Annotated in this window: 52 protein-coding genes and 1 pseudogene (1 of these 53 cut by a window edge); 28 read left to right on the top strand and 25 right to left on the bottom strand. The window is 65.5% G+C overall.

Features of this window, described 5'->3' with window-relative positions:
* Positions 1-202 precede the first annotated feature (202 nt).
* The 5 genes from CH291_RS23375 to CH291_RS23355 all read left to right on the top strand — a co-directional run bounded on the left by CH291_RS23375 (position 203) and on the right by CH291_RS23355 (position 4,105).
* Entirely contained in the window at positions 203-841 is a 639-nt protein-coding gene (locus tag CH291_RS23375) for a TetR/AcrR family transcriptional regulator (protein WP_256980956.1), read from the top strand.
* A 90-nt stretch (positions 842-931) separates the two neighbouring features.
* The gene (locus tag CH291_RS23370; RefSeq protein ID WP_143545961.1) at positions 932-2,104 is read left to right on the top strand and encodes a glycosyltransferase; all 1,173 of its coding nucleotides are present in this window, start codon (positions 932-934) and stop codon (positions 2,102-2,104) included.
* 10 nt (positions 2,105-2,114) lie between these two features.
* Positions 2,115-2,306, top strand: coding sequence for a DUF3046 domain-containing protein (locus tag CH291_RS23365; protein WP_027496833.1), 192 nt, complete (start codon positions 2,115-2,117; stop codon positions 2,304-2,306).
* A 197-nt stretch (positions 2,307-2,503) separates the two neighbouring features.
* Positions 2,504-3,541 (top strand): recombinase RecA, encoded by a 1,038-nt coding sequence (recA, locus tag CH291_RS23360; protein WP_008716921.1) that lies wholly within the window; start codon positions 2,504-2,506, stop codon positions 3,539-3,541.
* Positions 3,542-3,553: 12 nt separating this feature from the next.
* Positions 3,554-4,105, top strand: a complete 552-nt coding sequence (locus CH291_RS23355; RefSeq protein ID WP_068050697.1) for a regulatory protein RecX — start codon at positions 3,554-3,556, stop codon at positions 4,103-4,105.
* Between the two features lie 106 nt (positions 4,106-4,211).
* Here CH291_RS23355 and CH291_RS23350 read toward each other — a convergent pair whose 3' ends face one another.
* The 4 genes from CH291_RS23350 to CH291_RS23335 all read right to left on the bottom strand — a co-directional run bounded on the left by CH291_RS23350 (position 4,212) and on the right by CH291_RS23335 (position 7,458).
* Positions 4,212-5,084: an amino acid ABC transporter permease gene (locus CH291_RS23350; protein ID WP_068050696.1), complete on the bottom strand. Its 873-nt coding sequence runs from the start codon at positions 5,082-5,084 to the stop codon at positions 4,212-4,214.
* Entirely contained in the window at positions 5,084-5,761 is a 678-nt protein-coding gene (locus CH291_RS23345; RefSeq protein WP_094688753.1) for an amino acid ABC transporter permease, read from the bottom strand. The genes CH291_RS23350 and CH291_RS23345 overlap by 1 nt, the downstream gene beginning before the upstream one ends.
* 84 nt (positions 5,762-5,845) lie before the next feature.
* On the bottom strand, positions 5,846-6,676 hold the full coding sequence (locus CH291_RS23340) for a glutamate ABC transporter substrate-binding protein (protein ID WP_094688752.1): 831 nt from the start codon (positions 6,674-6,676) through the stop codon (positions 5,846-5,848).
* A gap of 53 nt (positions 6,677-6,729) precedes the next feature.
* Positions 6,730-7,458, bottom strand: coding sequence for an amino acid ABC transporter ATP-binding protein (locus CH291_RS23335; protein WP_170944851.1), 729 nt, complete (start codon positions 7,456-7,458; stop codon positions 6,730-6,732).
* Positions 7,459-7,707: 249 nt separating this feature from the next.
* On the opposite strand from CH291_RS23335, the gene miaB reads away from it, so the two are divergent.
* Both miaB and CH291_RS23325 read left to right on the top strand, forming a co-directional pair.
* The gene (gene miaB, locus CH291_RS23330) at positions 7,708-9,258 is read left to right on the top strand and encodes a tRNA (N6-isopentenyl adenosine(37)-C2)-methylthiotransferase MiaB (RefSeq protein ID WP_094688908.1); all 1,551 of its coding nucleotides are present in this window, start codon (positions 7,708-7,710) and stop codon (positions 9,256-9,258) included.
* Positions 9,255-9,842, top strand: coding sequence for an Rv2732c family membrane protein (locus CH291_RS23325; RefSeq protein WP_068050689.1), 588 nt, complete (start codon positions 9,255-9,257; stop codon positions 9,840-9,842). Before miaB ends, CH291_RS23325 begins: the two co-directional genes overlap by 4 nt.
* Before the next feature lie 44 nt (positions 9,843-9,886).
* Here the strand turns inward: CH291_RS23325 and CH291_RS23320 are convergent, their stop codons facing one another.
* The gene (locus CH291_RS23320) at positions 9,887-11,374 is read right to left on the bottom strand and encodes a DUF349 domain-containing protein (RefSeq protein WP_094688751.1); all 1,488 of its coding nucleotides are present in this window, start codon (positions 11,372-11,374) and stop codon (positions 9,887-9,889) included.
* Positions 11,375-11,525: 151 nt separating this feature from the next.
* Here CH291_RS23320 and CH291_RS23315 point away from each other — a divergent pair, with 151 nt between their 5' ends.
* The 5 genes from CH291_RS23315 to CH291_RS23295 all read left to right on the top strand — a co-directional run bounded on the left by CH291_RS23315 (position 11,526) and on the right by CH291_RS23295 (position 16,803).
* Complete coding sequence (locus CH291_RS23315; RefSeq protein ID WP_094688907.1) at positions 11,526-12,248, top strand: class III extradiol dioxygenase subunit B-like domain-containing protein; 723 nt, start codon at positions 11,526-11,528, stop codon at positions 12,246-12,248.
* Entirely contained in the window at positions 12,241-13,170 is a 930-nt protein-coding gene (gene miaA, locus CH291_RS23310; RefSeq protein WP_094688750.1) for a tRNA (adenosine(37)-N6)-dimethylallyltransferase MiaA, read from the top strand. The genes CH291_RS23315 and miaA overlap by 8 nt, the downstream gene beginning before the upstream one ends.
* 24 nt (positions 13,171-13,194) lie before the next feature.
* Positions 13,195-14,064, top strand: a complete 870-nt coding sequence (dapF, locus tag CH291_RS23305; protein ID WP_094688749.1) for a diaminopimelate epimerase — start codon at positions 13,195-13,197, stop codon at positions 14,062-14,064.
* 79 nt (positions 14,065-14,143) lie between these two features.
* Positions 14,144-15,694 (top strand): GTPase HflX, encoded by a 1,551-nt coding sequence (gene hflX / locus CH291_RS23300; protein ID WP_094642047.1) that lies wholly within the window; start codon positions 14,144-14,146, stop codon positions 15,692-15,694.
* A 5-nt stretch (positions 15,695-15,699) separates the two neighbouring features.
* Positions 15,700-16,803: a hypothetical protein gene (locus CH291_RS23295; protein ID WP_094688748.1), complete on the top strand. Its 1,104-nt coding sequence runs from the start codon at positions 15,700-15,702 to the stop codon at positions 16,801-16,803.
* A 98-nt stretch (positions 16,804-16,901) separates the two neighbouring features.
* On the opposite strand, the gene CH291_RS23290 is transcribed toward CH291_RS23295, so the two are convergent.
* From CH291_RS23290 to CH291_RS23275, 4 genes are read right to left on the bottom strand one after another with little or no spacing between them, the layout of a single operon-like run.
* Complete coding sequence (locus tag CH291_RS23290; protein WP_068050678.1) at positions 16,902-17,159, bottom strand: HPr family phosphocarrier protein; 258 nt, start codon at positions 17,157-17,159, stop codon at positions 16,902-16,904.
* A 41-nt stretch (positions 17,160-17,200) separates the two neighbouring features.
* Complete coding sequence (locus CH291_RS23285; protein ID WP_094642043.1) at positions 17,201-19,246, bottom strand: PTS fructose transporter subunit IIABC; 2,046 nt, start codon at positions 19,244-19,246, stop codon at positions 17,201-17,203.
* Between the two features lie 9 nt (positions 19,247-19,255).
* Positions 19,256-20,266, bottom strand: a complete 1,011-nt coding sequence (locus CH291_RS23280) for a 1-phosphofructokinase family hexose kinase (protein ID WP_094688747.1) — start codon at positions 20,264-20,266, stop codon at positions 19,256-19,258.
* A complete protein-coding gene (locus tag CH291_RS23275; protein ID WP_094688746.1) occupies positions 20,263-21,030 on the bottom strand; it encodes a DeoR/GlpR family DNA-binding transcription regulator in 768 nt (255 codons plus the stop codon). Before CH291_RS23275 ends, CH291_RS23280 begins: the two co-directional genes overlap by 4 nt.
* Positions 21,031-21,201: 171 nt before the next feature.
* Here CH291_RS23275 and CH291_RS23270 point away from each other — a divergent pair, with 171 nt between their 5' ends.
* From CH291_RS23270 to CH291_RS23260, 3 genes are all read left to right on the top strand, one after another.
* Positions 21,202-22,932, top strand: a complete 1,731-nt coding sequence (locus tag CH291_RS23270; protein ID WP_256980955.1) for a phosphoenolpyruvate--protein phosphotransferase — start codon at positions 21,202-21,204, stop codon at positions 22,930-22,932.
* Positions 22,933-22,954: 22 nt separating this feature from the next.
* Positions 22,955-24,226 carry a uracil-xanthine permease family protein gene (locus CH291_RS23265; protein ID WP_176460470.1) on the top strand — a complete coding sequence of 424 codons (1,272 nt, stop codon included), beginning with the start codon at positions 22,955-22,957 and terminating at the stop codon, positions 24,224-24,226.
* A 149-nt stretch (positions 24,227-24,375) separates the two neighbouring features.
* On the top strand, positions 24,376-25,518 hold the full coding sequence (locus CH291_RS23260; RefSeq protein WP_068050674.1) for an acyl-CoA dehydrogenase family protein: 1,143 nt from the start codon (positions 24,376-24,378) through the stop codon (positions 25,516-25,518).
* A gap of 75 nt (positions 25,519-25,593) precedes the next feature.
* Here CH291_RS23260 and lexA read toward each other — a convergent pair whose 3' ends face one another.
* The gene (lexA, locus tag CH291_RS23255) at positions 25,594-26,277 is read right to left on the bottom strand and encodes a transcriptional repressor LexA (RefSeq protein ID WP_037189497.1); all 684 of its coding nucleotides are present in this window, start codon (positions 26,275-26,277) and stop codon (positions 25,594-25,596) included.
* A 385-nt stretch (positions 26,278-26,662) separates the two neighbouring features.
* Here lexA and CH291_RS23250 point away from each other — a divergent pair, with 385 nt between their 5' ends.
* Positions 26,663-27,076 carry a hypothetical protein gene (locus tag CH291_RS23250; protein WP_068050673.1) on the top strand — a complete coding sequence of 138 codons (414 nt, stop codon included), beginning with the start codon at positions 26,663-26,665 and terminating at the stop codon, positions 27,074-27,076.
* 100 nt (positions 27,077-27,176) lie between these two features.
* Entirely contained in the window at positions 27,177-27,641 is a 465-nt protein-coding gene (nrdR, locus tag CH291_RS23245) for a transcriptional regulator NrdR (RefSeq protein WP_008716872.1), read from the top strand.
* Between the two features lie 12 nt (positions 27,642-27,653).
* Here the strand turns inward: nrdR and hrpA are convergent, their stop codons facing one another.
* Positions 27,654-31,550, bottom strand: a complete 3,897-nt coding sequence (hrpA, locus tag CH291_RS23240; RefSeq protein ID WP_094688745.1) for an ATP-dependent RNA helicase HrpA — start codon at positions 31,548-31,550, stop codon at positions 27,654-27,656.
* Between the two features lie 141 nt (positions 31,551-31,691).
* On the opposite strand from hrpA, the pseudogene CH291_RS23235 reads away from it, so the two are divergent.
* Positions 31,692-32,120 (top strand): annotated as a pseudogene (locus CH291_RS23235) (Pr6Pr family membrane protein); the annotation flags it as partial.
* 3 nt (positions 32,121-32,123) lie between these two features.
* On the top strand, positions 32,124-33,383 hold the full coding sequence (locus CH291_RS23230) for an aminotransferase family protein (protein WP_094688744.1): 1,260 nt from the start codon (positions 32,124-32,126) through the stop codon (positions 33,381-33,383).
* Here the strand turns inward: CH291_RS23230 and CH291_RS23225 are convergent.
* Positions 33,367-33,597: a hypothetical protein gene (locus CH291_RS23225; protein ID WP_068050670.1), complete on the bottom strand. Its 231-nt coding sequence runs from the start codon at positions 33,595-33,597 to the stop codon at positions 33,367-33,369. The two genes, CH291_RS23230 and CH291_RS23225, sit on opposite strands and share 17 nt — an antisense overlap.
* A 38-nt stretch (positions 33,598-33,635) precedes the next feature.
* Between CH291_RS23225 and CH291_RS23220 the strand changes: the two genes are divergently transcribed.
* Positions 33,636-34,310: a hypothetical protein gene (locus CH291_RS23220; RefSeq protein ID WP_094688743.1), complete on the top strand. Its 675-nt coding sequence runs from the start codon at positions 33,636-33,638 to the stop codon at positions 34,308-34,310.
* On the opposite strand, the gene CH291_RS23215 is transcribed toward CH291_RS23220, so the two are convergent.
* The 3 genes from CH291_RS23215 to CH291_RS23205 form a co-directional block, all read right to left on the bottom strand.
* Positions 34,300-34,971, bottom strand: a complete 672-nt coding sequence (locus CH291_RS23215) for a PhzF family phenazine biosynthesis protein (RefSeq protein ID WP_068050668.1) — start codon at positions 34,969-34,971, stop codon at positions 34,300-34,302. The genes CH291_RS23220 and CH291_RS23215 overlap by 11 nt on opposite strands.
* 77 nt (positions 34,972-35,048) lie before the next feature.
* A complete protein-coding gene (locus CH291_RS23210) occupies positions 35,049-35,588 on the bottom strand; it encodes a carboxymuconolactone decarboxylase family protein (protein ID WP_094642035.1) in 540 nt (179 codons plus the stop codon).
* A 1-nt stretch (position 35,589) separates the two neighbouring features.
* On the bottom strand, positions 35,590-36,177 hold the full coding sequence (locus CH291_RS23205; RefSeq protein ID WP_032397906.1) for a peroxiredoxin: 588 nt from the start codon (positions 36,175-36,177) through the stop codon (positions 35,590-35,592).
* A 154-nt stretch (positions 36,178-36,331) separates the two neighbouring features.
* Here CH291_RS23205 and CH291_RS23200 point away from each other — a divergent pair, with 154 nt between their 5' ends.
* Positions 36,332-37,270 (top strand): hydrogen peroxide-inducible genes activator, encoded by a 939-nt coding sequence (locus CH291_RS23200; protein WP_094688742.1) that lies wholly within the window; start codon positions 36,332-36,334, stop codon positions 37,268-37,270.
* Here the strand turns inward: CH291_RS23200 and CH291_RS23195 are convergent.
* From CH291_RS23195 to sthA, 4 genes are all read right to left on the bottom strand, one after another.
* The gene (locus tag CH291_RS23195; protein ID WP_068050664.1) at positions 37,257-39,773 is read right to left on the bottom strand and encodes a DEAD/DEAH box helicase; all 2,517 of its coding nucleotides are present in this window, start codon (positions 39,771-39,773) and stop codon (positions 37,257-37,259) included. The two genes, CH291_RS23200 and CH291_RS23195, sit on opposite strands and share 14 nt — an antisense overlap.
* A 64-nt stretch (positions 39,774-39,837) precedes the next feature.
* A complete protein-coding gene (locus CH291_RS23190) occupies positions 39,838-40,878 on the bottom strand; it encodes an alpha/beta fold hydrolase (protein WP_094642397.1) in 1,041 nt (346 codons plus the stop codon).
* 228 nt (positions 40,879-41,106) lie between these two features.
* A complete protein-coding gene (locus CH291_RS23185) occupies positions 41,107-42,051 on the bottom strand; it encodes a proteasome assembly chaperone family protein (protein ID WP_068050663.1) in 945 nt (314 codons plus the stop codon).
* Positions 42,052-42,249: 198 nt separating this feature from the next.
* Entirely contained in the window at positions 42,250-43,665 is a 1,416-nt protein-coding gene (gene sthA, locus CH291_RS23180; RefSeq protein WP_068050662.1) for a Si-specific NAD(P)(+) transhydrogenase, read from the bottom strand.
* 164 nt (positions 43,666-43,829) lie between these two features.
* On the opposite strand from sthA, the gene CH291_RS23175 reads away from it, so the two are divergent.
* The 4 genes from CH291_RS23175 to CH291_RS23160 all read left to right on the top strand — a co-directional run bounded on the left by CH291_RS23175 (position 43,830) and on the right by CH291_RS23160 (position 47,633).
* Entirely contained in the window at positions 43,830-44,915 is a 1,086-nt protein-coding gene (locus CH291_RS23175; RefSeq protein WP_068050661.1) for an S-(hydroxymethyl)mycothiol dehydrogenase, read from the top strand.
* Positions 44,912-45,544, top strand: coding sequence for an MBL fold metallo-hydrolase (locus CH291_RS23170; RefSeq protein ID WP_068050660.1), 633 nt, complete (start codon positions 44,912-44,914; stop codon positions 45,542-45,544). The genes CH291_RS23175 and CH291_RS23170 overlap by 4 nt, the downstream gene beginning before the upstream one ends.
* Before the next feature lie 111 nt (positions 45,545-45,655).
* Positions 45,656-46,366 carry a DUF5642 family protein gene (locus tag CH291_RS23165; RefSeq protein ID WP_094688741.1) on the top strand — a complete coding sequence of 237 codons (711 nt, stop codon included), beginning with the start codon at positions 45,656-45,658 and terminating at the stop codon, positions 46,364-46,366.
* Positions 46,367-46,517: 151 nt separating this feature from the next.
* Positions 46,518-47,633: a DUF4192 domain-containing protein gene (locus tag CH291_RS23160; protein WP_068050659.1), complete on the top strand. Its 1,116-nt coding sequence runs from the start codon at positions 46,518-46,520 to the stop codon at positions 47,631-47,633.
* 38 nt (positions 47,634-47,671) lie between these two features.
* On the opposite strand, the gene galE is transcribed toward CH291_RS23160, so the two are convergent.
* Complete coding sequence (gene galE / locus CH291_RS23155; RefSeq protein ID WP_094642029.1) at positions 47,672-48,652, bottom strand: UDP-glucose 4-epimerase GalE; 981 nt, start codon at positions 48,650-48,652, stop codon at positions 47,672-47,674.
* A gap of 46 nt (positions 48,653-48,698) precedes the next feature.
* Positions 48,699-49,385, bottom strand: coding sequence for a metal-dependent transcriptional regulator (locus tag CH291_RS23150; protein WP_094688740.1), 687 nt, complete (start codon positions 49,383-49,385; stop codon positions 48,699-48,701).
* Positions 49,386-49,570: 185 nt separating this feature from the next.
* On the opposite strand from CH291_RS23150, the gene CH291_RS23145 reads away from it, so the two are divergent.
* Positions 49,571-50,839, top strand: coding sequence for an acetoin utilization protein AcuC (locus CH291_RS23145; RefSeq protein ID WP_068050656.1), 1,269 nt, complete (start codon positions 49,571-49,573; stop codon positions 50,837-50,839).
* Between the two features lie 109 nt (positions 50,840-50,948).
* The gene (locus tag CH291_RS23140) at positions 50,949-53,606 is read left to right on the top strand and encodes a bifunctional acetate--CoA ligase family protein/GNAT family N-acetyltransferase (protein WP_094642396.1); all 2,658 of its coding nucleotides are present in this window, start codon (positions 50,949-50,951) and stop codon (positions 53,604-53,606) included.
* Positions 53,607-53,734: 128 nt separating this feature from the next.
* On the opposite strand, the gene CH291_RS23135 is transcribed toward CH291_RS23140, so the two are convergent.
* From CH291_RS23135 to CH291_RS23125, 3 genes are all read right to left on the bottom strand, one after another.
* Positions 53,735-54,706, bottom strand: a complete 972-nt coding sequence (locus CH291_RS23135) for a sigma-70 family RNA polymerase sigma factor (protein WP_032377730.1) — start codon at positions 54,704-54,706, stop codon at positions 53,735-53,737.
* Positions 54,707-54,884: 178 nt separating this feature from the next.
* The gene (locus CH291_RS23130; protein ID WP_094688739.1) at positions 54,885-56,378 is read right to left on the bottom strand and encodes a DUF7782 domain-containing protein; all 1,494 of its coding nucleotides are present in this window, start codon (positions 56,376-56,378) and stop codon (positions 54,885-54,887) included.
* A 33-nt stretch (positions 56,379-56,411) separates the two neighbouring features.
* Complete coding sequence (locus CH291_RS23125) at positions 56,412-56,780, bottom strand: DUF3099 domain-containing protein (protein WP_068050653.1); 369 nt, start codon at positions 56,778-56,780, stop codon at positions 56,412-56,414.
* Between the two features lie 94 nt (positions 56,781-56,874).
* Here CH291_RS23125 and CH291_RS23120 point away from each other — a divergent pair, with 94 nt between their 5' ends.
* Positions 56,875-57,111 carry a DUF3039 domain-containing protein gene (locus CH291_RS23120; protein WP_068050652.1) on the top strand — a complete coding sequence of 79 codons (237 nt, stop codon included), beginning with the start codon at positions 56,875-56,877 and terminating at the stop codon, positions 57,109-57,111.
* Here CH291_RS23120 and CH291_RS23115 read toward each other — a convergent pair.
* On the bottom strand, positions 57,084-57,671 hold the 3' portion of the coding sequence (locus CH291_RS23115) for a YihY/virulence factor BrkB family protein (protein ID WP_068050651.1). Its footprint extends 525 nt past the window's final position; only the last 588 of its 1,113 coding nucleotides appear in the window; the start codon falls outside the window, past its right edge; the stop codon is at positions 57,084-57,086. The two genes, CH291_RS23120 and CH291_RS23115, sit on opposite strands and share 28 nt — an antisense overlap.

The following is a 57,671-nucleotide window of genomic DNA, read 5'->3' as shown; positions in this document are numbered from 1 at the left end:
ACATCGATCAGCTTGCCAGGGTCGACGATTGTCGTGGTGGTGACCGACGCGATTCCTGGTCGAATGCCCCCGATGCAGATTGCGCATGCGTGTTAGTAGCGATCTTCCGGCCCGATGTGCGTGTAACCGTGAGGTACTGTAACGAAATAGACTGTTACTACGCGTAATACGGTCTTTTTGTCCGAATCGAGAAAGGTGGCACGTGATCGAGCAGCCGGTGTCGAGTCCTGTCTCGTCGGAGCCCCCGCAGTCGTCGTCCGGGACCGCCGCTCCCGAGAAGTCGGTCGAGAACACCGTTCTCGACGCGGCCCGATCCTGCATCCTCGAACACGGAGTCAAGCGCACGACCTTGGCCGAGATCGCGCGTCGCGCCAAGGTCAGCAGGCCCACCGTGTACCGAAGATGGGCCGATACACGAGCTGTGGTCTCGAGCCTGCTCACGCGAGAGATCGGTGCCCTGATTCCGAGCTTCGACGCTTCGGCGCCGGCTCGTGATCAGCTCGTGACTGCCGTGGGTGACGTTGCCGACCGCATTCGACTCCATCCGCTTTTCGTGAAGATTCTGCGTTCCGATTCCGACGTGCTCGCCACGTACATTCTGCATCGGCTCGGAACCAGTCAGGCGTTGATCATCGATGCACTGGCTTCTCTGGTCGTTGCCGGACAACGTGATTCCTCGATTCGTCCGGGGGATCCCACCACTCTGGCCACGTTGGTGTTGCTGATGGTGCAGTCTGCGGTCCAGTCCGCGGAGATGGTGTCCGAGCGGGTGTCCGGTGCCGAGGTCACACGCCAGATGGCGTTAGCCGTCGACCGTTATCTGCGACCCGAGGGTGCGTGAACGAGGCTGCGTCCTGACCTGACCGCCCCTCTCGCAACCTCATCTCGGCACACGTCGAGCGGTACGGCTCGAGTGTGGCACGCTGGGTCGGTGCGAGTAGCAGTGGTGGCCGGGCCCGATCCGGGGCATGCCTTTCCGGCGATCGCCCTGTCTCTGCTCTTCCGCGCGGCCGGCGACGAACCGATCCTCTTCACCGGTAGCCGCTGGGTACCCGCCGCGCACGCCGCGGGGCTGCGAGCGCTTCCGCTGGGTGGACTCGCACCGCGGCCGGAAGACGACGATCTCGATGCCGGACAACGGATCCACTCTCGGGCGGCGTTCGTCTCGACCGAGTTGCTACCCGACCTCGAGCGGGAGAACGTCGATCTCGTCGTGTCCGACATCCTCACCGCAGGGGGTGGCATGGCCGCCGAGCGTCTCGGTATCCCCTGGGTCGAACTCTCGCCCCATCCTCTGTATTCGCCCTCGAAAGGGTTGCCTCCCATCGGAAGTGGCTTGGCTCCGGGTATCGGGATTCGCGGCAGGCTGCGCGATGTGGTGATGCGCGCGTTGACGGCACGCTCGATCGCTCAGGGGCGCGTACAGCGTTCCAACGCACGGACGAGCATCGGGTTGCCTGCCGAGGACCCGGGCCCCGCTGCTCGGCTCGTTGCCACCATTCCCGCGCTCGAGGTGCACCGTCCCGACTGGCCGGCGGAGGCGCACGTGGTCGGCCCGCTGCTGTGGGAGCCGACGGACGACCTGCTCGATGCTCCCGACGGCTCGACACCGCTGGTGATGGTCGCGCCGTCGACCGCCTTCACCGGTGCGGAAGGAATGCTCGAGATGGCGCTGAAAGGGTTGGACGGCAAGGGGGTGCGGGTCGTGGCCTCCGTTCTCGACGGAGGTCCCGACGCTCTCCCGAGCTGGGCGAACGCAGGCCTCGGCCGCCAGGACGAATTGCTGCGCCGTGCCGATGTGGTGGTATGCGGCGGTGGCCACGGCATGCTGGCCAAGTCTCTCGTCCACGGCGTTCCGGTGGTGGCCGTCCCCGGCGGTGGTGATCAGTGGGAGCTGGCGAATCGGGCCGCCCGGCAGGGGAGTGCGGTCATCGTACGACCCCCGACGCCGACCTCGATCGCCGACGCGGTGGCCACGGTGCTGTCCGATCCGCGTTTCGCCCGGGCAGCGGGGGCGGCGGCGGACGGGTCGCAGTCCGTCGAGGATCCGGTGTCGGTGTGTCGTCACGTGCTCGCCCGCAGCGGTCCACGGAGCGGGCGCTAGGGTTGTCGTTGTGCGTCTGACCGAATTTCGTGAACTCCTCACCGAGGAGTTCGGCTCCGTTCGAGGAAACTCCCTGCTGGCCGATCATGTGTTGTCCGGCATCGGTCGCACCGGAGCGCAGGCCATCGAGGACGGCGTCGACCCGCGAGAAGTGTGGCGCTCGATCTGTTACGAGTTCGACGTTCCGAAAGAGCGCTGGTAGTACCGCACCGGTCCGGTCGATCTTTTCCGGCGTGTCGAAAGCCGAGGTAGTTGACTCGAACACGTGTTCCCCTATGCTGATATCAACGGTTGCTGAGCGGTCTCGAGAAACTTCTTGTCGGTACCCCGTTCTAGCGTTACCGACGACAAAGCTGATCGATACGACACAGCTGAACGACACGACACAGGGAGCTCACGATGGCTGCATACGATCGCGACAAAGCGCTCGATCTCGCACTTGCGCAGATCGACAAGAACTTCGGCAAGGGCTCGGTGATGCGCCTCGGTGACGAGGTCCGACAGCCCATCGCCGTCATCCCCACGGGATCGATCGCGCTCGACGTGGCACTCGGCATCGGAGGGTTGCCGCGTGGACGTGTCATCGAGGTCTACGGTCCGGAATCCTCGGGTAAGACCACCGTCGCCCTCCATGCAGTGGCCAGTGCTCAGCGAGCCGGCGGCATCGCTGCCTTCATCGACGCCGAGCACGCTCTGGATCCGGACTACGCGAAGAAGCTCGGCGTCGACACCGATGCCTTGCTGGTGTCGCAGCCCGATACCGGTGAGCAGGCTCTCGAAATCGCCGACATGCTGATCCGATCGGGTGCTCTCGACATCCTCGTGATCGACTCGGTGGCGGCATTGGTACCGCGCGCCGAGATCGAGGGTGAGATGGGCGACAGCCACGTGGGTCTGCAGGCCCGCCTGATGAGCCAGGCGCTGCGCAAGATCACCGGTGCCATGAGCAACTCGGGCACCACCGTCATCTTCATCAACCAGCTGCGCGAGAAGATCGGCGTCATGTTCGGCTCACCCGAAACCACCACCGGTGGTAAGGCATTGAAGTTCTACGCCTCGGTTCGTCTCGACATTCGCCGCATCGAGACCCTGAAGGACGGAACCGATGCCATCGGTAACCGCACCCGGGTCAAGGTGGTCAAGAACAAGGTGGCACCGCCGTTCAAGCAGGCCGAGTTCGACATCATCTACGGCAAGGGCATCAGCCGCGAAGGCTCGTTGATCGATATGGGCGTCGAGCACGGCTTCATCCGTAAGTCGGGTTCGTGGTTCACCTACGAAGGTGACCAGCTCGGCCAGGGCAAGGAGAACGCCCGCAAGTTCATGCTCGAGAACCCGGACGTGCGGGACGAAATCGAGAAGAAGATCATGGAGAAGCTGCAGATCGGCGCGGACGTCACCGCAGAGGAGCCCGCAGCTGCTCCGGTCGACTTCTAACCTGTTGTCGCTGTGCAGCAGCGAGACGAAGGCGGCGGCACCGAGGCGCAGGCGAAAGATGTCTGCCTTCGGTTGCTGACCGACCGAGCGCGCAGCAGGCACGAACTCGAAGCGAGCCTGGCCAAGAAGGGTTTCACCGCAGAGATCGCGAACGCCGTTCTCGACCGGCTCGAGAAGGCCAAGCTGGTCGACGACGAATCCTTCGCTCAGCAGTGGGTCCAGTCCCGGCACAAGTACTCCGGCAAGGGTAAACGTGCATTGAGCATGGAGCTCCGCAACAAGGGAGTCAGCAACGAACTCGCTGTGCATGCACTCGATCTGATCGATGCCGACGACGAGCGTCAGCGCGCAGCCGAGTTGATACGCAAGCGATTCCGCACGCTGCAGTTGCCCGATCCCAGCGGACCCGATGCTCGAACCGAGCGAGACAAGGTTGTGCGCAAGCTGGTCGGCATGCTCGCCCGCCGCGGCTACTCGCAGTCGATGGCATTCGCAGTGGTCAAAGAGCAGCTCGACTGCGCAGGTGCCGATACCGAAGACTTCGACGGCCCCGACTCGATGTGATCGTCCACCTCGAGCCGGTGCCGTCGAGAAACAGTAAGGCCCGCAACACCATCGGTGTTGCGGGCCTTACTTGTCGAGGGCCTCGACCAGTTTCAGTGTCGTGTGGTCAGGCTGCCTGACCACCGTCGAGAGCCGGAACCACTTCAGTCGCGCCGGCCTTGCGCTTGCGAGAACGCAGACGACGTTCCACCACGGTGGCCAGCTTCGTCAAAGCGGAGTTGATGATGATCATGATGACGGCGACAATCACCAACGACGGCAGGTAGTTGCTGTAGAACGCGCCCACCTGCTGCCCGGAACGGACGACTTCGACGTAACCGATGACGTAACCCAGCGCCGAGTCCTTCAGTGCCACCACCATCTGCGAGATGATCGCCGGAAGCATGGCGGTCACGGCCTGGGGGAGCAGAACCAGGAGCATGACCTGGCTCTTGCGCATGCCCAACGCCGACGCGGCTTCGCGCTGGCCCTTGGGCAGGGAGTTGACGCCGGCACGCACGATCTCGGCAATGACCGAACCGTTGTACAGGGTCAGGCCCGTGACCACCGCAGCCAAGGCCAGGTACTTGACCTTGAAGACCTCGTAGTCGGCGTAGACGGCGTACAGGAAGATCATCAGGATCAGCACCGGAACGGCGCGGAACACCTCGACGAATGCGCCACTGATCACGCGGACCACTCGATGATCGGACAACCTGCCGATACCGAGTACGGCACCGAGGATCAGGGCGAACACGATCGACAGGGCCGCTGCCACCAGCGTGCCCTGAATACCGGGCAGGAGATAGGTGGTCCACGTGGTCGATTCGAGGAACGGATCCCACTTCTCAGCGGTCAACTGCCCCTTCGAGTCGAGCGCCCGGTAGATCAGAAACGCGATCCCCAGCGAGACGACTGCAACGACCACGGTCAGAATGCGGTATCGCAGTACCGCTTTCGGGCCCGGGACGTCGTACAGAACTGCTACTGCATCACTCATCATGACACCGCCAATCGCTTGCTGATGTAGCCGAACAGCAACCCGGTCGGGAGCGTCAGGATCATGAACCCGAGTGCGAAGATGCCACCGACGACGAAGATCGCGGCCTCGTTCTCGATCATGTTCTTCATCAGGAACGACGCCTCGGCGACGCCGATCACCGATGCGATGGTCGTATTCTTGGTGAGCGCGATCACGACGCTGCCGAGAGGTCCGATCACGGCTCGGAATGCCTGTGGCAGAACGACGATGGAGATGTTCTGTGTGAACGTCATGCCGAGTGAGCGACCCGCTTCGGCCTGACCGACCGGGACCGTGTTGATTCCGGACCGCAGCGATTCGGCGACGAACGACGCGGTGTAGATGCTCAGACCGAGGATTGCCAGGCGAAAGTTGTTGTCGTCGAGGCCCGTAGGGGACGACTGAGACGCCAGAGAGACGCCCATTGTCTGAAACAGGCCGAACGAGGTGAACAGGATGACCAGGGTCAACGGAGTGTTACGAAAGATGGTGACGTACGTGGCAGCGATTCCGCGTGCGATCGGAATAGGAGATACCCGCATGGCGGCGACGACGGTTCCGATGATCAGCGCACCGACGAGTGATGCCAATGTCAGATAGATCGTCGTCAGGAATGCTTCGATCAGTTGATCGCCGTACTTGCTCAATAGATTCACGGTGCTTGTTGATCCTCACGGCTCGGAGAGATCGAACCGTCGTGTCCCGCAAGCGAGGCTTGCGGGACACGACGATCGAGTCGATCAGTAGCGGTCGACTGTCGGCGCGGCGGGAAGCGGGTAGCCCGATGCGCCGACGGTGTCGTTGAAGGCCTGCTCCCAGGCACCGCTGGAGACCATCTCTTCGATGGCGTCGTTGATCTGGTTGCGTCCTTCGGTGTCGTCCTTGTTCAGGCCGATGCCGTAGTTCTCCGTGGTGAACGGCTCACCGACCACCTTGAACTGTCCGGGAGACTGTGCGGCGTAGCCGGCGAGGATGATGTCGTCCGTCGTCACCGCATCGACGGTGCCGTTGCGCAGTGCCTCGACGCAGGCGGAGTACGTGTCGAAGGGCTGGAGCTGCACACCCGGGTACTCGTCGGCGATGTTCTGGGCCGGGGTGGAGCCGGTGACCGAGCACAGACGCTTGCCCTCGAGCGAATCGGCACCGGTGATGTCGGTGTTGTCCTGGCTCACCAGCAGTGACTGTCCCGCCACGAAGTACGGTCCGGCGAAACCGACCTTTTCCTTGCGCGTATCGGTGATCGAGTAGGTGGCGACGATGTAGTCGACCTCACCGTTCTCGATCAGCGTCTCGCGCTGGGCCGAGGGGGATTCCTTGAACTCGATGTTGGCTTCGTCGACACCCAGCTGACCGGCCACGTACTTGGCCACCTCGACGTCGAATCCGCTGAACGTGCCGTCGGGGTTGCGCAGCCCGAGGCCGGGCTGGTCGAACTTGATGCCGACGATGAGGTTGCCGGACTCGGCGCTGGTCGAGATGGTGCGAGCTTCCTCGCCGCCGCCGCAGGCGGTCGCAACGATGGACAGAGCTGCAATGGCAACTCCGAGGCGGATCGGGCGGGTGATTCTCACTGTGAATGTCCTTAAGGATCGGGTGGGGTGAATGGGATGAACGGTGCAGCGGGTCAGTGGCCGAGAATCTTGCCGAGGAAGTCCTTGGCTCGTTCGGACTTGGGGGATTTGAAGAACGTCTCCGGATCGGTGTCCTCGACGACGGCTCCGTCGGCCATGAAGATGACGCGGTCGCCTGCCTTGCGAGCGAAGCCCATCTCGTGGGTGACGACGAGCATCGTCATGCCCTCCTTGGCAAGCGAGGTCATGACGTCGAGTACCTCGTTGACCATTTCGGGGTCGAGGGCCGAGGTGGGCTCGTCGAACAGCATCACCTTGGGGTTCATGGCGAGAGATCGAGCGATGGCGACACGCTGCTGCTGACCACCGGACAACTGGGCGGGGTACTTGTCGGCCTGGTTGGCGATGCCCACGCGTTCGAGCAGAGCCAATGCGCTCTTCTCTGCCTCGTCCTTCTTCTGCTTGCGCACCTTCATGGGCGCGAGCATGACGTTCTGCAGAATCGTCTTGTGCGCGAACAGGTTGAACGACTGGAACACCATGCCCACGTCGGCACGCAGTGCGGCCAGGGCCTTGCCCTCGGCGGGGAGCAGGTCTCCGTCCACCTCGATGGCACCGGAATCGATCGGTTCCAACCGATTGATCGTCCGGCACAGGGTCGACTTGCCCGATCCGGAAGGACCAACGACGATGACGACCTGTCCGGCCGGCACTTCCAGGTTGATGTCCTTGAGGACGTGCAGATCACCGAAATGTTTGTCGACGGATTTGAGCGAGATCATCGAAGGTGCGCCCGGCGGGGGAGTCGATGCCGGCGCGTCGGTGGCGTGCGTCATAGATCGAAACCCTATGCGTAGTTTCCTCGCCGACCGGTGTTTTCGCCCGTCATCTTCGATTATGTAATGGAAACTTTACTGACGGTCTGCATCGGCCCTGGACAGTCTCCGGTGGAGCCCTCGACCCCGGCGTGTCGGTCGGTGCGGTGGACGTACCCTGGAGGGGTGCAAACGAGTGTTTTTCCGACCGTGGACGTGACCGAACGCGGGGTTACCGAGCCCGTACCGCTCACCGACGGGTCGGCGGCAGGTGCCCGCAGCTACGAAGTGCGTACGCACGGTTGTCAGATGAACGTCCACGATTCGGAGCGGCTGTCCGGACTGCTCGAGGAAGCGGGCTACGTGCCGGCGGACTCGGGCACCGATGCGGATCTGGTCGTGTTCAACACGTGCGCGGTGCGCGAGAACGCCGACAACAAGCTCTACGGCAACCTGGGCATGTTGCGGCCCGCGAAGACGCGCAATCCCAACATGCAGATCGCTGTCGGTGGCTGCCTGGCGCAGAAGGACCGCAACACCGTCGTGGAGAAGGCACCGTGGGTCGACGTCGTCTTCGGCACCCACAACATCGGGTCGCTGCCGGTTCTGCTCGAGCGCGCCCGGCACAACGAACATGCGCAGGTCGAGATTCTCGAATCGCTCGAGGCCTTTCCCTCCACCCTTCCCGCGAAGCGAGAATCCGCCTACGCCGGCTGGGTGTCGATCTCGGTGGGCTGCAACAACACCTGCACGTTCTGTATCGTCCCCGCATTGCGCGGCAAGGAAATCGACCGCAGGCCGGGTGACATCCTCGCCGAGGTACAGGCTTTGGTGGATCAGGGCGTCCTCGAGGTGACTCTGCTCGGCCAGAACGTCAATGCGTACGGTGCCTCGTTCGCCGATCCGGACATGCCCCGTGATCGCGGCGCGTTCGCCTCGCTGCTGACCGCTTGCGGCTCGATCGAGGGGCTGGAGCGGGTGCGCTTCACGTCGCCGCACCCCGCCGAGTTCACCGACGACGTCATCGAGGCCATGGCGTCGACCCCGAACATCTGCCCCACCCTGCACATGCCGCTGCAGTCCGGATCGGACCGTGTCCTCAAGGCCATGCGCAGGTCCTACCGGCAGACGAAGTTCATGGGCATCATCGACAAGGTGCGTGCGGCCATGCCGCACGCGGCTGTCACCACCGACATCATCGTCGGCTTCCCCGGCGAGACCGAGGACGACTTCGAGCAGACCCTCGACGTGGTGCGACGGGCGAAGTTCGCCAACGCCTATACGTTCCAGTACTCGAAGCGTCCGGGCACCCCGGCGGCCGACATGCCCGACCAGGTACCCAAAGAGGTTGTGCAAGAACGGTATCTGCGGCTGATCGCGTTGCAGGAGGAGATCGTTCTCGCGGCCAACCAGTCGCTGATCGGTACCGAGGTCGAACTGCTCGTCGCCACCGGTGAAGGTCGCAAGAACGCAGCAACCCATCGGATGAGCGGGCGAGCCAGGGACGGCCGACTCGTCCACTTCGCCGTGGACGCCGTCAGGGCGAGCGAGATTCGTCCGGGTGACGTCGTCACGACCACACTCACTGCAGCCGCCCCGTACCACCTCATCGCCGATGCCGGCGTGCTCACCCACCGGCGTACGGCAGCAGGCGATGCCCACGAACGCGGAGTGATGCCGAAGACTGCACCGATCGGCGTCGGCCTCGGACTTCCCTCGATCGGCGCACCGGCGCCGCTGACGCCAGAGACAGGATGCACCGCATGACAGAGACAGACGGACCCGATCGCGTCGTACCCTCTCGATCCGCAGAGGAACTCGGGCGGACCGAGAGGGCGGTGATGACCGAACTGGATCCGGGCGCGCGGGCCATGGTGGTGGCCGGGCTGGTCATGGTCCTGCTGTTCACGTTCGCGTTGCCGCACACCGGATCGGCCAGCGGGTTCGACGTGCTCACGGGCAGCGATGCCGCAGTTGCCGAATCGATCGCACTGCCGTCGCGCGTCTTCGTCGTGCTCGTGCTCACGTTCGGTGTGGTGATGTCGGTGCTCGCACTCGTCACCCGTATCTGGGCGCTGGCCTGGGCTGCCCTGGCAGGGTGTGCGGTGTCGTCGGTGTACGGAATGTTCTCGATCTGGACGCGGCAGACCGTGCCGGACAACGTGCAGGGCGCCGGACCGGGAATCGGCCTGATCATCGCGTGGATCACCGTCATCGCTCTGACGTTCCACTGGCTCAAGGCCGTGTGGAAGAAGACGAACGCCCAACTCGCCGCCCAGGAGCAGCGACGCATCGCGGCCGCGTCGGGTGAACAGAAGCTCCGACTGTGGGACGGCCACTCGGCCCCGTAGGCCCGAACGGCCGTCCCCGGATCAGCGAATCACAGTTCGTCGACTCACAGTTCGTCGACGGCGTTCTCCGCTGCGTCGGCCCACTCGCGCCACTGCTGCGCCTGTGCCAGCGCACGCTCGGCATCCTTGGTCTTGCCTGCTGCGGTCGCCTTCGCAGCCTGATCCTCGAACTGAGCCACCCGTTCGCGGAACTGGGCCGCGCGGGCAACGGCCTCGGGGTCGGAGCGACGCCACTGCGACTCGACCGCGTCGTGCACCGACTTCTCGATCGCGCGCAGTTTGCCTTCGAGTTCCTGCATCTTCTCGCGCGGGACCTTGCCGATTGCATCCCACTTGTCCTGCAGATCGCGCAGCGCCGAGCGGGCAGCGTCGAGGTCCTTGCTCGGGTCGATGTGGGTCTTGGCCAGCAGGGCTTCCTTGGCCTCGGCGTTGGCCTCGAACTCGGCGTCCCGCTCGGAGGCCGCGGCGTTACGGGCGGCGAAGAACACGTCCTGTGCGGCCTTGAAGTTCTTCCACAGAGCGTCGTCGGCATCACGAGGAGCGCGGCCGGATGCTTTCCACTCCACCAGCAGATCGCGGAACGCAGCTGCGGTGGGACCCCAATCGGTGGACGACGACAGGGCTTTGGCCCGCTCGACGAGTTCTTCCTTACGAGTCTTGGCCGCACCGCGCTCACGATCGAGATCGGCGAAGTGCGCGCCGCGGCGACGATTGAAGTTTTCCCGAGCCTTCGAGTACCGCTTCCAGAGGGCATCGTCGATCTTGCGGTCGACCCCGCGAATCGTCTTCCACTCGTCGAGGATTTCGCGTAGCCGATCTCCCGCGTGCTTCCACTGGGTCGATTCGCTGCCGATCTGTTCGGCTTCGACTGCGAGAGCTTCCTTGCGTGCCGTGTGTTCGGCGCGTTCGAGCTCCTTCTCGTGCTTGGCCACCGCTGCTGCGGCGTCCGAATGCTCGACGACCGCGTCGAGTCGCCTCGCGAGCAGATCGAGGTCACCGATCACTGCCGCAGTCGGCAGGCTCTCCAGCAGCGCGGACGCTGCGGCCTTGGTCTTCTTGGCGTCGCCTGTACCGGAGGTCAATCGAGCTTCGAGCAGACCGACCTCGGTGGCCAGATCGTCGTAACGCCGACCGAAATGGGCGAGCCCTTCCGCTGCGTCTCCGGCTTGCCAGGACCCGATCTGCCGCTCGCCGTCGGAGGTGGTCACCCACGCCGTACCGTCGTCGTCGACTCTGCCGAACTTGCTGGGATCGCTCGCAGGCGTGACCGCCGGGATTGCCGTGGGGACGTGGGAGGGCGTGGGGTGAGGTTTGGCACCGGCCGAACCGCCGGGCCGAGGAGAACCGGTACCGGGACCCGCGGGCCTGGGTCCACCACCGGGCTTCGGTCCACCGCCCGGCTTGGGTCCACCTCCGGGCTTGGGTCCGCCGTGGTTCGCCGCATCGGGAGCGGTGGCACCGGGGGGCTGGGCGGGTGCATCCGAGGACGGAGCCTCGGGGGTGGTGGGGGTACCGGCGTTCGGGTCGGTCATTGTTCCTCATCTCTGCCGCGCGTCACGGCTGCCTCAATCGCGATCTGGACACCATTGAACTAGGTGACGACCGATCGGACCATTGAAACAGCTCAGACGACTCGAGGTGGACCCGTCCGGCCAAGTCGCACCAGCGACTAGCGTGGTGCTCGTGTTTCGTGCCGCGGCCCTGGTGCCCTCTCCGCCGTTGTTGGTCCCCGAACTGATGGGCGCGGGGGCGGCCGAGACAGCAGATCTTCGGGCCGCCGCCGTCAGCGCCACGACACACCTGACGTCGACGGTCGACCGCTGGATCGCCGTCGGCGTCGATCGCACGTCCTCCACGTTCGGCGAGGCCACGGTCGGCACGTTGCGAGGCTTCGGAGTCGACGTGGTGGTGACCCTGTCCGGCGCCGCGGATCAGACTGCGGCAGACCCGGACCTGCCGCTGGCCGTTCTGATCGCGGGGTGGCTGCGAGGAGTGGCTGCGCCCGACGACGCGGTCGAGGTCCGCACGATCCCGGCCGATGCGAGCCCCGAGTGGTGCGCCGAGTTCGGCGAGAAGCTGCGCCGAGAGTTCGACGCCTCGGCGGAGAGCTGGGGCGTGCTGGTGCTGGCAGACGGGGCGAACACGCTGACTCCGAAGGCCCCCGGATCGTTCGACGAGCGCGCCCAGGAGGTCCAGCGCCGGATCGACGATGCCCTCGCGGCAGCGGACGTCGACGCGTTGGCCGGTCTGGAACCGGACCTGTGCGCATCGCTCGGTGTCGGCGGCCGAGCGGCGTGGCAGGTGCTGGCAGCACTCGCCGGAGCCGATGCGAAGACGACGACGGAGCTCTACCGAGGTGCCCCCTTCGGCGTCGGATACTTCGTGGGGACCTGGTCTCGTGACTGACGGGGCGAGCGATCCGGCCACGACTCCGGTCGCGATCATCGGCCCGACGGCCGCAGGTAAATCCGATCTGGCTCTCGATCTGGCCGAGAAATTCGGCGGCGAAATCGTCAACATCGACGCGATGCAGCAGTACCGGGGAATGGACATCGGGACCGCGAAACTGCCAGTCGCTCAGCGGCGGGGGATTCCGCACCATCAACTCGATGTGCTCGAGGTCACCGACATCGCCACGGTCGCGCGGTATCAAGCGGCTGCGGTCGCCGACGTCGAGGACATCAGATCGCGCGGATTGCGCCCGATCATCGTCGGGGGATCGATGATGTACGTGCAATCGTTGCTCGACGAGTGGGCCTTTCCGGCAACCGACCCCGTCGTGCGGGCGAAGTGGGAAGCAGTCCTCGAACGCGACGGTGTCGAGGAGATCCATCGCGCGTTGACGGCCGCCGATCCCGAGGCTGCCGCGTCGATACTGCCCACCGACGGCAGGCGCATGGTCCGGGCGCTCGAGGTGGTGGAGCTGACGGGGCAGCCGTTCGCGGCCTCGGCTCCGAAGATCGGCGCACCTCGCTGGGGCACGGTGGTGCTCGGAGTCGACCGCGACACGGCCGAACTGGACGAGCGGATCGCCGAGCGCACGCGACAGATGTTCGAGACCGGACTGCTCGACGAGGTGGAGGGGCTGCTCGGTCTGGGGCTGCGTGAGGGCGTCACTGCGTCGCGCGCGATCGGGTACGCGCAGGCTCTCGACGTGTTGGCGGGGGAGTACGACGTCGAGTTCGCACGCGAACGGACGTTCATCGGAACCAGACGCTACGTGCGACGCCAACGCTCGTGGTTTCGCCGCGACGACCGTGTCCGTTGGCTCGACGGTGCGTCGCCCACGCTGATGTCCGACGCCCTGTCCGCGATCGATCCCTCGTAACCGAGCCCACGTAGACTCGCGGCCATGGAATTCGCCAAAGGCCACGGAACTCAGAACGACTTCGTCGTACTGCCGGATCCGGCAGCCGAGCTCGAACTCACCAGGTCGGCGGTCTCGGTGTTGTGCGATCGACGCCAGGGCCTCGGTGCCGACGGCATTCTGCGCGTCGCCCGGGCCGGTGTGCTCCGAGATGCAGGCGTACTCGATCGAATTCCGTCGGGTGTCGAGCCCGAGGACTGGTTCATGGACTACCGCAACGGTGACGGCACCATCGCCGAGATGTGCGGCAACGGCGTCCGCGTGTTCGCGCACTATCTGCGGGTGCACGATCTCGAACAACGCGACCAGTTCGTGGTGGGTTCGCGGGCCGGTGCACGCGCTGTGACCGTCCACTCGTTCGACGACACCGACGCCGATGTCACCGTGGCGATGGGTGATGTCACGCTGATGGGCTCGAGCTCGGTGACCCTCGCGGGTGGAACGTACGAGGGCGTCGGGATCGACGTCGGGAACCCTCATCTGGCCTGTGTCGACGGTGCGTTGACGCGCGCATCTCTCGGCGCTCTCGACTTGACCGCGCCGCCGACACTGGACTCCGAGTTCTTTCCCCGCGGCGCGAACGTCGAGATCCTGACCAGGCTCGACGACGGAGCCGTCGAGATGCGCGTGTTCGAGCGCGGCGTCGGGGAGACGCGATCGTGTGGCACCGGAACCGTGGCGGCGGCCGCAGCCGCGCTGTCCTTCGAGGGCCTCGAGACCGGGGAGGTGAGCGTCGGTGTGCTCGGCGGTCGGGTGCGCGTGAACATCGATCACGTCGGTGCCACTCTGCGCGGACCGTCGGTGCTGCTGGCCCGCGGCGAGATCGACGACCGGTGGCTGAAGGCTCAGTCCTGACGATCGCACCGGCCTCGGCATCCGCCCGGACCGAAACCCGCGTGCATACGCTGGGCTTTTCGTGGATCATGGAGCTCGTATGACGAACTCACATGAAACATCCCCTGCGGGCGAACCGGTCGACGACAGTCGCGACGAGGTCGACGGTGCTCCCGAAACCGAATCCGCCTGGACTCGCGAAGAGTCCGACGCATGGTCGAGGCGACTGGCTCGGTCTCCACTGAACGACGAGAACTCCCCGTCGTCCGGCGACATGCAGCTCGAAGACCGCACCGCGCTACGTCGAGTGGCCGGACTGTCCACCGAACTCACCGACGTCACCGAGGTCGAGTACCGGCAGCTGCGCCTCGAACGCGTCGTGTTGGTCGGAGTCTGGACCACAGGCACGGCCGCGCAGGCCGAGTCCAGCATGACCGAACTGGCTGCACTCGCCGAGACCGCCGGCTCGGAGGTACTCGAAGCGCTGATGCAGCGACGCGACAAGCCCGACGCCGCGACGTACATCGGTTCCGGCAAGGCCAAGGAAGTGCGCGACATCGTCCTTGCGACCGGTGCCGACACGGTGATCTGCGACGGTGAACTGACGCCTGCTCAGCTCAATGCGCTGGAGAAGGTCGTCAAGGTCAAGGTCATCGACCGCACCGCGCTGATCCTCGACATCTTCGCCCAGCACGCGACCTCGCGAGAAGGCAAGGCGCAAGTCGCCTTCGCGCAGATGGAGTACATGTTGCCCAGGCTCCGCGGCTGGGGTGAATCCATGTCGCGGCAGGCCGGTGGACGTGCAGGAAGCAACGGTGGTGTGGGTCTGCGCGGACCGGGTGAGACGAAGATCGAGACCGACCGTCGACGCATCCGCGAGCGAATGGCCAAGCTGCGCCGCGAGATCAAGGGCATGAAGCAGGCCCGCGACACCAAACGCGAACAGCGCCTGAGCGGTACGGTGCCGTCCATCGCGATCGTGGGATACACGAACGCGGGCAAGTCGAGTCTGCTGAATGCCCTGACCGGATCCGGTGTGTTGGTCCAGAACGCGTTGTTCGCCACCCTCGATCCCACCACGCGGAAGTCGACCCTCGAAGACGGCCGCGAGATCGTGCTGACCGACACCGTCGGCTTCGTTCGGCACCTTCCGACTCAGTTGGTCGAAGCGTTCCGCTCGACGCTCGAGGAAGTCACCGATGCAACCCTGCTGCTGCACGTGGTCGACGGATCGGATCCTCTTCCGATCGATCAGATCAAGGCCGTGCGCGAGGTGATCACCGAGGTTGTTCGCGAGCAGGATGCGAAGATGCCGCCGGAGTTGTTGGTGGTCAACAAGATCGACGCTGCCGATCCGGTACAGCTGACCCAGCTGCGCGGATTGCTCGACGGTGCCCGGTTCGTCTCGGCCAAGACCGGCGAGGGAATCGACGCCCTGCGAGATCACCTGGCCGAGATCCTCTCCGAGCCGGACGTGTTGGTCGACGTACTCGTGCCGTACACCCGTGGCGATCTGGTCGCGCGCATCCACACCGACGGCCGGATCGTGAAATCCACCCACGAGGAAGAGGGCACGCGCGTGGAAGCGCGTGTGCCGCAATCGCTCGCGGCAGCGTTGGTCGAGTTCACGGCAACCGTTCCCACCGCCTGATCTCGGTGGGGCCACGGCTGGTGGTGTGCGGAGCGGCCGCGGCTGCGGTCGCGACGACGGTCGCGTTCTCGGGGCCTGCCTTCGCAGCTCCGATCGAGACCGAAACGTATTGTCGACCAACCGATCCTGGTCTCGCCGAGTTGTCCGGCCTGACCTCGATCGACGGGGTCCTCTACGCAATCGGCGACAGCGGAGCCGATGATCGGGTCGCGGCGCTCGGTGCCGACTGCACGGTCGAGCGATGGATCGACGTTCCCGTCGACCCGTACGACGTCGAGGACCTGACGTCGTACGACGGCTCGCTGTGGTTGGCGGACATCGGCGATAATCAGATGCGGCGCGACACAGTGGCATTGACGCGCATGGACCCGGCATCGGGTGCGGGCGAACTGTACCGACTGACCTACCCGGACGGCGCACACGACGCCGAGGCGATCCTGATCGAGCCCGGTGGTAGACCGGTGATCGTCACCAAGGAACTCTCGGGCGTGAGCGGGGTGTACGTACCTGCAGGCGACGAATCGGTCACCGATCTGAGCAGTCCAGGGCCGACGCCGATGCGCAAGGTGGGAGATCTGGCGTTCACCGCAACGGACACGGTCGGTGGGCCGCCGTTCGTGGTCGGATCGATATTGGCGACCGGGGGAGCGGTGAGCGCCGACGGCACCGTCGCCGCGGTGCGCACGTACACCGACGCGTACCTGTTCGATTCGTCCGATGGCGATATTGCGTCCGCGCTGGTCGATCCTGCCACGCCGCGGGCAGTGACGGCTTTGCCCGATCAACCGCAGGGCGAGGCACTGGCGTTCCTCGACGACGGAAGTCTGCTCCTGGCGTCGGAAGCGGGTTACGCTCCGACGGACGGAAGCCTTCCGCCGATTCTTCGATTCACGGATGCGCGGTCTCTCGAACTCGCTGTTCCGGAGCCCACCGCCGCCGAATCCAGTGCGCCGCAGTCGGTGTCGCCGACCTCGAGCGCAGATCGGTCGCCGCAAACGCCGACAGCGACGGACTCGGAATGGGAGTTCCGAGCGGCCGTCGCTGCCGGTGTGGTGCTGATCGCTGGAGCGGTGGGATTCACCGTCCGGCGATCGATGCGCTCTCGTTAGGCGTCGCAGGAGTGGAGCCTGCGGAACGACCTATGCGTCGCAAAAGTGGAGCCTGCGGAACGACCTATGCGTCGCAGGAGTGGAGCCTGCGGAACGACTTATGCGTCCAAGTCTGCTTCGACGAGGGCGACGACCTTGTCGAGTGCGGCCTGGTCGTCGCTGCTGACGGTGACTTCGGTGCCCTTGGTGGCGCCGAGCGTCATGATCATCAGGGCCGAACCTGCATCCACCGGCTCCGAGTCGGCCACTGCGAGGGTGACGTCTACGCCGGCTTCGGCGACGGCGTCGGCGATCAGTGCTGCGGGGCGGGCGTGCAGACCGATCGAGGATCCGACGGCGACTGTGGTGCTGGGCATGGTGCTCCTTCGTAGTGGGGTTGTTGCGATCGTAGCGAGTGTCAGACGGTGGCGAGTGCGGGATCGAGTTCGGCGTCCGACGGGGCGTTCTTGCCCTTGACGAACTGCTTGGCCGAGACGACCAGGAACGCCGAGACGATGGTGCCCGCTGCCAGCGAAAGGATGAACCACAGGATGTTTCCGATCGCGAAGAACACGAAGATGCCGCCGTGGGGTGCGCTGAGGGTGACGTCGAACGCCATGATCATCGCACCGGTCACTGCGCCGCCGGCCATCATCGAGGGGATGACGCGGAACGGGTCCGCCGCGGCGAACGGGATTGCGCCCTCAGAGATGAATGCAGCTCCCAGGAACCACGCGGCTTTGCCGTTCTCGCGTTCGGCTTCGGTGAACAGGCGTGCGCGGACGGTCGAGGCGAGTGCCATGGCGAGCGGCGGCACCATTCCGGCGGCCATGACCGCTGCCATGATGCGGAGCGACGCGGTGTCGGTGACCGACAGGCCTGCGGTGGCGAATGCGTAGGCTGCCTTGTTGACCGGTCCGCCGAGGTCGAAGCACATCATCAGGCCGAGAATGATGCCGAGGATGATGACCGAGGAACCGCTGAGGCCGTTGAGCCAGTCGGTGAGTCCACTGGTGATCGCGGCGAGTGGCTTGCCGAGCAGCAGAAACATGATCGCGCCGACGATGAGTGTGGCGAAGAGCGGAATGATGACGACCGGCATGAGTCCGCGCAGAACTGCGGGGATCTTCCACTTGCTGATCCAGAGTGCGACGAAGCCGGCGATCAGACCACCGACGAGACCGCCGATGAAGCCTGCACCCACCAGAACGGCCACCGCACCTGCGGTGAATCCTGGTGCCAGACCTGGTCTGTCGGCAATGGCGTAGGAAATGTAGCCGGCCAGTGCTGGCACCAGGAAGCTGAAGGACAGCGCGCCGATCTGGAAGAGCACGGCACCGAGGTAGGCGGCGATTCCGCCTTCGGGCAGTGAGGTGATGGAGTTGTTGACGACGATGTCCTCGGCAACTCCGGAGATCTCGTATCCGCCGAGCAGGAAGCCGAGAGCGATCAGCAGACCACCGGCCGCGACGAACGGGATCATGTAGCTGACGCCGGTGAGCAGGATCTGGCGGATGCGGGTGCCCCAGCCGAGTTCACCTGCGGAGTCGTTCGATCCGGCAGCCACTGCGGTACCGCCGACGCGAGCTGCGTCCGGGTTCAGTGCAGCGCGTAGGGCTTCGGTGAGCATGACGTCGGGCTCGTTGATGGCGCGCTTGACGCCCGAGGAGATGACGGGCTTGCCGGCGAAACGCTCGCGGCCCTTGACGCCCACATCGGTGGCGAAGATGACTGCTTCGGCTCCGGCGATGATCTTCGGGTCCAGCGGCGTGCTGCCGCTCGAGCCCTGGGTCTCGACGTGCACCGTGACTCCGGCGCGCTCACCGGCGGCGACCAGGGAATCGGCAGCCATGTAGGTGTGCGCGATTCCGGTGGGGCAGGCGGTGACTGCGACGATGTGCTTCGGGGCAGTGGCCTCGGCCGGAGTGGCGGCCGCGCTGTGCTTGGCGGTCGACACGGGGGCTGCCGCAGTGGTCGTCGCGGCCGGCTTGGCAGCAGGATTGATGACGCCGTCGACGAGTGTGACGATCTCGGTTGCCGAGGACGCGTTGCGCAGCGAGGTGACGAACTCCGGCTTGACCAGGGCACGCGCCAGGCTGGAAAGCAACTTCATGTGTGCGGATCCGGCACCGGCCGGCGCGGCGATGAGGAACACGAGGTCGGCGGGGCCGTCGGGGGCTCCGAAATCGACCTTGGGGTTCAGTCGGGCGAATCCGAGCGAGGCCGAGGTGACCGCTTCGGATCGGCAGTGCGGGATGGCGATTCCGCCGGGCAGGCCTGTTGCCGACTGCGCTTCGCGGGCCAGAGCGGCGTCGCGCAGAGCATCGGTCTCGGTTGCGCGACCCGCGGAAGCCAGAACGCCTGCGAGGCGTTCGATGACGGCTTCCTTGGATTCGCCGAGATCGGCGTCGAGGAGGATCAGATCCTCGGCGATGATCTGCTGATCTTCGGTGGGGGTGGACATTGAGGACTCCTAGAGACGATTCGAAGAAGGGGAGAGCGTGGACGGGCTGACGGAGGTGGGGATGTCGAGCGCACGGACCGTCACCGAATTCGGATGGGTCTGCTCGGGCAGTGGAAGCGTGGTGCCTGGAAGCGCGGTTGCCGCCGTTCCGTAGGCGACGGCGCGGCGAAGTTTGTCTGCGTCGGAACAGTTCTCGGCGTCGGCGAGGATGTAGCCGGCGAGCGAGGAATCGCCTGCGCCGACCGTGCTGACCGCGGTGATCGGGGGTGGGCTGGCGTACCAGGATCCGCCGGAGGTGACCAGCACGGCTCCGGCGCTGCCGAGAGTGGCCAACACCGCGCCGACACCTCGGCCGAGAAGGATGGTGCTGGCTGCGATCGCAGCCGTCGGATCACCCTGCGCCGCTGCGCTTTCCAACTCTTCGGAATCGTACCCGGTGAGTTGGGCGAGTTCCTCGGAATTGGGTTTGATCAGATCGGGTGCCGACGCCGGGAAGGCCGCCGCGAGAGCGAGCAGTGGCTCGTCGGAGGTATCCACCGCAACTTTCGCCGACGTGGCACGCAGCGCCGTGACGAGCTCGGCGTACCAGTCGACGGGCAGACCGGGCGGAAGCGAACCGGAGAGCACCACCCATTCGGCATCGACTGCGAGAGAGAGGATTCGCTCCCGCAGCTCGGTGCGGGTCTGCTCCGACACCGTCGCACCGGGCTCGTTGATCTTGGTGGTGGTGCCACCGACCTCGCTCACCGTGATGTTGGTACGGGCCGGCCCCGACGTCGGAACGGCGGAGTACCGCACGCCCTTGTCGGACATCGCGTCGAGCAGCGGGTCTCCGACATTGGCCGGGAGTACGGCCATCGCGTCGATTCCGGATCCGCCGAGGACACGAGCGACATTGACGCCCTTGCCGCCCGGGTCGGAGACCGACGTCGATGCCCGGTGCACGCCCCCGCGAACCAGTGGTGTGTCGAGCGTGACCGTGCGGTCGATGCTCGGGTTGGCCGTGAGTGTGACCATCATGCGATCACCACCTCGATTCCTTTGTCGCTGAGCTTCTTACGGTCGTTGTTCGAGATGTCGCTGTCGGTGACGATGACGTCGATGGACTGCACTCGGGCGAAGCTGACGAGGTGCTCGCGTCCGATCTTCGACGAATCTGCTAGCACCACAACGTGGTTGGCTGCATCGACCATCGCGCGCTTGACGGCTGCCTCGTCGCTGTCCGGGGTGGACAGGCCGTGCCCGACGCTGATGGCGTTGGTACCGATGAACGCGACGTCCACCCGTAGCCATTCGAGGGCGCGCAGTGCTTCGTCGCCGACGGCAGCCTGGGTGGTTCCGCGCACCCGCCCGCCGAGCAGTCGAAGACTCACGCTCGGCATGGTTGAGGCTCGCGCGGCGATCGGCACCGAGTTGGTCACCAGAGTCAGCTCGCGGTCGTGTGGAAGCAGGCCCGCCAACCGGCCCGTCGTGGTGCCCGCGTCGAACACCGCACTGCCGCCCACCGGTGGCAGGAAGGACAACGCCGCGGCTGCGATGGCGTCCTTCTGGTCGGCGCGGGTGAACTCTCGCTCGGAGACGCCGGGCTCGAGTGTGGTCAGTGCGGACGCGGGTACTGCTCCACCGTGAACGCGGCGGACGACTCCCATTCGGTCGAGGGTGGCGAGATCGCGTCGCACGGTTTCGGTGGTGACGCCGTACGTGGCCGACAGATCGTTGACGGAGACGCGGCCGTGCGTGCTGATCAGTTCGGCGATGGCGTGTTGGCGTTCTTCGGCGTACACCTGCGTCTCCTTCCCGGTTGATGTTGCTTTATGTTGTTTTACGCCCGTGTGTGTTGACATGTCAAGGGTTTGGAGTAATCTCGGTCACAACACAGGCAAGTGAGTGAGTACGCCACAGCTCGCCGAACAGATGCGATGACCTTTGTTCACGCAGGATCCGAGGAGGACCACATGACGGGATCGGTTAGCACCGCTTCGACCGGACACACCGACACCACAGTCGATGCAGCCGGGGCCGGAGCAGCGCAGACGACACTGCGCGGCACACCCGTCGTGCCCGGCGTCGGATACGGCCCCGTCATTCGTCCCGGTGCCCGACCGTCCATCCCAGCCGACACCGGCGAGGTCGCCGAGGCCGATCGGGAGGCCGAGAAGGCTATTTTCGACGCCGCAGCGAATGCTGTCGCCTCCCGACTACGCGGTCGCGCGGAACTCGCGACCGGCGCTGCTTCGGAGGTTCTGTCTGCCAACGCCGCGATGGCCACCGACCGCGGATGGCTCGGGGCCGCTCGCTCCTCGATCGCCAAGGGCAGTTCTGCCGTCACGGCAACGGCAGCGGCAACGGAGAAGTTCGCCGCGATGTTCACCCAGCTCGGCGGACTGATGGCCGAGCGCGTGACCGATCTGCGTGACATTCGCGATCGCGTCATCGCCGAGATCCTCGGCGTTCCGGAGCCCGGTGTTCCGGTACCCGAGCTGCCGTCGGTGCTGTTCGCCGACGATCTTGCGCCCGCCGACACCGCGGGTCTAGACCCCACCCTGATCGTCGGACTCGCCACCTCGCTGGGCGGTCCGACCAGTCACACCGCGATCATCGCGCGCCAGCTGGGCATTCCGTGCATCGTCGCCGTGGCTGGGCTCGACGACATCGCCGCGGGTACGAACGCATCCGTCGACGGAACCAGCGGCCGCATCGATCTCGAACCCGACGCCGACTCGGCCCGCGCTGCCGTCGTGTCTGCCCGCGACGAGCTCGACCGGGTATCCCAGTGGGTCGGTCCCGGAACCACCGCCGACGGCCACGCAGTCGACATTCTCGCCAACGTCCAGGACGGTGCCGGTGCTCGCGCGGCGCGGTCGAGCGCAGCGGACGGCGTCGGTCTGTTTCGTACCGAGCTGTGCTTCCTCGACCGCGACTCCGAACCCACCGTCGACGAGCAGGCCGAGATCTACGCACAGGTACTCGACGCGTTCGCAGGCAAGAAGGTCGTCGTTCGGACTCTCGACGCCGGCTCGGACAAGCCACTTCGGTTCGCCACTCATCCCGACGAGGCCAACCCGGCACTGGGCATTCGCGGCATCCGCATCGCCGAGGCCGACCGAGGGATTCTGTACCGCCAGCTCGACGGCATCGCAGCAGCCGCGAAGGCGACCGATTCCTCCCCGTGGGTGATGGCTCCGATGATCGCGACGGCGCTGGAGGCAAAGGATTTCGCTGCCGACGTCCGCGAGCGCGGACTCACTCCGGGGGTCATGATCGAGATCCCCGCCGCCGCTCTGCTCGCCGAACACATCCTCGAGCACGTGGACTTCCTGTCCATCGGTACCAACGATCTGGCGCAGTACACGATGGCCGCCGACCGCATGTCCGCTCAGCTCGCCGGCCTGACCGATCCGTGGCAGCCGGCCGTGTTGGCGCTGGTGGCGCACACCGCGGCCGCGGGAGCCAAGGCGGGCAAGCCCGTCGGAGTCTGCGGTGAGGCCGCTGCCGATCCGCTGCTGGCCTGCGTGCTGGTAGGGCTCGGCATCACCTCGCTCTCGGCTGCGTCGGCTGCCGTCGCGCATGTCGGGTCGAAACTGGCAACGGTCACGCTCGCTCAGTGCAAGGAAGCGGCCGCGGCCGCCCTGAAAACGGACAGCACCGCCGCTGCCCGCGAGGCAGTGAGCGCGATTCTCGGCTGATCCAATAGTGTTGCCTTCCATCATGAGAACTCTCGGTTGGACGCTGCACGGAAACGGAAAGACCGTCGACGCCGGGGCGGTGGTCTCGCCCGACGAGCGATTGACGTGGCCCCGCACCATCGGCATCGGTATGCAGCATGTGGTCGCGATGTTCGGCGCGACCCTGTTGGTTCCAACGATCACCGGATTTCCGGTGTCGACGACGCTGCTGTTCTCGGGCATAGGGACGGCGCTGTTCCTGCTCATCACCCGAGGCCGGGTGCCCAGCTACCTGGGTTCCTCCTTCGCGTTCCTGGCCCCGCTCGGTGCCACCCAAGCGAACGGACCTGCCGCCCAGCTCGGAGCCGTCCTGTGTGTGGGCGTCGTACTGGCAGCAGTGGGCTTCGTGGTGAAGTTCGCAGGGCAGCGGGTACTCGACGCGGCGATGCCGCCCGTCGTGACCGGAGCCGTCGTGGTGCTCATCGGGCTGAACCTGGCACCGGCCGCCACCACGTCGTTCGAGGCACAGCCGCTGATCGCAGCCATCACCCTGGTCGCGATTCTGCTGGCGACAGCGGTGGGGCCCGGCCTGATCGGGCGACTGGGAATTCTGCTCGGCGTCGTCGTGGGTTGGGTGTTCGCCGCAGTCACCGGAGGGATCGCGCAACCGCGACTCGACGCACTCAGCGCTGCGAGCTGGATCGGTCTGCCCGAGTTTCGTGGACCGTCGTTCGAGCTGTCGGTGATCCTCGTGGCGCTGCCGGTGGTGATCGTCCTGGTCGCCGAGAACGTGGGGCACGTCAAAGCCGTCGCCGCGATGACCGGCAAGAACCTCGACGATGTGGCAGGCGACGCCTTGATCGCCGACGGTCTGGCGACCACGCTGGCCGGAGCAGGCGGCGGTTCGGGAACCACCACCTACGCGGAGAACATCGGCGTCATGGCGGCCACTCGTGTCTACTCGACCGCTGCGTACTGGGTCGCATCGATCACCGCGACGGTGCTCGCGTTCTCGCCCAAGTTCGGTGCACTGATCTTCACCGTGCCCGACGGGGTCATCGGCGGCGCAACCCTGGTTCTGTACGGCCTCATCGGGCTGCTGGGCGTACGTATCTGGACCGACGCGAAGGTCGACTTCACCGATCCGGTCAATCTCATGGTCGTCGCTGCCGCGCTCGTCGCCGGAATCGGTGACCTGACGCTGTCCGTCGGATCGGTCGAGCTCGGCGGTATCGCGTGGGGTTCGGTCGGCATCCTTCTCGGGTACCCGATCGTCTCGGCGCTCGCGAGAAGTGCGGGCAAACGCGCACGGTAACGGGGTCGGTCACGAATCGCGCGCGTTTTGGTCATCGACCTCCGTGACGTCCCGAACGTACTGTTGGAGCGTGACGTCAGTCGTACCGACGACCGCGAATGACACCGTTCACAGGTCGATGTCGGTATGCACCGAACAAGGAGATCTGCGTGGAACGCACACTTTTCGAGCCCGAGCACGAGCTGTTCCGGGAGTCGTACCGGAAGTTTCTCGATCAGCACGTAGCGCCGAACCATGCGAAGTGGGAAGAGCAGAACATCGTCGACCGCGACGTCTGGGTCGAGGCCGGTAAGCAGGGCTTCCTCGGAACGGCAGCGCCCGAGGAATTCGGTGGCGGCGGAGTCAAGGACTTCCGCTACAACGCCATCGTCACCGAGGAAACCACCCGCGGCGGATACAGCGGTATCGGCTTCACCCTGCACAACGACGTCGTCGCGCCGTATTTCATCGACCTTGCCAACGACGAGCAGAAGCAGCGCTGGCTCCCCGGATTCTGCTCCGGCGAACTGATCACCGCGATCGCGATGACCGAGCCCGGCACCGGAAGCGACCTGCAGGGCATCAAGACCAAGGCTGTCCGTGACGGCGACGACTGGGTGCTCAACGGCTCGAAGACGTTCATCACCAACGGAATCAACGCCGACCTGATCATCGTCGTGGCCTGCACCGACCCCGAGAAGGGCGCACAGGGCTTCAGCCTGTTGGTCGTGGAACGCGACATGCCCGGATTCGAGCGCGGCCGCAACCTCGACAAGATCGGCATGAAGGCTCAGGACACCGCCGAACTCAGCTTCACCGACGTGCGCGTGCCCGCCGCCAACCTGCTGGGCGAGGAAGGCATGGGCTTCATCTACCTCATGCAGAATCTGCCCCAGGAACGCCTGTCGATCGCCGTCGTCGCGGCCGCCGCGATGGAATCCGCGCTCGAGATGACGATCCAGTACTGCCGCGACCGCAAGGCCTTCGGGAAGTCGATCGGCAAGTTCCAGAACACCCGATTCGTGTTGGCGGAGTTGGCCACCGAGACCACCGCCACCCGCATCATGGTGGACAAGTTCATCGAACTGCTCAACGAAGACAAGCTGACCGTGCAAGAGGCTGCCATGGCGAAATGGTGGACCACCGAGAATCAGGTCAAACTGATCGACCGGTGCCTGCAGTTGCACGGTGGCTACGGCTACATGAAGGAATACCCGATCGCCAAGGCGTACATGGACTCCCGCGTGCAGACCATCTACGGCGGCACCACCGAAATCATGAAGGAGATCATCGGCCGCGGATTGAATCTGTGATCCGCTGATCCGAAGCACGCTAAGGGCCGCAGCACATGTGCTGCGGCCCTTCGCATGTCACTGCCGTGACAATCTCTACAGCTTGCGCATCACGGTCACGACCTTGCCGAGGATCGCGGCGTTGTTGCCCGGAATGGGCTCGAACAGCGGATTGTGCGGCAGCAGCCACACCTCGCCCTTGGACCGCTTGAACGTCTTGACGGTGGCCTCCCCGTCGATCATCGCAGCGACGATGTCACCGTTGTCGGCCACGGACTGCTGACGAACCACCACCCAGTCGCCGTCGCAGATGGCCGCGTCGATCATCGACTCGCCGACCACCTTGAGCAGAAACAGAGAGCCCTGACCGACCAGCTCGCGGGGGAGCGGGAACACGTCCTCGACGGCCTCTTCGGCCAGGATCGGACCGCCGGCTGCGATCCGGCCAAGCACCGGCACGAACGTCGGGGTCGGCAACCGATCCTGTTCCTCGGACGCCGAGGAACCGTCGACCGCGGCGGCAGCCTGGTCGGCCTGCACCTCGTCGAGACCCCGGACGTCGACGGCACGGGGGCGGTTGGCGTCGCGCCTGAGGAAGCCCTTGCGCTCGAGGGTGCGCAGCTGGTGAGCAACGGAGGAGGTCGATGTCAGACCGACCGCATCGCCGATCTCGCGGATGCTGGGCGGGTAGCCGCGCTCGGTGACCGACGCGCGAATGACCTCGAGTACCTTCCGCTGCCGCTCGGTCAGACCCGCACTGATGTCGGTGCCGACCTCCATTGCCTTGGACGTGGGTTCCGCGGCCGGCTTTCCTGCTGCGGCCTTGGTGGCGGTGGCCTTGGCTCCGGTCGTCCTGGAACCCGTCGTCGTGGAACGCGTGGTCGACCTCGTCGAGGTCTCGTCCTTCATGCTGTCGGCCTCCTGCTGGTGTCCTGGGATCCGGTCTGCGGGGTAGGTCTGCGCGGACTGGAGTTGATGGTGTCGACTCGTGTGGCGTGTGGTTTCTGACACGAATCTAGCGTGTATCAGCTGTTGAATCAAACATCTGTTCGACTCGTGTCGCGTTTTCTGCAGACTTTGTCGGAGGCTCGTGATAGAACTTCGAACAAGCGTCCATCGAACGCCTGATCGAACAATCGATCCAACGAGCGAAGTCGAGGTTCCGATGACCATCATCACCGATCGCCCCACCGCCGCCGGTGTCCGTGCCCGGTCCACCGTCGTCGAGCGTCGTCGCCGGGCCCGTCCCGTTCTGCGGAGTCCCCTCGGGATGCACGGCGTCACCACGGTGCCTCGCACACAGAGCGCACCGTGCCTTCCGGTCCTCGACCCGTCGTGGACCGACGTCACCGACCGCGAGGATGCCGATCGCGAGTTCGACGCGACCTCCGCGCACTTCGCGAGCCAGCCGGTTCGACTGCGATCGCTGGTGTTGTGGATGCTCGCAGTGGTCGTCGTGGCCGGTGGTCTGATCGGCATCGCGAACCTGCGAGCAGTTGCACCCGATGCAGGTGTGCAGCCGGCCGGTGTGGTCGAAGTGCACGACGGGGCTCTCGTCGAGTACACGACCGGCAGATGACCACCGCCCCCGTCGGGTTCGAGAAGGCTGAGTATCCTCGGTGGACTGCCCCGATGTGCGTGCTCGTCGTCGGAGCATCGGCTACGACGGAGGGTCCCTCATGCATTGCCCGTTCTGCAGGCATCCCGACTCACGCGTGGTCGATTCGCGTGAGATGGACGAGGGACAGGCAATCCGGCGGCGTCGCTCCTGCCCGGAGTGCGGTCGTCGTTTCACGACCGTCGAGGCAGCAGTGCTTGCAGTCGTGAAGCGCAGCGGCGTGACCGAGCCGTTCAGCCGCGAGAAGGTCGTCAAGGGAGTTCGACGCGCGTGCCAGGGCAGAGATGTCGACAACGATGCGCTGAACCTGCTGGCACAGCAGGTCGAGGACGCAATCCGTGCAGCGGGATCAGCGGAGATCCCCAGCAACGAAGTGGGATTGGCCATTCTCGGTCCGCTCCGTGATCTGGACGAAGTGGCGTACCTGCGCTTCGCCTCCGTGTACCGCTCGTTCAGTTCGGCCGAGGACTTCGAGAAGGAAATCCACGAACTGCGTAAGCACCGCGAGTCCGCCGACATCGACTGACAGTTCCGCCCGTCAGCGGCTCTGGTCCGAGATCGCCTTCTCGATGCGCTTCTCGGAGACCGGATACGCCGTACGAATCCCTTGGGCGAACAGTCCCACGCGCAGCTCCTCGATCATCCAGAACAACTCCTGCACCCCGGAACTGTTCTTTCTGCTCTCCGGAAGCGAATCCAGCAGTCGTCCGTACGACGCGTACACCCGATCGAGTACATCCATCGCCGCCGCGTCACGGCCTGCGCTGCTCGGCAGAGTGGCCAACCGCTTCGTCGCCGCCGCGAGATAGCGCGGCAGGTCCGCCAATCTGCGAGAACCGAACTCGGTGACGAATCCGCGAAAGATCAAGCCGTCGAGCTGCTCCCGAACATCGTCTGCCGGCTCACCCGAGGCTGATTGCAGTTGCGCCGACAAAGCCAGGGCAGCGGTCAGCACAGGACGAACCAGGGCGAGGACCGCGGCGGTACGCTGCGGAACCTCCGCGTGCACGAGCGCCCTGAGCTTGTCGAAAGCCTCGGGATCTCGTACCGGTCCACCGTGCGCGTCCATTGCTTCCTCGACCGCGAGAACCCGGCATTCCTCGAGCAGTGCATCGACTCCGCCGTACGGATTCTGGCCGAGGGCAAGCCGTTCCGCCGTCGGTAATCCGGCCAACAGTGCTTTGGTGCCCTTCGGCGCAGTCGACAGCAGCAGAGCCCTGGTTCCGGAACGCATCGCTGCCCGCTGCTGAGCAGGGGTGCTCAGGACTCGAACCGCCACGCCCGGTCCTTCCGGCACCAAAGCCGGATAGCCGGTGACCTTCTGGCCTCCCACATCTCGGGTGACGGTCGACTCCAACCGTCCCAGCGTGCTCGAGGTCCACGCCAGCGAGGGCGCACGCTCGGCGTCACCCACCGCGCTGGCCACCTGACGGCCGACCTCACCGGACAAACCGGTACGCAGAGCGGTCAGATCCTTGTTGCTGCCCAACACCTTTCCGGACGGATCGACGGCCGCGAACGTCATTCTCAGGTGCTCGGGGAGTGCCGCAACATCGAAGTCCTTCGCCGTGATGTGGCACTGGGCCGCCCGCGAGAGCTCACGGGCCAATGCCGTGACCAACGTTTCGGCGCGGGGCCGCATGACCGCCAACGCCGCGGCTGCGAAGTCGGGGGCCGGTACGACATTGCGGCGCAACGCTTTCGGAAGCGTCTTGATCAGTGCGGTCACCAACTCACCGCGCATCCCAGGGACCAGCCAGTCGAAGCCCACCGGCTGTACCTGAGCGAGCAGAGCGATCGGAATTCGTGCGGTGACGCCGTCGGCCGCCGTGCCCGGCTCGAACTGGTAGGTCAGGGGAAACTGGATCTCGCCCTGTCGCCATGCGTCGGGATACGCGCCGGTCAGTACCGAGGCCGCGTCGGAGTTGACGACGGTGTCGGTGGTGAAGTCGAGCAGCGCCGGGTCCTGTCTGCGGGCCTTCTTCCACCAGGTGTCGAAGTGCCGTGCCGACACCGCCTCTGGGGCGATGCGGGCGTCGTAGAAGTCGAACAGAGCGTCGTCGTCGACGACGATGTCTCGCCGTCGGGCGCGATGTTCGAGTTCACCCACGTCGTCGAGCAGTGCCCTGTTCTTGTGGAAGAAGGCATGCTGGGTCTTCCACTCGCCCTCCACCAGCGCATGTCTGATGAACAGCTCTCGGGACGCCTCGGGGTCGATACGGTGATAGTTCACCGGACGTTGCGTCACCAACGGAATGCCGTACAGCGTCACCCGCTCGTAGGCCATCGCCGATTCACGCTTGATCGACCAATGTGGTTCCGAGTACGTCCGCTTGACCAGATGCGGTGCCAACCGCTCGGCCCACTCCGGTTCGATGCGAGCAGCCATACGGCCCCACAGGCGCCCGGTCTCGACCAGCTCGGCGGCCATGACCCAGCGCGGGGGCTTCTTGAACAGACCCGAACCGGGGAATATCGCGAAGTGAGCTCCGCGCGCGCCGAGGAACTCGCGTTTGTCCCCCTCCCTGAGTCCGACGTGCGAGAGCAGCCCGGACAGCAGCGACTGATGCAGGGCGGTCTCGGTGGAATCGGCGTCGGGCACCGTCCACCCGAGCCCGCGGGTGATCTGACGCAGTTGGCCGTGCAGATCCTGCCACTCGCGAATACGTAGGTAGTGCAGGAACTCTGTTCGGCACATGCGTCGGAACTGGTTGGAGGACAATTCGTTTCGCTGCTCGCGCAGATACGTCCACAGTTTCACGTACGCCAGGAAGTCGGAGTTCTCCACTGCGAAGCGTGCATGCTTCTCGTCCGCTGCCTGCTGATGCTCGGCGGGCCGCTCCCGAACGTCCTGAATCGACAGGGCCGCCACAACCACCAACGCGTCGCGAAGAGAGCCGTTGCCGTTGGCCTCGACGAGCATCCGAGCCATCCGAGGATCGACCGGCAGTGCCGAGAGTTCCCGGCCGATCGGGGTCAGCTCTGCAGTGCCGTCCTTGGTGGCCGGCTTCAGCGCACCGAGTTCCTCGAGCAGTCCGATTCCGTCCCTGATACTGCGCGGATCGGGCGGTTCGACGAACGGGAACGCGTCGATCTTGCCCAGCCCGAGTGCGGTCATCTGCAGGATGACCGACGCCAGGTTGGTGCGCAGTATCTCCGGCTCGGTGAACTGTGGACGTGACTCGAAATCCTCTTCGGAATACAGCCGGATGCAGATGCCGTCGGCGACGCGGCCACAGCGGCCGGCCCGCTGCCGCGCCGACGCCTGGGAGATCGGCTCGATGGGGAGTCGTTGCACCTTGGTGCGCAACGAATATCGCGAGATGCGGGCGGTACCGGGGTCGACCACGTAGCGGATGCCAGGGACCGTCAGCGATGTTTCCGCGACGTTCGTCGAGAGCACCACGCGTCGACCCGAATGCGGGGAGAACACTCGGTGTTGTTCGGCCGCAGAGAGTCTCGCATACAGAGGAACGATCTCGGTGTTGCGGAGATTGCGATCGTTCAGGGCGTCGGCGGTGTCGCGAATCTCGCGTTCACCGGACAGGAACACCAGAATGTCGCCGTCGCCCTCGGCCATCAGCTCGTCGACGGCCTGGCAGGTCGCGTCGACGGGGTCGAGATCGATCGTGGTGTCCCCGGCGTCGACGGTCAGTGGCCGATAGCGCATCTCGACCGGGAACGTGCGACCGGAGACCTCGATGATCGGGGCAGGCACGCCGTCCCGCGCGAAGTGCTGGGCGAACCGTTCGGGGTCGATCGTCGCCGAGGTGATGACGATCTTGAGGTCGGGACGCCGGGGGAGAAGCTGCGCCAGGTAACCCAGGATGAAGTCGATGTTGAGGCTGCGCTCGTGCGCTTCGTCGATGATCAGGGTGTCGTACTGCCGCAGCAGTCTGTCTCGCTGGATCTCCGCCAGCAGGATGCCGTCGGTCATCAGCTTGACGAGGGTCGAATCCGAGGACTGATCGGTGAACCTCACCTTGTAGCCGATGGATTCGCCCAGGGGCTCGCCCACCTCCTCGGCGATGCGTTCGGCCACCGTGCGGGCAGCGAGCCTGCGCGGTTGGGTGTGACCGATCGACCCGCGAATTCCGCGACCCAGTGCGAGAGCGATCTTGGGAATCTGAGTGGTCTTCCCTGAACCGGTCTCACCGGCGACGATGACGACCTGGTGTTCGGCGATGGCGGCTGCGATGTCGTCCTTGCGCAGACTGACCGGAAGCGACTCGGGGAACTCGAGGGTCGGCACCGCCGCGCGGCGATTGGCCACTACCGTCTCGGCGCGGGCGACATCGCGTTCGAGAGCGGCGAACGCGTCGTCGGTACGAGCCTTGTCCAGTCGCCGCCGCAGCCGGTTCTCGTCCCGGATCGTGACGTCTGCCAGACGTGTAGCGAGAGATTTTCGCTGACCGGACAAATTCGAGGTAGACATACTCGCTCCAGGATATCCGCATCGATGCAACCGTCGTGAATGGCGGCCGAGACTGTGCCAGGATCGCCGTATGAGCATCGTGCACGATGTCACTGCCGAACCGCGTACGCCGGTACCGATCAGGACGCTGCGGGTGCTGTTCGCGGATCGGTGACGCTCTACATGGTGATCACCGGGATCATCTACGCGGTGTTGCTCGCGAACATCGATGTCGGTGTCGCGGATCCGTGGACCGACAACGTGGTGCATCGAATCATGCCCGTGGTCCTTCTGTTCGACTGGATTCTCGCTCCACCGCGTCGGCAGATCTCCGAGTCACGCAGCCTGACGTGGTTGCTCTTCCCGCTGGTCTATGGGATCTACACCCTGATCCGTGGACCCGTCGTCGACTGGTACCCGTATCCCTTCCTCGAGCCGAGGGAACGGGGATACCCCGCGCTTGCCGTCGGGCTGGTGGTGTTGACCGTCGCTTTCGCGCTCATGGCGCTGGCAGTGAATGCTCTCGGACGGCTCGCGGGACGGTGGAGGCACGGATCGGTCTCGAGCGAATCGGACTCCACTACTGTGTAGCGCATGTCTTCCGACCTCGATCCAGCGGCCACCACACACTCCTCCGCGCTGTGGCACGGCTTCGCCGACATGGGCAACGTCACCGCCAGCGGGCCGTTCGTCGTCTCGCGAGGCGAGGGTGCGTACATCTTCGACAGCAAGGGAACGAAGTATCTCGACGCGACCGCCGGTCTGTGGTTCACCAACGTCGGTCACGGCCGACGCGAGATCGCCGATGCCGTTGCCACACAGCTGAGCTCGATCGCTCACTACTCGAACTTCGGCGACTTCGTACCCGAGACCACGCTGGCCTTGGCCGATCGTCTCGCTGCCATCGCACCGGTTCCGGGTAGCAAGATCTTCTTCACCTCCGGTGGCTCGGACTCCATCGATACCGCCGCGAAGCTCGCGCGCCGCTACTGGGTCGAAATGGGACAACCGGCCAAGAAGATCATCGTCGGACGACAGAAGGCCTATCACGGCATGCACGTCGCCGGCACCGCGCTGGCCGGTATCCCGGTCAACAAGGAGAACTACGGTGAGCTGATGCCCGACGCCAAGACAGTGGCGTGGGACGACGCGAAGTCGCTGCTGGCGCTGATCGAGGAGGTCGGTGCCGAGAACGTGGCCGCCTTCTTCTGCGAGCCGGTCATCGGTGCCGGCGGAATCTACCTGCCGCCGGAGGGCTACCTGCGCGAGGTGCGGCAGATCTGTCGCGACAACGACGTGCTGTTCGTCGCGGACGAGGTCGTCACCGGATTCGGTCGGATCGGCGGCAGCTGGTTCGCCTCCACCCGGTTCGAGCTCGAACCCGACCTGATGACGACCGCCAAGGGGTTGACGTCCGGGTACGTACCGATGGGTGCTGTCTTCATCGCCCCGAAGATCGCCGAGCCGTTCTTCGCGGGCGGCGTGTGGTGGCGACACGGGTACACCTACGGCGGCCACGCCGGAGCGGCCGCGGCAGCGATGGCCAACCTCGACATCATCGAGCGCGAAGAGCTGCTCTCGCACTCCAAGCGCATCGAGGCGGCCCTGCACACCCACCTCGCGCCACTGGCCGCACACGACCGAGTATCGGAGATCCGCAGCGGAATCGGTGCTGTTGCCGCCGTGCAGCTCGCCGACCCGGCCGAAGCATTGCCTTTCGTCAAAACGCTTCGGGCACACGGGGTCTCCGGCCGCGCCGCCGGCCAGGGTGCGATGCAGATCTCGCCTGCATTCGTCATGACCGACGCCGAGATCGAAGAGTTGGCCGCGCGGATCCTCAGCGCGCTCGGCTGAACCGAAGTCTGCCGAGCAGCTGCTTCCCTCGCGACAGCGGGGGAGCGGGTGCCGGTGTCGGCTCGTCGGAGACAGCCGCGAAACGACGGTGCAGCTGCTCGCGCACTTCCTCGGGCGCGTAGGCACGACGCTTGCGCTCGGATCGAACCACCAACGCCCCGGTGGCCGCGACACCGACCATCCCGGCGAGACCGACAGCCTTCCACACGTTCATCCGGCCACCGTACCGTCACGAGATCTAGGGTGTGGACCATGAATCCGTCGCGAATCAGCCTCGATACCGCAGTCGAGGCCACCAGAACGGGCGACATCTGGATCTTCCGCGGACAGTCGAACGCCGATCGCGCAATCCAGGCACTGACCAACAGTCCGGTCAATCACGTCGGCATGTCCGTCGTGATCGCCGACCTGCCTCCGCTGATGTGGCACGCCGAACTGGGGAAGTCGTTGCAGGACATGTGGAGCGGCAACTTCCAGCGCGGAGTGCAGCTGCACGATCTGCAAGCGGCCGTGACCCAGTGGGCCACGAAGTACGAACAGCGGTGCTGGCTGCGACAATTGGACGGATACGCGGGTCGTTCCGCAGGCTCCACCCCGTCCGTGACGAAAGAGCAGGAGGACGCCCTGCTTCGCACCATCGCCCGCTTGGACGGCACAGCCTTTCCGACCACCGCCTCGCTCGCCGGTCGTTGGTTCCGGGGCCGAGTCCCCACACTGCGTCGCAGCCAACGTGAGGGAGCAACCCTCGAAACCGCCTACTGCGCAGAGGTGGTGGCCATGACCTACGACGCGATGGGTCTGCTCACGGGCAACAAGAAAGCCAACTGGTTCGACCCAGGAAAGTTCTGGAGCGGCGATCGACTCCCACTCGCCGACGGTGTTCGTCTGGGCGAGGAAATCGAAGTGGACGTACCCGTCACACGCTGATCGACGCGTCCGCCGCGGTACGTCCGCCCAGCTCCACCCATCCGGCTTCGAAGGTAGTGTGCAATCGAGATCCGGCTCCCTGCAGGATGTTCAGGCTCCGGCCGAGTTCACCGGTCAGCCGGACGGCGGCAGCGCCGGTCGCTTCGTCCTCGGCGATACCCATCATCGGTGCGAACATGCGTGACCGCAGCGCGCCGTGCTCCTCGTCGGTCCAGGCCCAGACGTAGTGGTGCCCGCTGTCGTACGCACTCGGGTCCGCTGCCGTCACCTCGGCCGCGTCCTGGACCTGATGGAAGGTGAAGTGCGGAGTCCAGTCGGCTCGGGCCCGAACCCAGGTGTGCTCGCCCTCGTAGCGGATGTTCAGCGGCGCGGCAGGAACTGTGAGTACTTCGATCGGGTGTCCCTGCTCGCGCAGCCACCACGAGAGTCCGACCGTGGGATGCCCGGCGAAGGGCAATTCCACGGCGGGCGTGTAGATGGTGGCCGAGGCCGTACCGGAATCGGTGCGATCGACGAACACCGTCTCGCTGAAGCCGAGCTCGGTGGCGAACTGCTGTCGGTCCGCCTCGGCGACGTCATCCGCGGCGACGATGCCGAGGGGGTTACCGAACCTGCCGTCGGCATCGGTGAACACTCGGACGACGGACACGTCGGTAGCCATGCCCGGACGGTACCAAACGCCGAACGAGGGACCCGCGGTCGCGGATCCCTCGTTCGGTGATCAGGTCGGGTCGACGCTCAGACGGCGGCACCGTCGAGGATTCGCCCTGCTTCGATCGCTTGCGCGACACCCGCGACGATCGACGCGGCGCGGATGGCCTCGAAGATCTTCTCGCGGTCGACGCCCTCGGCGCGCAGCGTCTTCTCGTGTGCTTCCAGGCAGTGGTTGCACCCGTTGACGGCCGAGACCGCGAGCGACCACAGCTCGAAGTCGGCCTTCTCCACGCCGGGGTTGCCGATGATGTTCATGCGCAGACCGGCGCGCAGATCGTCGTACTTGCCGTCCAGGTATCCCTTGGTTCGGTAGAAGACGTTGTTCATGCCCATGATCGACGCGGCACCGAGGGCGGCGTTGTACGCCTCGGCCGACAGTGAATCGGCTGCGTCCTCGGCGATCTCCTTCAACGTCGTCGCGGACTTCGACGCTGCGGCCACCGACAGCAGGGTGCCCCATAGCTGCTGCTCGCTGAGCACCGTGGAGCGGGCGATGGAACCGAGATTGAGCTTGAGGTCCTTGGCGTACTCGGGGACGGCGTTCTTGAGGTTGTCGATCGTCATGTCAGACGCTCGCCGTCAGCAGTTCGCCTGCGTCGATGGTGGGATCACCCTTCTTCCAGTTGCAGGCGCACAGCTCGTCGGACTGCAAGGCGTCGAGAACTCGCAGGACCTCGTCCACGTTGCGCCCCACCGAGCCTGCCGTGACCGACACGAACTGGATCTCGTTGTTGGGGTCGACGATGAAGGTGGCGCGGTCGGCCACACCGTCGGCATTGAGAACGCCGGTGGCAGCAGCCAATTCGCGCTTGAGGTCCGACAGCATGGGAAAGGGAAGCGTCTTGAGCTCGTCGTGCTGTGCGCGCCACTGGAAGTGAACGAACTCGTTGTCGACCGACGCGCCGAGGACCTGTGCGTCGCGGTCCTCGAACTCCTCGTTCAGCTTGCCGAACGCGGCGATCTCGGTGGGGCACACGAACGTGAAGTCCTTGGGCCAGAAGAAGACGATGCGCCACTTGCCCGCGTGGTCGTCACTGGTGACGGTGGTGAAGTAGTCGTCGGGCTGCTGGGCGTTCACCTTGGAGAGGTCTCCGCCGATGACGGCGGTGAGGTTGTATGAAGGGAACTGGTCGCCAATTGTCAACAGTGCCATGTGGTCTCCTCGTGTCGAATGATCGCGTCGGTTCCGTATGTGGGCGGTTCGGATCGGTGGCGTGAATGCAGCCGTACGAGCCCGGCCGACCGGTACGAGTGTGCCAAAAATGTGGTGAAAGGTAAACGTGATGAGTGGCACTACACTGATAGGCGTGACCGATCGAAGCTATCAGCCGACCCTGTCGCATCTGCGTGCCTTCGTCGCAATTGCCTGTCATCGCCATTTCGGCAGTGCAGCAACGCAACTGAACATCACTCAGCCGTCTCTGTCGCAAGCTCTCGCCACGTTGGAGCAGGGGCTGGGGGTGCAGTTGATCGAGCGCAGCACCCGCAGGGTCTTGCTGACGTCGGCCGGCGGTCAGTTACTCGGTCGGGCGACTGCGGCACTCGACGCCGTGGACGGATTGGTCGCTACCGCAGCAGGATTGGGCGGTCGGCTGACCGGTGGTATGCGGCTCGGGATCATTCCCACCGTGGCACCCTACGTGCTGCCCGCAGTGCTCCCGGCCGTGCGCGTCGAGTACCCCGACCTCGTACCGAGAATAGTGGAGGATCTTACCGCTCGACTGCTCGACGGACTCCGGTCCGGTGCACTCGACGTCGCCGTTCTCGCGCTGCCCCTCGCCGATCCGGGTTTGATCGAAACAGCCATGTACACCGAGGATTTCGTGCTCGCGCTCCCTGCCGAGCACCCTCTCGCGGGGCGTCGGGATCTGACGGTCGCCGACCTCCGCGGTCTCCCTCTGCTCCTCCTCGACGAGGGGCACTGCCTGCGCGAGCAGACCCTGGATCTGTGTCGCTCGGTCGACACCGCACCCGATGCGAGCGATACCCGGGCAACGTCGCTGACCACGGTGGTGCAGTGCGTTGCAGGAGGGCTCGGCCTGACGCTGCTGCCGCGCAGCGCCGTCGAGGTCGAGGTCGCTCGTGCGGGCTTGTCCACCGCAGAGTTCGCCCACCCTGCTCCCGGCCGCACCATCGGTCTCGTTCACCGAGCTTCGAGTGCGCGCGCCGCCGAATACAGTGCGCTCGCAAGTCTTCTCGCCGCAGAGGTCCTCGCCGACAACGCACGTGGACTCAGCCGGGCGTGATCACGATCTCGTCGAACACGATCTCGCCCGCCGCATCGGACTCCGGCACATCGACGACGGCGTCGAGCGACCAGCCGTGGTCACCGTCGGGATCCTCCAACACCTGACGCACCGTGGTGGACTCCGCACCGACGTTCAGCGTGAACAGCGCGGGGCCGCGGGCCGATGGTCCGGTTCCGATCGAGCCGTACTCGGCGAAGAACGGTTCCAGTTCCGTCTCCCAGTCCGGGCCGTCGTCGAGGTCGTCGAGGGCGTTCCACTGTCGGCGCGCCGCCAGATCGACTCGGCGGAAGATCGCATTGCGCGCGAGAATTCGGAAGGCCCGCGGGTTGGCCGAGATCGGACGCGGCACATCGGATCCGTACGCCTCGACGAGTGCCTCCGGCTCGGCACCCGGGTCCGTCAGGTTCTCCCATTCGTCGAGCAAGCTCGAATCCACCTGCCGCACGAGTTCACCCAGCCACTCGGTGATGTCCTGTACCTCTTCGGTTCGAGACTCCGGCGGAACCGTCTGGCGCAGTGTGCGATAGGCGTCGGCGAGATAGCGGAGGACGAGTCCCTCGGACCGCATCAGACCGTAATGGCTGATCAATTCTGCGAATGTCATCGCGCGCTCGACCATGTCGCGTACCACGGACTTGGGGGACAGGCCGACCTCGGAGAGCCACGGATGCGTGCCGCGATAGATCTCGAATGCCGGAACGAGCAGCTCTGCAAGAGGTTTCGGCCACGTGACCTCCTCGAGCAGTTCCATTCGCTCGTCGTACTCGATGCCGTCGGCCTTCATCTGCGAGACCGCTTCGCCGCGCGCGGCGTGCTGTTGCGCCATCAGGATCTGACGCGGATCGTCGAGGGTCGATTCGATGATCGAAACGACGTCGAGGGCATGGGTCGGTGATTCGGCGTCGAGCAGCTCGAAGGACGCGACCGCGAACGTCGACAGCGGCTGATTGAGCGCGAAGTCCGGCTGCAGGTCCACGGTCAGTCGAGCGTGTCGACCGTCGGCATCCGGCTCGTCGAGTTGTTCGACGATGCCCGCATCGACCAGACCGCGGTAGAGCGAGAGTGCCCGCAGAATGTGCTTGCGCTGAGCGGGCCGGGTCTCGTGATTGTCCTCGAGCAGGTGACGCATGGCATGGAAGCAATTGCCCGGCCGGGCAATGACATTGAGCAGCATGGCGTTGCTCACCGAGAACCGTGAGGTGAGCGGCTCAGGACTTGCGGTGATGATCCGCTCGAACGTCGGCTCGCCCCACGAGACGAAACCGTCGGGTGCCTTCTTGCGCTGTACGCGTTTGAGCTTCTTCGGATCGTCGCCGGCCTTGGCCACCAGACGGGCGTTCTCGATGTCGTGCTCGGGGGCCTCGACCACGACGGTGCCGAGGGTGTCGTATCCGGCTCGCCCCGCGCGGCCCGCGATCTGATGGAACTCGCGGGCCCGGAGTTTGCGGGTGCGGACGCCGTCGTACTTGGTCAGTCCGGTGAACAGCACGGTGCGAATGGGGACGTTGATGCCCACACCGAGGGTGTCCGTTCCGCAGATCACCTTGAGCAGCCCGTCCTGCGCCAACTTCTCGACCAACCGTCGATACTTGGGCAGCATGCCTGCGTGATGCACCCCGATACCGTGCCGAACCAACCTCGACAGCGTCTTGCCGAATCCGGTGGTGAAGCGGAAGGCACCGATGGCCTCGGCTATCTCGGCCTTCTCCTGCTTGGACGCAACGTTCACACTCGTCAATGCCTGAGCGCGTTCGAGTGCCGAAGCCTGGGTGAAGTGCACGACGTAGACCGGCGCGAGGTGCGTCTGCACCAACTCTTCGATGGTTTCGCTGATCGGAGTGGTGACGTAGGAGAACATCAGGGGAACCGGACGCTCGGTGCCCGAGACCACGGTGGTCGTGCGTCCGGTGCGTCGGGTCAGATCGTCCCGGAAGAACGAGACGTCGCCGAGAGTCGCCGACATCAACAGGAATTGAGCGTTCGGCAGTTCGATCAACGGAACCTGCCAGGCCCACCCTCGATCGGGCTCGGAGTAGTAGTGGAACTCGTCCATGATCACCTGACCGATGTCGGAGTCGGCACCTTGGCGCAGAGCGAGGTTCGCGACGATCTCGGCGGTGGCGCAGATGATCGGAGCACCGGAATTGACCGACGCGTCACCGGTCATCATGCCGACGTTCTGAGCTCCGAAGATCTCGCACAGGGCGAAGAACTTCTCGCTGACGAGTGCCTTGATCGGCGCGGTGTAGAAACTCCGAACGCCTGCGGCCATCGCGGCGTAGTGGGCTCCGATGGCCACCATCGACTTGCCCGATCCGGTCGGCGTCGCCAGGATGACGTTGGAGCCGGAGACCAGCTCGATGAGAGCTTCCTCCTGCGCGGGATACAGGGTCAGACCACGATCGGCAGTCCAGGTGGTGAACGTGTCGAACAGGACGTCCGGGTCGACGCCGTCGGACCGAGCGGCGGCGGCATCGGGAATCAGTTCGGTGAGAAGCACCTCTACAGGCTATGTGGGATCGACGGCCGAACCCGCATCGACACCGAGCGGCCGTCGCGACGCCTCAGGTCGCGCTGCGCTCGTCGGAACCCATCGCGCCGAGAACGGCCATCCGGGTGCTGGCGCTTCCGGTGATCATGTCCTCACCGACACCGGTGATGAGCAGGTTGCGCCACCGCACCTCGTCGAAGGTCAGTGACGGGGTGGAATCGATGAAGTCCTCGACGACCTGCAGAAAGCGCATCGGATCGTCCCGGAACGGGAAGTGTCCGGAATTCTCGAACACCTCCAACGTGGAACCGGGCATGGCCGAGTGGGCGAGGCGCGCATGACTGACCGGAATCACCGAGTCCTGGTCACCCCACACGAGCAGAACGGGGAGATTCTCGGTGAGATAACAGCGGTCCAGCATCGTGACCACCTGGCCGCGCCAGTCCACGACGGCGCGCAAGGTCCGCAGATACGCCTCGTACGTCGTCGGGGCCGGGAGCTCGCTCAGCACGCGGATCAGATCCGGAGTGTCGTGCAGGAGCGATCCGGGTCGCAGGGGAGAGCTGTGCAGTTTGCTCAGCAGGCCACCCGCCAGCTTCACCGCCGGGATCGCGCCGGGTAGGCGGAGCAGTTTGACGGCCTCGCTCAGAAACGGCATGGACGCGAGTCGAAGAATGGGATGTACGTCCTTGGTGACGCCACCGGAGGACACCAGAGCCAATCTGTCGACCATGCCCGGGAACTGGTACGCGAACTGCATGGCGACGCCGCCGCCCAGTGAGTGACCGACGACGGTGACGTGCTCGATGCCCAGCACCGAGAGCAGATCGCGCATGCCGTTGGCGTACGCGGCGACGGAGTAATCCGCACGCGGCTTGTCCGAGCGACCGTGACCCAGCAGATCCGGAGCGATGACGGTGTAGTTCTTCGCGAGGTGCGGGATGACTTCGTTCCACGTCTCGGAGTTGTCACCGATACCGTGGATCAACAGCAGAACCGGACCTTCGCCGGCCATGCGGAATGCCCGCCGGTATCCGTGAATGGTCCGGAAGATCAGCCGTGGTTCTTCGTCGGGAACCGGGCGGAGCTTGCGATTGCGCGGATTGGTGCTCATCTGCGCCTCCTGAAATTCCCTGGTGCACCGCGCGATGCGGCACAGAACGGCGACGCCGTGCACGAGTGTGTGGACTTTCGTACCGGAGTACGTGTTGCTACGACTCTCGCACGAGATGACGCTCGGGGCAGAACATCGAGCGTATTTGCGGTTACAGGTATGTTTCGATCGGTCCGGACTGTCCTATATGCCCGACGAATCGATCATGTTCTGTGACCACTCACACTGTCACTGCTCGGTGTTGTCCTCTCCCTCGTCGAGATTTGCCTGCTCGGCCAGGAAGCGCTCGAACTCGGCCCCGAGTTCGTCGCCGCTCGGCAGTGGCTCGTCACTGGCCAACAACGTCGACTGCTGCTCCTGCGCGGCGACATACGTGTCGTACTGACGCTCCAGCGCCTGCACCACCGACTGGACTTCTTCGTTCCCGGTGATGTGCTCGTTCACCTGTTCCCGAACTCGCGCCGCGGCCTCACCCAGGGCGGCAAGCGGCAGATCCAGGTCGGCGGCCTCACCGACGTTCTCGAGCAACGTCTCGGCCGCACCGGGGTAGTCCGTCTGTGCGAGGTAGTGCGGAACGTGCACCGAGAAACCCATGGACTCGTGACCGTGCTGCGCCATCCGAAGCTCGAGCAGGGACGAGGCGCTGCCCGGTACCTGCAGATCACCTGCCCAGCTGTTGCCCTCCTTGACCAGCTCCTTGTCGCTGGCGTGGGCTGTCACACCGAGTGGCCGGGTGTGCGGGATGGCCATCGGGATCGAGCCGAGACCGATGGTGCGGCGCACACCGAGCTGTTCGGCGAGGAGCCTGACAGCGGTGGTGAACTTCTCCCACCGCAGGTCCGGTTCCATACCGGCGAGCAGCAGGAACGGAGTGCCCGACTTGTCCTTGACGGCATAGAGGTTCAGTTCGGGAGCGTCGTAGTCCGAGAAATGATCGGACTTGAACGTCATCGTCGGCCGGCGGGACCGGTAATCGATCAACTCGTCGACGTCGAACGACGCGACCAGCTCCGATTCCAGGCTCTCGCGCAGGTGGGTGGTGGCCAACTTCACCGCGTGACCTGCGTCGGAGAAACCCTCCAGGCCGTGCACCAGGACGGGTCCGACGCCGTCGTTGGAGAAGATTTGCGGTGCCGGAAACTCCAGCTCGTACATCTTCGACTGTTCGGTCATGGCCTGGCCCCTTTCGGATCGACTCGTCGGTACCTCGACGCGAGATTCGAGCCAGAATACGCCGACCCTCGGCTCGCGCCGTGTACGCGCCGACGTCGAACGTGGCGAATCACTACCGACAAGAACAACCGATTGCCTGCCGTTCATTCCCGGACGGTCGCCCATCCTGCGCCGAGGGCTCTCGGTGACTCGAGGCGATCAGCGGTCGAAGTTGGCCAGCGCGCGAATCTTGTTGGTGACGTCGAGGGCGGCGACCTTGTACGCCTCGGACAGCGTCGGGTAATTGAACACGGCATCGACGAGATAGTCGACGGTGCCGCCGCACCCCATCACCGCCTGCCCGATGTGCACCAGATCCGTCGCACCCGACCCGAAGATGTGCACGCCCAGAATCGACCGATCCTCGGTGGAGACGAGCAACTTCAACATCCCGTACGAGTCGCCGGCGATCTGCCCCCGGGCGAGTTCGCGGTACCTCGATACCCCGACCTCGTAGGGGATCGATCCCTTAGTCAGGTCGACCTCGGTGGCTCCGACGTACGAGACCTCGGGGATGGAGTAGATACCGATGGGCTGAACGTCGGTCAACTTCGCGTCGGACTCGCCGAACGCGTGATACGCGGCCAACCTGCCCTGATCCATCGACGTCGCGGCCAATGCCGGGAACCCGATGACATCGCCGACGGCATAGATGTGATCGACCTTGGTCTGGAAGTGCTCGTCGACGAAGATCCGACCCCGGGCGTCCGCCTCCAGACCTGCGTTCTCGAGATCCAGCGCCGTGGTCAGGCCCTGCCGACCGGCCGAGTACATCACCGTTTCGGCCGGGATGCGCTTGCCGCTCGCCAGCGTGGTCACGGTCCCGTTCGGCCCGACGTCGACCGCGGTCACCGCCTCGCCGAATCGGAACGTCACCGCGAGATCGCGGAGGTGGAACTGCAACGACTCGATGATCTCTCGATCGCAGAAGTCGAGCATCGAATCCCGCTTCTCGACGACGGTGACCTTCGTTCCGAGGGCAGCGAACATCGACGCGTACTCGATTCCGATGACGCCGGCCCCGACGACGACCATCGACGCCGGAATGAATTCGAGATTGAGGATTCCGTCCGAGTCGAGCACTCGATAGTCGTCGAACGCGACGTCGGCCGGACGGGCAGGAGCGGTGCCGGTGGCGATCACCACGTTGGCGGCTGCGACGGTGATGCGCTCACCCCGCGTCTCGTCCTCCACGACGATGGTGTGCGCGTCGAGAAACTTGCCGACGCCGGTGATCAGCTCGATGCGGTTCCGGAGCAGTTGCGAACGCACCACCTCGATCTCCTTGCCGATCACGTGCTGGGTTCGGGCCAACAGATCGGCAGGAGTGATATCGGCCTTCACCCGGTAACTCGCCCCGTACAGCTCCCGTTGATTCATGCCCGTGAGATACAGAACGGCCTCGCGCAGCGTCTTGGACGGAATGGTCCCGGTGTTGACGCAGACCCCGCCGAGCATGTGGCCCTTCTCCACGATCGCCACCCGCTTGCCGAGCTTCGCAGCCGCAATGGCCGCCTTCTGGCCACCGGGGCCGGAGCCGATGACCACCAGGTCGTACTCCATGGGTTCAGACATTCGTCATAGTTACCGCTCGCACGCAAAGACTGCGTGCCCACCCGGTCACAACCTTGTGAACTCCATGATTCGGTGCGTCGAACCCATGCAGATGTCGCCACGTGCTGATGCGTTGTGCGAGGCTGAACAGAGCACGAAACACCCGATTTTCAGTGGAGGAACACATGCCGCAGCAGGTCCGCGCCGTCGTCGCCAAGAGCAAGGGCGAGCCCGTCTCCATCGAGACGATCACCATCCCCGATCCCGGGCCCAACGAGGTCGTCGTGAAGATCCAGGCCTGCGGGGTGTGTCACACCGACCTGCACTACCGCGAAGGCGGCATCAACGACGAATTCCCATTCCTGCTCGGACACGAGGCGGCCGGAATCGTCGAGACCATCGGCGACCGCGTCGAGCACGTCGAGGTCGGAGACTTCGTCGTACTGAACTGGCGCGCCGTGTGCGGCGAATGTCGAGCCTGCAAGCGCGGCACTCCGTGGTACTGCTTCGACACCCACAACGCAGCACAGAAGATGACCCTCGAAGACGGTACCGAATTGACCCCGGCGCTGGGCATCGGCGCATTCGCCGAGAAGACCCTGGTCCACGAGGGCCAGTGCACCAAGGTCGCCGCAGACGCCGATCCCGCCGTGGTCGGACTGCTCGGCTGTGGCGTGATGGCAGGTCTGGGAGCGGCGATGAACACCGGCAACGTCTCGCGTGGGGATTCGGTGGCCGTGATCGGCTGCGGCGGAGTGGGCGATGCCGCGATCGCCGGAGCACGCCTGGCCGGCGCGTCGACGATCATCGCGGTCGATCGTGACCCGGGCAAGCTCGAATGGGCACTGGGCCTCGGAGCCACCCACACCGTCGACTCCTCGGTGGTCGACGCCGTCGAAGCAGTCCAGGAGCTCACCGGAGGCTTCGGTGCCGACGTGGTCATCGACGCCGTCGGTCGCCCGGAGACCTGGAAGCAGGCGTTCTACGCACGCGACCTCGCCGGAACCGTGGTGCTTGTCGGCGTGCCGACACCCGAGATGACCCTCGAGATGCCGCTGATCGACTTCTTCTCCCGCGGCGGATCGCTCAAGTCCTCCTGGTACGGAGACTGCCTGCCCGAGCGCGACTTCCCGCAGTTGGTCGATCTGTATCAGCAGGGCCGTCTGCCGCTCGAGAAGTTCGTCACCGAACGCATCACCATCGACGACGTCGAAGCCGCCTTCGAGAAGATGCATCAGGGCACCGTCCTGCGTTCGGTGGTGGTCCTGTGAGCGGGAAGTTCCGCGTCCAGAACGTCGTCACCTCGGGCACGTTCAGCCTCGACGGTGGCACCTGGGACGTCGACAACAACATCTGGCTGGTCGGCGACGACGACGAGGTGGTGATCGTCGACGCAGCGCACACCGCGGCCCCGATCGTCGACGCGGTTGCCGGCCGGACGGTCAAGGCCGTCATCTGCACCCATGGCCACAACGACCACGTGACCGTGGCACCGGAACTGGCCGATACGTTGGACGCGCCGATTCTGCTGCACCCCGCCGACGACATGCTGTGGGAACAGACGCACCCGGGCGTCGGGCACTCGACCCTCGAGGACGGTCAGCGCATCACGGTGGCCGGAACCGACATCCTGGCGCTGCACACGCCCGGGCACTCACCTGGATCGACGTGCCTGTACCTGCCGGAAGCGGGGGAGTTGTTCAGCGGCGACACCCTCTTCTCCGGCGGCCCGGGTGCCACCGGACGGTCGTACTCGGACTTCCCGACCATCATCGGGTCCATCCGTGATCGGCTCTTCGCGCTTCCCGTCGAGACCCGAGTCAACACCGGCCACGGTGACGGGACGCGCATCGGCGACGAAGCACCGCACCTCGAGGAATGGATCGCCCGCGGCAGCTGAATTGCGACACCGCGGTGGGTCGCCTGCCGCGTTCGAGGTGGTCGGAATGAGACAGTGGTGGGACGCCGGAGCGTGTGCTGCGGCGTTCCACCGACCCGAAGAGGACGTCTTGTGAGCCCCGCCGCACGCAGAACCCGCCTGTCCATCGCCGCGACCTCGGCAGCGATCGCAGCTCTCGTGCTGGTCGGCTGCAGTTCCACGGTCACCGGCACTCCCGAGCCCAGCGCGGGTGCCCCCACTTCGACGCCGGAGTCCGGCGTGGATCTGAACACGCTGCTGATCGATCCGTCCAGCTTCCCGGCACCGTACGACGCCCTGGTGCTGCCCCAGCAGGCGATCTCGCAAGCCGCACCCGATCTCAGCGGAATTCCTGCCGGTGCCGAGGTCAGCCCGGCGGGATGCAAGCCTGCCGACCAGGATTTCGGCCCGACGGGCACGGCCATGATCGTCGGCACCGACAACGACAGCCGGTCCACCATCTCGATCGAGTTGACCGCGGTGGACGAACCGCTCTCGGCGCGCAAGGAGCAACTGGAACAGTGCGCCGAGGTGACCGCAACCAAGTCCGGCGCGACCTCGACGGTGACCTCCACTCTGACGCCTGCACCGCCCATCGATGCGGACGACACGTTGGCCGTCCGGCAGACCGTCGCATCGGGAGCAGGCGGCGACGCCGTCACACAATCGATGCTGACACTGATGGCCCAGATCGACGACGTGCGAGTGTCGGCCACGTTCATGTCGTTCGGCTCGGGCACGCCCGATGCGATGACCCTCGACGAGCTGTTCACCGCGGCAGTCCAGAAGGTCGGCCAGAGCTGACGCAGCACTAGCAGACGACACCGACACGAATCGGTCGGACACAGCGCCGGCGGCGCGATTCATCCACAGCACGGCAGTTCTCCACAGGGCAGTACGAAAGCCCAGGTCGAGACTCTTTCGATCGTCGGGACCCCGGCCAGGATTCTCCGGTATGTACACACCGACGAACTCTCACGGCAACTTCGACTCCCGCCATCGCGTGCGGCTCGGCCACCCGAGCGACCTGATCACCGCGGTACCGGCCATGCTCGGGTTCCACCCGCACCGATCTATGGTGCTCATCGCGGTCAAGGACGGCGGTGCGAGCGTCGGACCCACGATGCGTCACGACCTCGTCCTGGCCGGCGATCACATCGATCGGCGCGCGGGCGGTCACACCCGCGCGACCCCGGAGATGCTCGACGTCATCGCCTACCTGGCCGGCTACTGCGCGATGGAGAACATTCCCGCGGTCATGGCGGTGTTCGTCGACGACAGGCTCGATCGAACCGTCCGGACATCGCATCTACTCGACGTGGAAGCACTGGTGACCGAACTCGACGCCACACTCGCCTCGTTCGGAGTGCAGCTCGGTGAGGCCCTTGCGGCGTCGGAGATCGCCGAATCCGCCGACTGGTGGACGTTGCGCGGACCACAGCGGCACGGCCTGATGTCCGATCCGTCGGCGTCGCCGATGACCGTGGCCCGCGTGCTCGACGGCTACTCCGTCAGACGATCCAGGTCCGAGCTGGCCGAGACCATCGCGCCGGGCCCCGACGCGACCGTGCGGGCCGTTGCCGCCGAGATCTCGCGACAACGACGGGACGGGATTCGATCTCGTACCGACGAGCTGACGTCGGTGCTGTCGTACGTCGCGCGAGCGCCGTACGACACCGAATTGGATCCGACCGACATCGCTCGGATCGCACTCGCGATCGGTCATGTCCAGGTGCGTGACGCACTGCTGGCCCTGACTCTCGGTGACGACGCGGGATTCGTCGAAGAGTTCTGGGCGAGGATGTCCCGCGTCCTGCCGAAGGCCGAACGAGCCATCGCCGCAACACTTCTGGCCTTCAGCGCGTACGTCCGCGGAGACGGACCGATGGCCCGCATCGCGATCGATGCGGCACTGGAAGCCGACGAGAACTACTCGCTGGCGCGACTGCTGGACCGGTCGCTCAGCGCCGGCGCAGGTCCCGATCTCGTTCGGGAAGTGGCCGAGAGCGGCTTCGCGTGTGCTCGCGCCTGCGGAGTTCGGCTCCCCGGCGACCCCTTCGGTCGACGGTGACGGCAGTCGAGCACATCGACGATCGGCAGGCGAGTGGGTCAGCGCGCCGCGTGCGACCGATCGCCGAGCTGTTGCAGGAATGTCCACGCATCGGCCACGATCCGATCGAGATCGGTCAGCTCCGGCGTCCATTTCAACTCCTCGACTGCGCGCGAGCTCGAGGCGATCAACACGGCAGGGTCACCGGCACGACGGGGAGCATGTTCGACGGCGATGGGCAGACCGGTGACGCGCTCGCAGGACGAGATGACCTCGTGCACGGAGAATCCGGTGCCGCTGCCGAGGTTGTAGATGGTGTGCTCGCCCGGTTGTGCGGCATCGACAGCGAGTATGTGCGCCTCGGCGAGGTCGGCGACGTGGATGTAGTCGCGAACAGCCGTACCGTCCGGAGTTGGCCAGTCGGTGCCGAACACCGAGATCTTCTCGCGCTGCCCGAGTGCGACCTGGAGCACGAGCGGAATCAGGTGGGTCTCGACGACGCGATTCTCTCCGAAACCGTTGTAGGCGCCGGCGACGTTGAAGTACCGAAGGCTCGTGGCGGCGAGGCCGTAGGCCGCGGCGTACGACGTGATCGCGTGATCTATCGCGAGTTTGGTGGCACCGTAAGGATTGGTGGGGCGGGTGGGTGCGTCCTCGGTGATGGGGGTCTTCTCGGGCTCGCCGTACGTGGCGGCGGTCGAGGAGAACACCAGCTTCGCGGTGCCGGATGCACGAATGGCATCGAGCAACGCCAGCGAGGTGACGACGTTTCCGCTCCAGTACTTGTCGGGCGAGACCACCGACTCGCCGACGAGAGATTGCGCGGCGAAGTGCAGGACGGCGTCGAACCCGCCGCCGATCAGTACGTCCGCGGCGACGTCCTTGATGTCGCCTTCGACGAATGTGGCACCACCGGGCACGGCGTCCCGGTTACCGGTGGACAGGTTGTCCACGACCACGACCTCGTGACCGCGCTCGACGAGCACAGCCGCGCAGACGCTGCCGACGTAGCCAGCACCACCGGTAACCAGAAGCTTCACTGTTCGTTCTCCCTCACACGCGTCCGACGCCGTCGTCGGTGTGAGGTCAGACCTTCTTCACCTGGACGGCGTGCGCCATTTCCTCGGATATGTCGACACCACTGTGTCCTGGCACCGTGATCGTGACCGACCCGGGCTTGGCTTCGACTGTAACCCGAGCATCGGGGACCACGCCTGCTTCGCGAAGCTGAGCGATGACCTCCGGGTCGGACTGAACGTGCTCGGCGAGGCGTCGCACGACGACAGCGGTCGGCTGGCCGACGGGCACATCCGTGAGGCGGATGAGAGCTTCCGGTGCGAGAGTCGACTGGCCGGGACCGAGTTCCTCCAGACCGGGGATCGGGTTGCCGTACGGCGAGGTGGTCGGGTTGTTCAGGACGGTGACCAGACGTCGCTCGACCTCCTCGCTCATCACGTGTTCCCAACGGCACGCCTCGGCGTGCACGTCTTCCCAGCGCAGACCGATGATGTCCACGAGCAGACGCTCGGCCAAACGGTGTTTGCGCATGACCGCGACCGCCAGGCTTCGGCCCTTCTCGGTCAGCTCGAGGTGTCGATCGCCTGCGACGGACAACAGCCCGTCTCGCTCCATCCGAGCAACGGTTTGGCTGACGGTGGGACCACTCTGTTCGAGCCGTTCGGCGATTCTCGCGCGGAGCGGAATCACGCCCTCTTCTTCCAAATCGTAGATCGTCCGGAGGTACATCTCCGTGGTGTCGACCAGATCCTTCACACTCAACCCCTTCGTCGGGCTCGATCCTACCGTCAGCGCCCCGAAATGAGCGCTGCACCCAGCCGCAGCGGGCGCGGCGCACCACAACGGCGTACGCCGTTTCCCATGGCTTCTCACAAGGGGACTGTGGGGACAACACCGGAACCCGGCAACACCATCCCGTCCGACAACGTAGTTTTGTCCGTATGTCTGATCAGGCGACACGCGCCGCCGCGCCCATCCCGAACCGCCCCGAGGACATCGTCGTGTGGAGCGCGGATTACCTCGGCTACCGGTGGAGCGACGACCACCCGATGAATCCGACTCGACTCGATCTGACAATGGCACTCGCTACCGACATCGGCCTGCTCGCGGGCGTCGAACTCGTCGAGCCCACTGCCGCGCCCGATTCCGAGCTCCTCCGATTTCACACCAGCGCCTACATCGAGGCCGTCAAACAGGCACCGTCGCAGGGCCCGGCTCTGCGAGATCCCGACGACGTCGTCCACGGACTGGGTTCCGACGACAACCCGGTGTTTCCGCAGATGCACGAGGCGAGCGCCATGCTCGCCGGTGGTTCTCTGGCCGCCGCCCGCGAAATCGCGTCGGGACGTGCTCGACGCGCGGTGAGCATCGGCGGCGGCATGCACCACGCGATGGCCGACTGGGCCTCCGGCTTCTGCGTCTACAACGACGCCGCGATCGCCATCTCGTGGTTGCTGGACAACGGGTTCGACCGGATCGCCTACATCGACGTCGACGCTCACCACGGAGACGGCGTTCAGGCGGCATTTCTCGGTGACCCGAGAGTGCTCACCGTCTCGTTGCACCAACATCCGGCGACGCTGTGGCCGAACACCGGATGGTCGACCGAGGTGGGAGCCGAACGCGGTGAGGGAACCTCGATCAACGTTCCATTGTTGCCCGGCACCGCGGATCGGTTGTGGCTGCGCGCGTTCCACGCGATCGTGCCGGGTGCGATCGCGGCGTTCGCGCCTCAGATCATCGTCAGCCAGTGCGGTGTCGACAGCCACCGCGAGGATCCCCTCGCGGACCTGGCCCTGACCGTCGACGGCCAGAATGCGGCATTCCTGGCCATGCGTGATCTGGCGGACAAACATTCCGAGGGTCGGTGGTTGGCCGTCGGCGGCGGAGGGTACGGCTTGGTGCGCGTCGTTCCACGGGCCTGGACGTACCTCATCGCTGCCGCGCTCGGTCGCGACATCGACCCGATGTCGGCGTTGCCGGACACGTGGCGGGAGCGAGTACGGACCATGGCACCGAGTGTCGACCTCCCGCAGACGATGGGTGACGGGGGAGACGTCGACTATCCCGCCTGGGACGGACCCGGGGGATCCCTCGCCGGGACCGACGGCACCGACAGGGCGCTCGAGCGCGTCGACTCGGCCATCATCGCCACCCGTCGAGCAGTGTTTCCACTGCTCGGACTCGATCCGGAGGACCCGCGTGACTGATCCGACCGACAGCCCCTCGGACGAGGAGCCGGCCGTTGCGGCGTCGGACCCGAGTGACAAGGAACCGCGCGACCAGGAACCGAGCAACCAGGAACCGAGCGACAAGGACCTGGCCAGAGAGCGAGCGGAAACATCCTTTCCGCGGCACTGGGTTGCCGACGTCCTGACCTCCGACGGCGGTGTGGTGCACCTGCGTCCCATCGTCCCGTCGGACTCCGAACGGATCGTCGCATTCCACGGCCGGTTGTCCGAGCGGACGAGATACCTGCGGTATTTCGGCCCGTACCCCACGATGCCGCAGCGTGACGTGCTCAACTTCACCACGGTCGATCACCACGACCGGGTGGCGTTCGTCGCAGTGCTCGGTGACGACATCATCGCGGTCGGCCGCTACGAGCGACTGCCCGAGGGAGACGGCAACTCCGCCGAGGTGGCCTTCGTCGTCGCCGACGCACACCAGGGTCGCGGGCTGGGTCCGATCCTGCTCGAACACCTCGCCGGAGCGGCCGCCGAGAACGGTGTGAACATGTTCGTCGCCGAGGTGCTCGCCGAGAACCGGAACATGGTCACCGTCTTCCGCGAAGCGGGATACCAGGTCAGCCGGTCCTTCGAGGGTGGTGTGCTGCGACTGGAGTTCGCCATCGACCCCAGCGAAGCTCTGCTGTCGGTGCGCAATTCCCGTGAGCGTGCCGCCGAGGCCCGCAGTGTGCGCAATGTACTGAGCCCACGATCGGTGGCCGTGATCGGAGCGTCGACGGACAGCTCGAAGGTGGGCAACGCCGTTCTGGCGAATCTGCTGGCGGGCAACTTCACCGGGCCCGTCTATCCCGTCAACGCCGACCATCGTTCGGTTCGCGGGGTCCGCGCCTACGCCACGGTGCACGACATCCCGGATCCGGTCGATCTTGCGATCGCAGCGGTACCGGCCGATGCGATCGACGCGGTACTCGACGACTGCCTCGACAAGGGCGTCAAAGCGTTGCTGGTGGTGTCGGGTGGATTCGGCGAGACCGGACCCGCGGGGCAGGAGAGCGAGCGCAGGCTGGTGCTCGCGGCGAGGGCGCACGGAATGCGGTTGATCGGGCCCAACGCGCTCGGTGTGGCGAACACCGATCCCGAGTTCGGTCTGAACGCCACTCTGGCTCCGCATCTGCCCACTCCGGGCAACGTCGGGTTCTTCTGTCAGTCCGGTGCCCTCGGCATCGCGATTCTGGACGAGGCCGCCAACCGCAGGCTCGGACTGTCGACCTTCGTCTCGGCCGGAAACCGCGCCGATGTGTCCGGTAACGATCTACTGCAGTACTGGGATTCGGACCCGGCCACCGAGGTGATCCTGCTGTACCTCGAGAGCTTCGGTAATCCCAGGAAGTTCACCAGGATCGCCCGACGGGTGGCGCGCAGCAAGCCCATCATCGCGGTCAAGAGCGGCCGCGGGGCCGTGCCGCCCGCACATGCGATCGGTGCCGACATCGACGACTCCATCGTGCGCGCACTGTTCGCTCAGGCCGGAGTCATCCAGGTCGACACCATCTCGGAACTCTTCGATTGCGCGGTGCTCTTCGGAAATCAGCCGCTGCCCGTCGGACCGAGGGTTGCCGTGGTGGGAAACTCGACCGCGCTCGGGGTGTTGGCGGTCGACGCTGCGCGGGCCAAGGGCTTGCATGCGAGCAGCCCGATCGACGTCGGTCCGCAGGCCGGTCCCGAGGATTTCGCCGCGGCCGTGTCGTCGGCACTGGCCGCGTCGGACATCGACGCTGTCATCGTCGTGTTCGTACCCCCGGTGGCGGTGGAGGTGGAGCCGTTCGCGACCGCGCTCGGCAACGCCGTCCGTGGATCCGACAAGCCCGTACTCTCGACGTTCCTCGCTACCGAGGGCATTCCGGACGTCCTGGCGGTCCGGGGGCCGGGTGGATACCCCATCCGCGGTTCGGTGCCCTCGTACTCGAGCCCGGAGCGAGCGGTTGCCGCCCTCGCCGCCGCGTGGCGCTACTCCGCGTGGCGGTCGCGACCGGTGTCGAACCTGGTCCGGCCCAAGAGCATCGATTCCGAACGCGCCAAGCAGCTGGTCGAGGGCTGGCGTTCGGCAGGCAGTCACGGACGGTGGCTCTCCGACTTCGAAACCGCCGAGTTGCTGGGCTGCTACGGACTCGACGTCGTCGCTTTCCGGACGGTGACCGACGAGGACGAGGCCGTCGCAGCGGCAGACGAACTCGGCTACCCGGTGGCGGTCAAGGCGACCGGTGAACGGTGGCGGCACCGGCCGGATCTCGGTGGAGTGCGCCTCGACATGGCGGACGCGTCCGCGGTGCGGGTGGCGTATCGCAATCTGGCGGCAGACTCGGGCGAGCCGTTGTTGCACGTCCAGCGCATGGCGGTCAAGGGAATCGGCTGCGTCGTACGCGTACAGGACGACCCGTCGTTCGGATCGCTCATCTCGTTCGGTCTGGCCGGCGTCATCTCGGACCTGCTGGGCGACCGTGCCTATCGGGTACTTCCGCTGACCGAGGACGAGGCCGCGCAGCTGATCGACGCGCCCAAGGCGGCTCCGCTGCTGTCCGGATATCGCAATGCGGTGCCCGTCAACAAGAATGCCCTGATCGACCTCGTGCAGCGGATCTCGGCACTGGCAGAAGATATCGCCGACATTCGCGAGATCTCGTGCGAGCCGGTTCTGGCGTCCGCCGACGGCGCACAGATCACCGATGCGCGCGTTCGCATCGGTCCGGAACCGACCAAGGCCGATCTGGGCCCGCGTCGATTGCGCTGACCGAAGACCGGCTTCGAAAAGGCAGAAGCCGAGGCGACGTCCCAGGGGGAGAGGACGTCGACTCGGCTACCGCACGAGGTGGCGCGAGCGGGGATGATCACCGCTGCGCCACCGGTCGGTGGTGACGTTCAGCTGGCGTAGGACCGCAGCTTCTCGGCGCGGTCGCCCTGCCGAAGCTTCACCATCACCTCGCGCTCGATCTGACGGACACGCTCACGGGAGAGCCCGAAGAGCTTGCCGATCTGATCGAGGGTGCGGGGCTGTCCGTCGTCCAGGCCGTATCGGAGACGGATGACCTGCTGCTCCCGCTCGTCGAGAGTGCCGAGAACGACGCGAACGTCGCTGTGCAACAGTCCGGCGATGACGGCATTCTCCGCGGACGTCGCCTCGGAGTCCTCGATGAAGTCGCCGAGGGGTGCTTCCTCGTCGCTGCCCACCGGCATGTCCAGGCTCACCGGGTCGCGGCTGTGGTCGAGCAGGTCGGCGATCTTCTCCACCGCGATACCCGATTCGCTCGACAACTCCTCGTCCGTTGCCTCGCGGCCGAGCTGCTGATGCAGTTCACGCTTGATCCTGGCCAGCTTGTTGACCTGTTCGACCAGGTGGACAGGGAGCCGGATCGTGCGGCTCTGATCTGCCATCCCGCGGGTGATGGCCTGACGAATCCACCAGGTCGCGTAGGTCGAGAATTTGAAGCCCTTGGCGTAGTCGAACTTCTCCATCGCGCGGATGAGTCCGAGGTTGCCCTCCTGGATCAGGTCCAGCAAGGGCATCCCGCGCCCGGTGTAGCGCTTGGCAAGAGACACGACCAGGCGAAGGTTCGCTTCGAGGAGATGGCTGCGGGCGGCACTGCCGTCGCGAACGATGATGGCGAGGTTGCGCTTCTTGACCGCGCTCAACCTCTTCGTGTTCTCGAGAACCTGCTTCGCGTACAGACCAGCCTCGATCCTCTTGGCCAGATCTACTTCCTCGGCAGCCGTCAGCAACGCGGTGCGGCCGATTCCGTTGAGGTACACGCGAACGAGATCGGCTGCTGGGCTCTGGGCGTCCAGATCGGCGTCGGTCGGCCGTGGACGAATCGTGGTGCTGGGGCTGGTCATGACTTGCCTCCTGGTCGGTGGTGTCTCACAGGGTTCAACGCTCGGGAGACTCCGATAAGTTCCCACGCCGATCCGGTGGATACCCGCGTGACCAGGGATTACGTCATGTTCGTCCTGAGAAGTTGCTGAGAAGTGAAACCGCCGGGAACGGTCGCTCTCGTGGGGTGACGTCCGGGACTCATCGGGCCGGCAGAACCAGGCCGTGCCGGACGAGCCCCTGCATCATCGTCACCGCATGCTGTGCCAGTTCCTCTGCGTCCTCGTCGTGCGCAGCAGCGAGCAACTCCACCAGTTCACCGACCGGTAGGCCATCGGGTCGCAGCCCGGCGAGCAGAGCCGCACCGAGTTCGTCGACGTCGTGCTGCCACTGCGGGCCGTTTCCGCGATGGACTCGCACCGCTACCGGAGCCCAGCCCTCGTCGCCGGGGAGATATACCCGTTCGAGTGCGGTGTTCGGTTCCAGAGTCAGCACCGAGTCGAGGATGTCGTGCTCTCGCAGCCAGTCCAGCCGCGCGAAGTACTCGATCGCTTCGTTGCCCAGCGGGTCGGAGAAGCCGTGCGTGAGCTCCTCGGCCAGAAGGTCGGTCGGCGCATCGGTACTGCGGAGATAGACGAACCCGAAACCGATTCCTTCCACGTCGGCGGCAGCGAAGTGATCGAGCCAGGACTGTGCCACCGCGGCCGCGTCGGGATCGCGGGGATCGAGTCCGCCGTCGCGCATCCACGTGCCCACGTACAGCGCGGGATCGGCGACGTCGCGCTCGACGACCCAGGCGTCGATCCCGTGCGCGGGAAGCCACGACGCCACGCGAGCACGCCAGTCCTCGCCGCGGACGTGCACCCACGAGGCCAGGATGGCAGCGGTACCACCGAGCGTCAGGTGGTCCGGGGCCCGGCCGATCATCAGAGCGCTCGCGCCGTCGAGATCGAGGCCGGAATCGCGGTACGAATGCAGCACTTCGGCGCGGCCGACGACGAACGGCGGGTTGGCGACGATGCGATCGAATCGACGCCCGGTAACCGGCTCGAACCACGAACCGTGCAGAAACTCGACGTCGAGGCCGTTGAGCGCCATTGTCGCCGCCGCGAGGTCCATCGACCGCGGACTGATGTCCGTTGCGGTCACCTGCGCCGCGTAGTCGCAGGCGTGGACGGCCTGGACGCCGCAGCCGGTGCCGACGTCGAGAACGCTGGTCACCGGGGACGTGGGGGTTCCCCGCAGCAGCGACAACGAGGCCTGGCCGACGCCGAGCACGTGGTCGCGAGCAGTCTCGGCGACGCGCATGCTGCCGTCCGGATCCGAGACGATCCATCGGGTTCCGTGTCCGGCGTCGAGCGGTCGAATGTCGAGCAGCGTCCGCACCGTCGACCCGGAACGGGTCAGGATCCCGGCCGAGACGGCGTCGTCGACCGTCAACGGTGCGATGGCGTCGGCGACGTCGGACTCGGCGCAGTCGTCGACGAGCAGGAACAGGCGCACCAGAACACCCAGCGCGCCGCCGTCCCGACTGGCGTTGCGGACCGGCACCGGCTCGCTGCGACCGAGGGCAGCATGGGCGTCGTCCCCGAGCAGCGTCAGCACGCCGTCGGCGTCGTACCCCGCCCGCTCGAAGGCATCACGAAGACCGGCGCAGGCGAGGACGAGCGGGGACGTGGAGTTCGGTGCAGTCACGACGCAAGTGTCGCATCGGCGAGGGCCGGTGCGTCAGTCGTCGCCCGCTTCGATCACCCGGTGGTTGCTCGATTCCAGTTGCGGCCTGTCGACGGTCCGGTAGTCGTACCGGCTCATCTCGTCCTTGGTGCGGGGCGGCCGATCGTTGGCGATCAGCACAGCCATCCACGGCAGAGGAATGGACGCTCCGACTATTGCCATGGAGATCCACGGGTTCATCCACATCCCGTACGCGATGGCAGCCAACACCAACGCCGGAATGCGGAACGACATGATGAACATGTATTTGCGGACGCGAGCTTTGTGCTGCTCCTCGACCGACTGCTGCGCCTCGGTGATAAGGACGGGCCCATCCGGCGAGTCGCTGTACGCGCTTCCGTCGAACCCTGGGGTTCTCGTCATACCTCCACTGTGGCACTACTGCTCACAGAATGCTTGCAACGAGCTTGTGCAACCGGTTACCCCTCGATGGGGATTCACGGATTAATCTGTGTCCATGAGCACTCAGACGAAGGACCGTCCCGATATCGCACCGGACGAAACCACGGAAGACGACCGGCCGAAGTTCTTCCACTACGTGAAGAAGAACAAGATCGCCGAGAGCGCAGTGATGGGTACGCACGTCGTCGCGCTGTGCGGTGAGGTGTTTCCCGTCACCAAGTCGGCGAAGCCCGGATCACCGGTGTGCCCGGACTGCAAGAAGGTCTACGAGGGCCTGAAGAAAGGCGACTGAGCACCGTCTCCCGGGTGTCGGTCGGGGGTCGGCTCGGGACGCCCCGAGCGGGCGCGGTCGCCGGACAGTTTGATCGGCCCCGTGGCGAGCCGTCGGGCGACAGCGGTCACCGGCCCCGACGGCTTGTCGTCGGTTGCGGTCTGCGCTGCGATCCACTCGCGCATCTGGTCCATTCGTGTTGCCCGTGCAGGTGAGAACTCCTGGATCGTCGCGTTGAACTCGGCCCCGAGCACGACGGCGAAGCCGAGGAAGAACGTGAACAGCAGAAACGCGATGGGTGTCGCCAGGGCGCCGTAGGTGTACCCGGTGCTCGTCACCCAGCCGAGGTATCGACGCAGGACCGCGCTCGCGATCATGAAGAACACCCCGGCCAGCAGAGCGCCGCCGAGGAGACGATGCCACGGCAGCGAGGTGTGCAGAGCAACCTTGTACAGCGTCGTCAAACCCATGATCAGCAGTAGACCGACGGCCGGGTAGTAGAAGAAGTCGACGAGCTCGCTGCCCACCGTGATCCACGAATCCGGCAGGATCTGCTGCACGTACACCGGTCCGAGGGCGAC

The sequence above is a fragment of the Rhodococcus sp. 14-1411-2a genome, from assembly GCF_002259485.1.
Lineage (GTDB): Bacteria > Actinomycetota > Actinomycetes > Mycobacteriales > Mycobacteriaceae > Rhodococcoides.
This window is presented reverse-complemented; position numbering and strand designations above follow the sequence as displayed.

What these genes read in the sequence shown, in the direction of transcription:
- recA (WP_008716921.1), top strand. Translation starts at nt 2,504, where the DNA reads ATGGCTGCATACGATCGCGACAAAGCGCTCGATCTCGCACTTGCGCAG.
- CH291_RS23350 (WP_068050696.1), bottom strand. Translation starts at nt 5,084, where the DNA reads ATGAGTGATGCAGTAGCAGTTCTGTACGACGTCCCGGGCCCGAAAGCG.
- CH291_RS23335 (WP_170944851.1), bottom strand. Translation starts at nt 7,458, where the DNA reads ATGATCTCGCTCAAATCCGTCGACAAACATTTCGGTGATCTGCACGTC.
- CH291_RS23325 (WP_068050689.1), top strand. Translation starts at nt 9,255, where the DNA reads ATGACAGAGACAGACGGACCCGATCGCGTCGTACCCTCTCGATCCGCA.
- CH291_RS23320 (WP_094688751.1), bottom strand. Translation starts at nt 11,374, where the DNA reads ATGACCGACCCGAACGCCGGTACCCCCACCACCCCCGAGGCTCCGTCC.
- dapF (WP_094688749.1), top strand. Translation starts at nt 13,195, where the DNA reads ATGGAATTCGCCAAAGGCCACGGAACTCAGAACGACTTCGTCGTACTG.
- hflX (WP_094642047.1), top strand. Translation starts at nt 14,144, where the DNA reads ATGACGAACTCACATGAAACATCCCCTGCGGGCGAACCGGTCGACGAC.
- CH291_RS23290 (WP_068050678.1), bottom strand. Translation starts at nt 17,159, where the DNA reads ATGCCCAGCACCACAGTCGCCGTCGGATCCTCGATCGGTCTGCACGCC.
- CH291_RS23285 (WP_094642043.1), bottom strand. Translation starts at nt 19,246, where the DNA reads ATGTCCACCCCCACCGAAGATCAGCAGATCATCGCCGAGGATCTGATC.
- CH291_RS23280 (WP_094688747.1), bottom strand. Translation starts at nt 20,266, where the DNA reads ATGATGGTCACACTCACGGCCAACCCGAGCATCGACCGCACGGTCACG.
- CH291_RS23270 (WP_256980955.1), top strand. Translation starts at nt 21,202, where the DNA reads ATGACGGGATCGGTTAGCACCGCTTCGACCGGACACACCGACACCACA.
- CH291_RS23265 (WP_176460470.1), top strand. Translation starts at nt 22,955, where the DNA reads ATGAGAACTCTCGGTTGGACGCTGCACGGAAACGGAAAGACCGTCGAC.
- lexA (WP_037189497.1), bottom strand. Translation starts at nt 26,277, where the DNA reads ATGGAGGTCGGCACCGACATCAGTGCGGGTCTGACCGAGCGGCAGCGG.
- CH291_RS23250 (WP_068050673.1), top strand. Translation starts at nt 26,663, where the DNA reads ATGACCATCATCACCGATCGCCCCACCGCCGCCGGTGTCCGTGCCCGG.
- nrdR (WP_008716872.1), top strand. Translation starts at nt 27,177, where the DNA reads ATGCATTGCCCGTTCTGCAGGCATCCCGACTCACGCGTGGTCGATTCG.
- hrpA (WP_094688745.1), bottom strand. Translation starts at nt 31,550, where the DNA reads ATGTCTACCTCGAATTTGTCCGGTCAGCGAAAATCTCTCGCTACACGT.
- CH291_RS23230 (WP_094688744.1), top strand. Translation starts at nt 32,124, where the DNA reads ATGTCTTCCGACCTCGATCCAGCGGCCACCACACACTCCTCCGCGCTG.
- CH291_RS23225 (WP_068050670.1), bottom strand. Translation starts at nt 33,597, where the DNA reads ATGAACGTGTGGAAGGCTGTCGGTCTCGCCGGGATGGTCGGTGTCGCG.
- CH291_RS23220 (WP_094688743.1), top strand. Translation starts at nt 33,636, where the DNA reads ATGAATCCGTCGCGAATCAGCCTCGATACCGCAGTCGAGGCCACCAGA.
- CH291_RS23215 (WP_068050668.1), bottom strand. Translation starts at nt 34,971, where the DNA reads ATGGCTACCGACGTGTCCGTCGTCCGAGTGTTCACCGATGCCGACGGC.
- CH291_RS23210 (WP_094642035.1), bottom strand. Translation starts at nt 35,588, where the DNA reads ATGACGATCGACAACCTCAAGAACGCCGTCCCCGAGTACGCCAAGGAC.
- CH291_RS23205 (WP_032397906.1), bottom strand. Translation starts at nt 36,177, where the DNA reads ATGGCACTGTTGACAATTGGCGACCAGTTCCCTTCATACAACCTCACC.
- CH291_RS23190 (WP_094642397.1), bottom strand. Translation starts at nt 40,878, where the DNA reads ATGAGCACCAATCCGCGCAATCGCAAGCTCCGCCCGGTTCCCGACGAA.
- CH291_RS23185 (WP_068050663.1), bottom strand. Translation starts at nt 42,051, where the DNA reads ATGACCGAACAGTCGAAGATGTACGAGCTGGAGTTTCCGGCACCGCAA.
- sthA (WP_068050662.1), bottom strand. Translation starts at nt 43,665, where the DNA reads ATGTCTGAACCCATGGAGTACGACCTGGTGGTCATCGGCTCCGGCCCC.
- CH291_RS23175 (WP_068050661.1), top strand. Translation starts at nt 43,830, where the DNA reads ATGCCGCAGCAGGTCCGCGCCGTCGTCGCCAAGAGCAAGGGCGAGCCC.
- CH291_RS23160 (WP_068050659.1), top strand. Translation starts at nt 46,518, where the DNA reads ATGTACACACCGACGAACTCTCACGGCAACTTCGACTCCCGCCATCGC.
- CH291_RS23145 (WP_068050656.1), top strand. Translation starts at nt 49,571, where the DNA reads ATGTCTGATCAGGCGACACGCGCCGCCGCGCCCATCCCGAACCGCCCC.
- CH291_RS23135 (WP_032377730.1), bottom strand. Translation starts at nt 54,706, where the DNA reads ATGACCAGCCCCAGCACCACGATTCGTCCACGGCCGACCGACGCCGAT.
- CH291_RS23125 (WP_068050653.1), bottom strand. Translation starts at nt 56,780, where the DNA reads ATGACGAGAACCCCAGGGTTCGACGGAAGCGCGTACAGCGACTCGCCG.
- CH291_RS23120 (WP_068050652.1), top strand. Translation starts at nt 56,875, where the DNA reads ATGAGCACTCAGACGAAGGACCGTCCCGATATCGCACCGGACGAAACC.